The organism is Streptomyces sp. NPDC018031 (genome assembly GCF_044327625.1).
GTDB lineage: Bacteria > Actinomycetota > Actinomycetes > Streptomycetales > Streptomycetaceae > Streptomyces.
Genome location: NZ_JBIRFT010000002.1, coordinates 171,421 through 229,091, shown reverse-complemented (window position 1 = coordinate 229,091; position 57,671 = coordinate 171,421). Strand labels below are relative to the sequence as shown.

The window sequence follows — 57,671 nt, the reverse complement described above, 5'->3', positions numbered from 1 at the left end:
GCGGCGACGCCAAACCGCTGATCGCGCTGGCCGCGCCCGACCCGGGCAAGGCGGTGGAGGACGAGAACGCCACCGCCGTCTACACCGCGGTCGAGTGCAACGACGCGCCCTGGCCCACCGACTGGCACACCTGGGACCGGGACAACACCGCGCTCGCCCGCCGCGCGCCGTTCGAGACCTGGGACAACGTCTGGATGAACCTGCCGTGCGCCTACTGGCCGGTCCGGGAGCGGCAGCTGCCGCCCGACCTCCGCGTCGACCACCGGTCGCTGCCGCCGCTGCTGCTGGTCGCGGCGGAGCGGGACGCGGCCACGCCGTACGCCGGGGCGCTGGAGATGCGGCGCCGGCTGGCCCGCTCCCGGCTCGTCACCGAACGGGACGCGGGCACGCACGGCGTCTCCGGCGGCGGGAACAGCTGCCTCAACCGGTACGTGGACCGCTACCTGCTCACCGGCCGGGTGCCGCTCCGGGACGCGTACTGCGCCGGACGCCCGGCGCCGGTGCCGGCGAAGGTCTCCACCCGGGAGATCCGCCGCATCCCGCACCCGGTGATCACCAGGGTGCCGTGACCCGGCGCGGTGGCCGGCCGCGCGGCGCGCGGCCGGCCCCGCGGCTCAGGCCAGGCCGTCGACCAGGTCGGCCACCGACTTGCGCCGCCCGGTGAAGAACGGCACCTCCTCGCGCACGTGCCGGCGCGCCTCGGAGCCCCGCAGATGGCGCATCAGGTCGACGATCCGGTACAGCTCGTCGGCCTCGAAGGCGAGGATCCACTCGTAGTCGCCGAGCGAGAAGGAGGCGACCGTGTTGGCCCGCACGTCCGGGTAGCCGCGGGCCATCTTCCCGTGGTCGGCGAGCATCCGGCGGCGGTCCTCGTCCGGCAGCAGGTACCAGTCGTAGGAGCGGACGAACGGGTAGACGCTCACGTAGTCGCGGGCCACCTCGTCGGCGAGGAACGCCGGGATGTGCGACTTGTTGAACTCGGCCGGGCGGTGCAGTGCCATGTTCGACCAGACCGGCTCCAGGGCGCGGCCCAGCCGCGTGCGGCGGAACCGGTTGTAGGCGCTCTGCAGCGCGTCGGCGGTCTCCGAGTGCCACCAGATCATGACGTCCGCGTCGGCCCGCAGCCCGGACACGTCGTAGGTGCCGCGCACCGTGACGTCCTCCGCGTCGAGCTGCTTGAACAGCTCCTCCACCTCGCCGGCGTAACCGGTCCGGTCCTCGGGCAGCACGTCGCGGAGCTTGAACACCGACCACAGCGTGTAGCGGATGACCTCGTTGAGGTCCTTGGCCTTCTTCCCCGCGTTCGGGGACTTGCCGGCCGTCGTCTCGGTCTCGGGTGCAGTCATGGGGCTATTCTCGCTCCCCGCCCGCGGCGCCCGGCGCCAGGGTCGCCAGCAGGGCCTCGGCCGCGCCGCGCCCGCTGCCGACGCAGGCCGGGATGCCCACCCCGTCGTACACCGCGCCGCAGACCGCCACCCCGGGCAGCTTCGCGACCTGCTCCCGGATGCGGGCGACCCGCTCCAGGTGGCCGACCGGGTACTGCGGCAGGCCGTCCGCCCAGCGGGTCACCCGGGACGCCACCGGCGCCGCGGTCAGCCCGACCGCCGCGCCCAGGTCGGCCCGGGAGAGTCCGACCAGCTCGGCGTCGTCCCGCGCCAGGTCCGCGTCGTCCCCGAACCGCCCGATCGAGGTGCGCAGCACGAACAGCTCCGGATCGGCCGCGCCGACCCAGCCCCACTTCTGGCCGGAGAAGGTCGCCGCCTTGATCCGGCGGCCCTCCACCGGCGGTACCAGGAAGCCGCTGCCGGCCGGCAGCCCGGTCACGTCGGCGCGCCGGAACGCCATGGTGATCAGCGCCATGGAGGCGTAGTCGACGGTGGACAGCTCGCCCGCGGCGGCCGGGGCCTCGGCCGCCAGCAGCCGGGCGGCGGCCGGCGCCGGAACGGCCAGCAGCACCGCGTCCACGGTCAGCGCGCCGTCCGGGGTGACCACCGTCCAGCCGCCGGGGGCGTCCGGACCGGCGGGCACCCGGCGCAGCTCCCGGACCGGGGCGCCGGTGCGGATCTCGCCGCCGGCCGCGCGCACCGCCCCGGCGACGGCGGGCGGCAGCAGGCCGACGCCCCCGTCGATGCCCGTGAAGACCGGCCCGTCCTGGGGCCGCGCCGCCGCCTGCCGCTGCACCGCCCGCACGCCCTCGGCGAGCGAGCCGTGGTCGCGGACGGCCGAGAACAGCTGGGGCACCGCGGCGCGCATCGAGATGCGGTAGGCGTCGCCCGCGTACACCCCGCCCAGCAGCGGCTCCACCAGCCGGTCCACGACCTCCCGGCCGAACCGCTCGGCGACGAACCGGCCGATCGCCACGTCGTCGCCGACCTCGGCCGGCGGGAGGTCCCGCTCGGCGGCGATCCGGTCCAGTCCCTCCGCGGAGAGCACCCCGGAGGGCGCCAGCGCCGCCGGGTCGCCGGGCACGCCCATCACGTGCCCCTTGGGCATCGGCCGGAGCCGGCCGTGCGACCACACGCCGGAGCTGGTGGTCGCCGGGGGCTGGAGCCGGTCGGCCAGTCCGACGGCGCGGGCCAGCTCGACCGCCTCCGGCCGGCGCGCGAGCATCGACTCCGCGCCCAGGTCCACCGGGGTCCCGGCGATCTCACCGGCCAGCAGCTTGCCGCCCAGCCGGTCCGACGCCTCCAGTACCGTCACCCGCGCGCCGCCCGCCAGCAGCCGGTGGGCGGCCGCCAGGCCGGAGATTCCGCCGCCGATCACGGCCACGTGCCCGGCACCGCCGGCGGGGGTCCGCTGTTGATCCATGCCTCCACTCTCTCAGACCCCCTGCCGCGGCCCGACCCCGGTCGCGGCCCCGCCGAGGCGGGACCGTGACCTGTTCGGGACAGCACCGCGACAACCCGCCCGCCGCCCGCCACGTCGAACCGGCGACACCGGCAACGTCCCAATGGGGGGAACGAAGATGCGCAGGCGCAAGCCGATCACCGTACTCACCGCCGCACTGCTGACCGCGGCGCTCACCGTCACCGGATGCCAGGGCTCGGACGGAGGCGACGCGAAGACCGCCGACGGCCGGCGCGGCGCTCCCGCCCCGGCCGCGAAGGCGCCGGAGGCGGCCGGGCGGGACGCGGGGGCGGACCCGACGAGCGGCCCCGGGAACGCGAGCGCAGCCGACCGGCCGGGGCGCCCCGGGACCGCGCCGGACTCGGCGCGCAAGCCGGTCCGGCCGGCCCCGAAGCACGTGATCCGCACCGCGACGGTCACGGTGCGCACCAAGGACGTGGCGGCCGCCCTGGACCGCGCCCGCGGCAGCGCCGAGCGCGCGGGCGGCTACGTCGGCGACGAGGACACCGACCAGGACCGGGAGGGCAACCGGCGCTCACGCCTGGAACTGCGGGTGCCGCCGGCCGGCTACGACGGGCTGCTGGCGGACCTGAGCGGGCTGGGCAAGCTCGTCGAGCGGCGGGTGACCGCCCAGGACGTCACCGACCAGGTCGTCGACGTGGAGAGCCGCATCGCCTCCCAGCGGGCGAGCGTCGCCCGGGTGCGCGAACTGATGGACCGGGCCGAGGCGCTGAGCGACGTGGTGGCGCTGGAGGGCGAGCTCAGCACCCGGCAGGCCGACCTGGAGGCCCTGCAGGCGCAGCGGGCGGCGCTGCGGGACCAGACCGGGCTGGCCACCGTCACGCTGGTGCTGTACGAGCCGGACGCCGCGGCGGACGGTCCGGACGGCGAGCACGGCGACGGGGACGGGACCGGCTTCGGGGATGCGCTGGCGGCCGGCTGGAAGGCGTTCACCACCACGGCGCGGTGGGTCGCGGTGGCGTTCGGCGTGGTGCTGCCGTTCGCGGTGACCGCCGGGCTGGTGCTCGGGCTGCTGAGGCTGGTGCGGCGCCGCTTCCCGGCCCGCACCGCCGCGATCGCCGCCCCCGCCGGGCCCGCCATGGCCGTTCCGGGACCGGTGACGGTGCCGGGCCCGGTGCCCGGACCGGCGGCGCCCGCCACCGCCCCGCGGCCCGCCGCCCGGCGCACCGGTGCGGACTCCGGCGGGGCCACCGGCCCGGAAGCGCCCACCGGACCCGCTGCCGCCGCGGCCGGCCGGGGCACCGGACCGGAACCCGCACGGGGCAGCGGACGGGAGCCCGAGCGGAATACCGAGCGGGACGCCGCGGGAACGCTCGGGCCGGCCCGCCCGGACACGCCCGGGGCACCGGGCGCCGGTCCCGCGGACGACGGCCCCGCGTAGGCACCGGCGGCCCGCCCGGGGCCCATTGACAGCGGCGGACGGGCGGGCCGAGACTCGACGACGGCCGGTCAACCGAACGGTCGGTGGGCCCGGGAGCGGGCCGTTGAACGCGGGAGAGGATCCGATGAACGACCGCATCCGGGATGTGTACATCGTCGACGCCGTCCGTACCCCGGTCGGCAAGTACGGCGGCGGGCTGTCCCGGGTGCGGCCCGACGACCTGGCCGCCCATGTGGTGCGGACACTGGTCGACCGCTCCCCGGAGCTCGACCCGGCCCGGATCGACGACGTGTTCTTCGGCAACGCCAACGGCGCGGGCGAGGAGAACCGGGACGTGGCCCGGATGGCGGTGCTGCTCGCCGGACTGCCGGTGTCGGTACCGGGCACCACCGTCAACCGGCTGTGCGCTTCGGGCCTGGAGGCCGTGGTGCAGGCGGCGCGGGCGGTCGCGGTGGGCGACGCGAGCGTGGTGCTGGCCGGCGGGGTGGAGTCGATGTCCCGCGCGCCGTGGGTGCTGCCCAAGCCGGAGCGCGCGTTCCCGGCGGGCCATCAGGAGCTGTACTCCACCACCCTCGGCTGGCGCATGACCAACCCGCGGATGCCGGCGGAGTGGACCGTCCCGCTGGGCGAGGGCGCCGAACTGATCGCGGACAAGTACGGCATCGGCCGCGCCGCCCAGGACGCCTTCGCCCTCGACAGCCACCGGAAGGCCGCGCGCGCCTGGCGGGACGGGCTGTACGACGGGGAGGTGGTGCCCGTCCCCGGCACCGACCTGAGCCGTGACGAGTCCATCCGGGACACCACCTCGCCGGAGGCGCTGGCCGCCCTCAAGCCGGCCTTCCGGCCGGACGGCAGCGTCACCGCCGGGAACTCCTCGCCGCTCAACGACGGCGCCGCCGCCCTGCTCCTGTGCGACGAGGAGGGGCTGCGGGCCACCGGCCGGGAACCGCTGGCCCGGATCGGCGCGGCGGCGGTGACCGGGATCGAGCCGCAGCTGTTCGGCCTGGGGCCGGTGGCGGCGGTGCGCCGGGCGCTGGCGAAGTCCGGACGCGGCTTCGCGGAGCTGGCGACGGTGGAGCTCAACGAGGCGTTCGCCGCGCAGGCGCTCGGCTGCCTCGCCGAGTGGCCCGAGCTCGACCCGGCCGTGGTCAACCCGCGCGGCGGGGCCATCGCGATCGGCCACCCGCTGGGCGCCTCCGGCGCCCGGCTCGCCGGGTCGGCCGCCCACCAGCTCGCCGCCCGGGGCTCCGGCACCGGCCTGGTGGCGCTGTGCATCGGCGTCGGCCAGGGCCAGGCGCTGGTCCTGGAACGCTGACGCCCGGCCGCCGGGCGCGGAACCGGCGGCCGCCGCCCGCCCCGCCGTCGAAGATCCGTACCGTGGTGCCGGAACCGGAACCGGGCAACGACGGAGGGACGGCGGCATGGCGGCGCAGCGCATGGTGGTCGTCGGGGGTGACGCGACGGGGATGTCCGCCGCGTCGCAGGCCCGGCGGCTGAAGGACGAGGACGAGCTGGAGATCGTCGCCTTCGAACGCGGCGGTTTCGCCTCCTACTCGGCCTGCGGCATCCCGTACTGGGTCGGCGGCCAGGTGGCCGGTCCGGACGAGCTGATCGCCCGGACCCCCGAGGCGCACCGCGAGCGCGGTATCGACCTGCGGCTGCGTACCGAGGTGACGGAGCTCGACCTGGCCGGGCAGCGGGTGCGCGCCCGTGACCTGGCGTCCGGCGAGGAGCGCTGGTGGGGGTTCGACCGCCTGGTGCTGGCCACCGGTGCGACTCCGGTGCGTCCCCCGCTGCCGGGCATCGACGCGCCGGGGGTGCACGGGGTGCAGACGCTGGACGACGGCCGGGCGCTGCTGCGCACCCTGGAGGCGGTGGAGGGCGGGCCGGACGGCCGGCGCGCCGTGGTGGTGGGCGCGGGGTACATCGGGGTGGAGATGGCCGAGGCCCTGATCCGGCGCGGGTTCCGGGTGACGGTGCTCAACCGCGCCGGGCAGCCGATGTCGACCCTCGACCCGGACATGGGGCGGCTGGTGCACGAGGCGATGTGCGACCTCGGCATCGAGACGGTCAACGGCGCGGCGGTGACCGCCGTGCTGACCGGCGCCGACGGATCGGTGCGCGCGGTGGCCACCGAGGACGCCGAGTATCCGGCGGACGTGGTGGTGCTGGGCGTGGGGGTGCGGCCGGCGACCGGGCTGGCGCGGGCGGCCGGGCTGCCGCTGGGCGAGTACGGCGGCCTGCTCACCGACCTGTCGATGCGGGTGCGCGGCGAGGAGAACGTCTGGGCGGGGGGCGACTGCGTGGAGGTGCTGGACCTGGTCTCCGGCCGCACCCGGCACATCCCACTGGGGACGCACGCCAACAAGCACGGGCAGGTCATCGGCTCCAACGCGGCCGGCGGCTATGCGACGTTCCCGGGTGTGGTGGGCACCGCGGTGAGCAAGGTGTGCGATCTGGAGATCGCCCGCACCGGTCTGCTGGAGCGCCAGGCGGCGCAGGTGGGGCTGCGGTTCGAAGCGGTGACCATCGAGTCGACCAGCCGCGCCGGCTACTACCCGCAGGCGCAGCCGATGCGGGTGAAGATGCTCGCCGAGCGCCGGACCGGCCGGCTGCTGGGGGTGCAGATCGTCGGCCGGGAAGGGGCCGGGAAGCGGGTGGACATCGCGGCGGTGGCGCTCACCGCGGGGCTGACGGTGGACCAGATGACCGCCCTCGACCTGGGGTACGCGCCGCCGTTCTCACCGGTGTGGGATCCGGTGCTGGTGGCGGCGCGGAAGGCGGCCGCGGCGGTGCGGAAGGCGGGCTGACCCCCGGCCGGCCGGCGGGGGCGCCCCGGCGGCCCGGCCCGGCGGGCGGCCCCGGTCGGCACCGGGCCGCCCGGGCGCCGGGGACCGGCCGCGCCGGGAGACCGGGCGGCCCGGTACCCGGCGCGGGCCGGGTCAGCGGGCGGTACGCGTGTGCACGTACTCCACGAGCCGGGTCAGCGCGTCCGGGTCGGTGTCCGGCAGCACCCCGTGGCCGAGGTTGAACACGTGCCCGGGCAGGTCGCGGGCCGCGTCCAGCACCTCGCCCGCCTTGCTCTCCACCGCCTCGCGCGGCGCGAAGAGCACCGCCGGGTCGAGGTTGCCCTGGAGCGCCTTGCCGGGGCCGACCCGGCGGGCGGCCTCGTCCAGCGGCACCCGCCAGTCGACGCCGACGACGTCCGCGCCGGCCTCGCCGAGCAGTCCGAGGAGCTCGCCGGTGCCCACGCCGAAGTGGATGCGCGGCACGCCGTAGGAGGCGACGGCGTCGAAGACCTTGGTGGAGGCCGGCATCACGCTGCGCCGGTAGTCCGCGGGGGCGAGCGCGCCGACCCAGGAGTCGAAGAGCTGCACGGCCGAGGCGCCGGCCTCGATCTGCACCTTCAGGAAGGCGGCGGTGATGTCCGCCAGGCGGTCCAGCAGGTCGGCCCAGAGCCCGGGGTCGCCGTACATGAGCGCCTTGGTGTGCTCGTGGTTGCGCGACGGGCCGCCCTCGACCAGGTAGCTGGCGAGGGTGAACGGGGCGCCGGCGAAGCCGATCAGCGGGGTGCCGCCGAGCTCGGCGGTGAGCATCCCGATGGCCTCCGTGACGTACTTCACATCGTCCGGGTCCAGCGGGCGCAGCCGCTCCAGGTCGGCACGGGTGCGGATGGGCTCGGCGACCACCGGGCCGACCCCGGGCTTGATGTCCAGGTCGAGGCCGATGGCCTTGAGCGGCACCACGATGTCGCTGAAGTAGATCGCCGCGTCCACGCCGTGCCGGCGCACCGGCTGCAGGGTGATCTCGGTGACCAGGTCCGGGCGCATGCAGGACTCCAGCATGGCGGTGCCCTCGCGGACCTTGCGGTACTCGGGGAGCGAGCGTCCGGCCTGGCGCATGAACCACACCGGCGTGTGCGGTACGGGCTCACGGCGGCAGGCCCGGAGGAAGGCGGAATCCTGGACTGCCGACGCCGCGGTGCGGCCGGTCTGCTGCGGGCCTGTCGGCCGGTCGGAGACGCTCATGTCCTAAATCTTCGCACGGGCCGAACGAGTGACCCGCCAACCCGGGTGTCCCTACGCCGCGCGGGGGTCTCGAACGCCTAGTCTTCCGGGCATGGCAGCGGCTCAGGGACACCTTGCGGACGGTGCGGACAGCACAGGGGGCCAGGACGGCGCCCCGTTGGCCTTCCGGCACGCGGTCGCCGGACTGCGTGGGGTACGGCCGCGGGCCGAGGTGGAGCTCGACCCCACCGCGCCGCCACGGCGCCTGGCGCCCTACGCGTACGCGCTGGAGGCGGTGGTCGGGGGCGGTGGTGACGAGGACGGCGACGGCGACGGCGACCCGGAGCTGGCCGAGGGCCGGCTGATCCTGCTGCACGACCCGGAGGGGCACGACGCCTGGCGGGGCACGTTCCGCCTGGTGACCCTGGTCCACGCGGACCTGGAGGCGGAGATGGCCGCGGACCCGCTGCTGCCGGAGGTGTGCTGGTCCTGGCTGACCGGGGCACTACAGGCCCGCGGGGTGGACTACCTGGAGCCCAGCGGCACGGTGACCCTGGCCGCGTCGCACCATTTCGGCGGCCTCGGGGACCGCGAGCCGTCGACCCGGATCGAGATCCGGGCGTCCTGGACGCCGTCCGACGCCTCCGGCGTACCGGACACCGGGGCCCATCTGACGGCCTGGTGCGACCTGCTGTGCCAGATCGCGGGGCTGCCGCCGTCGCAGGGCCAGGACCCGGGGGTGGTCGCGCTGCCGCAGCGCCGCGGCCCGCGGTCGCGCTGACCGCACGCCGCCGCCGTCACCGCCCGCGCACCGGCCCGCGGGCCGCGCCCGTCCTCGCGGGCCGGTCCGCGGGCCGGTCCGTTCGGTCCGCGGGGCCGGCCGGGCCGGTCCGCGTGGCGCGCACACGATCGAGCAGCCGTCCTAATTGTCCGAATTGTTACTCACTCGATCGTGATCATCCCCTAAAGGAGGGCCGGATGGGTGCCGAAGCACGTGGTGACCCGTCCCCACCCAACTCCCTTCAGGAGGCCTGGTGTCTGTTCTCCTTGAGCAACCGTCCAGCCTGGTCGCCTACCGCCCGAACAAGCCGACGGCCATGGTCGTCGTCGCCGACCCCCGTGTCCGGTCCACCGTCACCCGCCACCTGTGGGCGCTCGGCGTGCGCGATGTCATCGAGGCGTCGTCGATCGCCGAGGCCCGGCCCCGGATCAGCAGCCCGCGCGACATCTGTGTCGCCGACGTTCACCTCCCGGACGGATCCGGACTCACCCTGCTCTCCGAGACCCGCGCCGCGGGCTGGCCCAACGGTCTGGCCCTGTCCGCCGCCGACGACATCGGCGCGGTGCGCAACGCGCTCGCCGGCGGCGTCAAGGGCTATGTCGTCACCGGCACCCGCACCAACCTCGGCCTGCCCGGCCGCCCCGGCGCCGCGCCCATCGGCGCCGCCGCCGCCCGGCTGCACCGCCGCCCGCCGGGCGCGCCCGGCCACCCGGGCGGCTTCCGGGAGCTGTCGGGCCGGGAGGTCGAGGTACTGAGGCTGGTTGCGGAGGGCCAGTCGAACAAGGCCATCGGGGTATCGATGGGCCTGTCGGCACTCACCGTCAAGAGCCACCTCGCCCGCATCGCCCGCAAACTGGGCACCGGCGACCGGGCCGGCATGGTCGCCGTCGCCCTGCGCACCGGCATCATCCACTGACCCGCACCTCCGCCCGCGCCGGAACACCGGCCGGAGACCCGCCCGGCAACCGCCGCCCCGCCCGCCGACGGAACGTTCCGTCGGCGGGCGCCGTGCACCGCTCGCCCGCACAGATACCCTTGACTGGTGACCGACGCCCAAGAGACCGCAGCAGACACGACACTGCGAACCGCCGGGGGCGCTCCCCCGGACGACGGCGTCGCAGCCCAGCCCGTACCGATCCCCCTGCTGGAGCCCCGCGAGGGCATCCCGCCGGTGATCACCGACCAGGCCGCCCTGGACGCGGTCGTCGCGGCCTTCGCGACCGGCCACGGTCCGGTCGCCGTGGACGCCGAACGGGCCTCGGGCTACCGCTACGGCCAGCGCGCCTACCTGGTCCAGCTGCGCCGCGCCGGGGCGGGCACCGCGCTCATCGACCCGGTGGGCTGCCCCGACCTGTCCCCGCTGGGTGCCGCGCTCGCCGGCACCGAATGGGTGCTGCACGCCGCGACCCAGGACCTGCCCTGCCTGCGTGACATAGGCATGGTGCCCGACCGGCTCTTCGACACCGAGCTGGCCGGCCGACTCGCCGGCTTCGCCCGGGTCGGGCTCGGCGCCATGGTCGAGAACGTCCTGGGGTACGCCCTGGAGAAGGGCCACTCCGCCGTGGACTGGTCCACCCGTCCGCTGCCCGAGCCCTGGCTGCGCTACGCCGCGCTCGACGTCGAGCTGCTGGTGGACCTGCGCGACGCGCTGGAGGAGGAGCTGACCCGGCAGGGGAAGCTGGAGTGGGCGCTGGAGGAGTTCGCCGCCATCGCCGCCGCGCCGCCGCCCGCGCCGCGCAAGGACCCCTGGCGGCGCACCTCCGGGATGCACCGGGTCCGGCGCCGCCGCCAGCTGGCCGTGGTGCGCGAGCTGTGGACGCTGCGCGACACCATCGCCCAGCGCCGGGACGTCTCCCCCGGCAAGGTGCTCAGCGACGCCGCGATCGTCGAGGCCGCCCTGGCCCTGCCGGGCGACACCCGGGCGCTGGCCGCGCTGAACGGGTTCGGGAACCGCACCGGCCGCCGTCAGCTGGACCAGTGGCAGGCCGCCGTCGACCGGGCGCGGGCGCTGCCGGACAGCGAACTGCCGCAGCCCGGCCAGCCGGTCGCCGGCCCCCCGCCGCCGCGCGCCTGGGCCGAGAAGGACCCGGCCGCCGCCGCCCGGCTGTCGGTGGCCAGGTCCGCGGTGACGGCGCTGGCCGAGCGGCTCACCATGCCGCAGGAGAACCTCATCACCCCGGACACCGTGCGCCGGCTGTGCTGGGAGCCGCCCACCGAGGTGAGCGAGGCGAGTGTGGCGGAGGCGCTGGCCGGCCTGGGCGCCCGGCGCTGGCAGATCGAACAGGTCACGCCGCTGCTCACGGCGGCGCTGTCGGCGACGGTCGGCTGATGCGACGCGCGTGGACCGCCCGGTGCCCGGGCCGGTCCACGCCCGCGGCGCCGCGGTGCGGCGCCGCGTCCCCCGCCGTCCCCCGCGCGGCGTTCCCCACCGTGCCCCGCGCGGAGTTCCCCACCGTGCCCCGCGCGGAGTTCCCGGTGGCGTGCCGTGTGACGTTCACCGCTCCCGCGCGGGGGGCTGGGCAGCTTGGTTACCCACAAGTAGCATGTGGCCTGTCGGCGCGCCGCACGCGTGTCCGCAGCAGTGCCACCCCGCACCTGGAGGAGAGCCAACGTGCCTCGTACCGCTAGGGACGTCGTCTTCGTCGACGGCGTCCGCACCCCGTTCGGCAAGGCGGGCCCGAAGGGCATCTACCACGAGACCCGCGCCGACGACCTCGTCGTGAAGGCGATCCGGGAGCTGCTGCGCCGCAACCCGGACCTCGACCCGAAGAAGATCGACGAGGTCGCGATCGCCGCCACCACGCAGATCGGTGACCAGGGTCTGACGCTGGGCCGCACGGCCGGCATCCTCGCGGGCCTTCCGCAGTCCGTTCCGGGCTACTCCATAGACCGCATGTGCGCGGGTGCGCTGACCGCCGTCACCTCGGTGGCCGGTTCCGTCGCCTTCGGCGCGTACGACGTCGCCGTCGCCGGCGGTGTCGAGCACATGGGCCGCCACCCGATGGGCGAGGGCGTGGACCCGAACCCGCGCTTCGTGTCCGAGAAGCTGGTCGACGAGTCCGCCCTGTTCATGGGCATGACCGCGGAGAACCTGCACGACCGGTACCCGACCATCACCAAGCAGCGCGCCGACGAGTACGCCGTGCGCTCGCAGGAGAAGGCCGCCAAGGCGTACGCGGACGACAAGATCCAGCCCGACCTGGTGCCGGTCTCCGTCCGCCGCACCAACCCGGAGGCCGGCGAGACCGGCTGGGGCCTGGTCACCGCCGACGAGCCGATGCGCCCGGGCACCACCCTGGAGAACCTGGCCGGCCTGAAGACGCCGTTCCGCGTCCACGGCCGCGTCACCGCCGGCAACGCCGCGGGCCTCAACGACGGTGCCACCGCCGCGCTGATCGCCTCCGAGGACTTCGCCCGTGAGAACGGCCTGCCGGTCAAGATGCGCCTGGTCTCGTACGCCTTCGCCGGCGTCGAGCCCGAGGTGATGGGCTACGGCCCGATCCCGGCCACCGAGAAGGCCCTCGCCCAGGCGGGTCTGTCCATCGAGGACATCGGCCTGTTCGAGATCAACGAGGCGTTCGCCGTCCAGGTCCTCGCGTTCCTGGAGCACTACGGCATCGCCGACGACGACGCCCGCGTCAACCAGTACGGCGGCGCCATCGCGTTCGGCCACCCGCTGGCCTCCTCCGGCGTCCGGCTGATGACGCAGCTGGCCCGCCAGTTCGAGGAGCAGCCGCACGTCCGCTACGGCCTGACCACCATGTGCGTCGGCTTCGGCATGGGCGCCACGGTCATCTGGGAGAACCCGCACTTCGACACCGAGGGAGACTCCAAGTGAGCACCACCGCAGAGCTCCTGAAGGGCGCGGCCGAGCTGTTCCCGGACGAGGTCGTCACCCAGGCGCACGTCCGCCACCTCGACCTGCCGTTCGGCGCCGGGCGCTTCGCGCTCATCACGCTGGACAACGGCTTCGACCACACCAAGCCGACCACCTTCGGCCCGCAGTCCCTCGCCAACCTGAACGCGGCGATCGACCAGGTCGAGCAGGAGGCCGCGGCCGGCTCCATCGTCGGCGTCGGCCTGACCGGCAAGCCGTTCATCTTCGCGGTCGGCGCCGACCTCAAGGGCGTCGAGCTGCTGAAGAAGCACGACGAGGCCCTGGCCATCGGCAAGGGCGGCCACGACGTCTTCAAGCGTCTGTCCGCGCTGGCCGTCCCCACCTTCGCGTACTACAACGGCGCGGCGATGGGCGGCGGTGTCGAGGCCGGTCTGCACTGCACCTACCGCACCGTCTCCAAGGCCATCCCGGCCTTCTCGCTGCCCGAGGTCTTCCTCGGTCTGGTCCCCGGCTGGGGCGGCTGCGCCCTCCTGCCGAACCTGATCGGCGCCGAGCGCGCGGTCTCGGTGATCATCGAGAACTCGCTGAACCAGAACCGCCAGCTCAAGGGCAAGCAGGTCTTCGAGCTCGGCATCGCCGACGCGATCTTCGAGGGTGCCGACTTCCTGGAGCAGTCCCTGCTGTGGACCGCGCGCGTCCTGACGGGCGAGACCCAGGTCGTCCGCGCGGAGATCGACCGCGGCGAGGCCTGGGACGCGGCCGTCGCCAAGGGCCGCTCCATCGCGGACTCCAAGGTGCACGGCGCCGCTCCGGCCGCCTACCGCGCGCTGGACATCATCGCCGCCGCCAAGGACGGTGACCTGCAGGCCGGTTTCGACGCCGAGGACGCGGCGCTGGCCGACCTCATCATGGGCGGCGAGCTGCGCTCCGGCATCTACGCCTTCAACCTGGTGCAGAAGCGCGCCAAGCGCCCGGCCGGTGCCCCGGACAAGAACCTGGCGCGCCCGGTCACCAAGGTCGGCGTGGTCGGCGCGGGCCTGATGGCCTCGCAGCTGGCGCTGCTGTTCCTGCGCCGCCTGGAGGTGCCGGTGGTCCTCACCGACATCGACCAGGAGCGCGTGGACAAGGGTGTGGGCTACGTCCACGCCGAGATCGAGAAGCTGCTCGGCAAGGGCCGCATCAACCAGGACAAGGCCAACCGCCTGACCGCCCTGGTGACCGGTGTGCTGGACAAGGCCGAGGGCTTCGCGGACGCGGACTTCATCATCGAGGCCGTGTTCGAGGAGATGTCCGTCAAGCAGAAGGTGTTCGCGGAGGTCGAGGCGGTCGCCCCGGCGCACGCGATCCTCGCCACCAACACCTCCTCGCTGTCGGTGTCGGAGATGGCCTCCAAGCTCCAGCACCCGGAGCGCGTGGTCGGCTTCCACTTCTTCAACCCGGTCGCCATCCTCCCGCTGCTGGAGATCGTCCGCGGTGAGCAGACCGACGACGCCTCGCTGGCCACGGCGTTCGCCGTCGCCAAGAAGCTGAAGAAGACCGCGGTCCTCACCAAGGACGCCCCGGCGTTCGTCGTGAACCGCATCCTGACCCGCTTCATGGGCGAGATCCAGAACGTCATCGACGAGGGCACCCCGGTGGAGACCGCCGAGAAGGCGATCGAGCCGCTCGGCCTGCCGATGTCCCCCCTGGTGCTGCTGGAGCTGGTCGGCCCGGCCATCGGTCTGCACGTCTCCGAGACCCTGAACCGCGCCTTCCCGGAGCGCTTCACGGTCTCCCCCAACCTGAAGGCGGTCGTCGAGGCCGGCAAGCGCGGCTTCTACGTCTACGATTCCGGCAAGCCGGAGCTGGACCCCGAGGTCGCCGCCCTCCTGAAGCAGGGCGACAGCGTCCTGACCGAGGAGCAGGTCCGCGACCGCGTCCTGGACGCCGTCGCGCAGGAGATCGGCCTGATGCTGGAGGAGGGTGTCGTGGCCGAGGCCCAGGACATCGACCTCTGCCTGATCACCGGTGCGGGCTGGCCCTTCCACCTGGGCGGCATCACTCCGTACCTGGACCGTGAGGGCGTCTCGGAGCGGGTGAACGGCAAGAGGTTCCTCGCCCCGGGCACCGCCAGCGTCCCGGCGTGACCCCCGGTCCGCCCCCGGCGCGGGGCGGACCACCAGCGGCCCCGGTCCGGGCAGCGCGCCGCCCCGCGTGGGCGGCGGGTGCCCGGCCGGGGCCCGGCGCCACAGCGGGCCGCACGGATCCTCCGTGCGGCCCGTCGGCGTACCCGGGCCCGGGACCGGCCCGCGCACGCCCCCGGCTTCTCCGGGGTACGCCCACGACCCGTGGGTCCAGAGGGATCCGGAAGGCCGCGATCGGTCGCGCGGGCCCTTCTTCGAGGGCGGACCCGCAGGGCCGGGCGCCCAGGTGGACCCGCGGGGGGTGCCGGCGCCCCGCGGCCGGGCGCCGGCACGGCCCCGCCGGTCCGCGCCCGGGCCGTGCCACCGGCCGGTCAGCGGCCCGGGACGGTGTACCAGGCGTCCAGGGCGAGGCCGGGCTCGCTGGTCTTCTGCCGCGCGACGCAGAGCCTCCGGTCCGGTCCGAGAGCCGCCAGCACCACCCGGCCGAAACCGTCCAGCGCCAGTGCCGGGTCGCTCAGGCCCGGGCTCCCGGTGGGCGTCCACCACACCCCGGCGCTCTCGTCCTGCGCCGGATAGGCGGCCACCGACAGCCGCCCGGCCGCCGGTTCGCGCTGGGCCAGCACCGTGCAGTCATGGCCGTCCACCGGCGCCTGGAGCACCGCCACCGGGCCGCTGCCCGCCTCCCCGCCCAGGGATATCGCCTCGGCGCCGTCCCCCGCCCGGTAGGCGAGGACCTCGCCGGTCGCGGCGTCCCGCCAGAAGTGGGTGAGGGTGTCGGCGGCCGTCTGGGCGCCCGCGCAGGAGCCCGGCTGCGGCTTCCACGGCAGGTCCTCGCCCCGCTTCAGCCCGCCGCCCGGCTCGTTCATGTACCAGCGCAGCGCGCCGCCGGTGGTCGGCGCGAGGAACTCGACCCGGCCCGCCGCGGTGGCGATCCCGGACAGCCCGTCGACGACGTCCTTGCCCTTGAAGTCGACCCAGCCGCTCCACTTGCCCTTGGCGTCCTGGCGCCGCGCGCTGATGCCGGTCCCGGCGTTCCTGACGAACACGTGCACCGCGCCGTCCCGCCCGACGACGGTGGAGACCAGGGTGACCCGGCCCGCCTTGCGCCGGTCCGTCGGGTGCGGAGTGCCCAGGGAGTGCCAGGCCGTGAGGGGTCTGCCGGTCTGGAACTGGGTGGCGTGCACCACCTCGACGTCCACCTGGTCGTCCGCGGCCGGCTTCCGGCGCAGCCCCATCAGGTGCACGTAGCCGTCCGCACCCTGGCCGACCGAGCAGGTGGTGAGGCCGGGCACGGCGAGCCGTACCGGCCCGGTCCAGTCCGGGCCGCCGGGGCGCTCCTCGGTCCAGCGCTCGACGGCGCCCTCGGTCGGGGCGTAGGCAGAGAGCCTGCCGTCCTTGCCGCGCAGCAACTGCAGGACCATGGTTCGCCGACAACCTTCCCTCACCCGACACCGGTAACACTATTTTGCCCGGCGTGGCGGCCCCGGTGACCCGGCCCCGGGTGACCCGGCCCCGGCGGTTTCCGGCGGCGGCCCGGCGGCGCCCGCTCCGGAGGCGCGGCCGGGCGTGCCAGGGTGGGGGCATGAAGGCACTCGTGGTGGTGGACGCGGCGAACGTGGTCGGTTCGGTGCCCGACGGCTGGTGGCGGGACCGGCACGGCGCCACCGAGCGGCTCCGGGACCACCTGGCCCGGTACGCCGCGGAGGGGCTCCCCGCGCCGGGCGGGCCGCCGGACCCGGCGGCGGGCGGGCCCCCGGAGGTGGTGCTGGTGGTGGAGGGGGCGGCCCGCGGCGTCACCTCGGTGCCGGGGGTGCGGGTGGTCCCGGCGGAGGGCAGCGGGGACGACCGGATCGTGGCGGAGGTGGCGGGCCGGCCGGCGGACCGGCCGTGCCTGGTGGTGACCGCGGACCGGGAGCTGCGGGCCCGGGTGGTGGCGCTGGGTGCCGAGGTGGCCGGGCCGCGCACGGTCCGGCCCTGAGGCGGCCGGGACGTCCGGCGGCGCCCCGGCCCGGCTAGTGGCTCACCGGCGGCCCGGGCGGCGCCGGCCGGTCGGTGGTGGCGCTCATCCGGCTGTGCTTCCGGCCGTACAGGTAGTAGACCACCACACCCACCGCCATCCAGACGGCGAACCGCACCCAGGTCTCCGAGGGGAGGTTGAGCATCAGCCAGGTGGAGGCGGCGACCGAGGCGATCGGCAGGACCGGCACCCATGGGGTGCGGAAGGCGCGGGGCAGGTCCGGCCGGGTGCGGCGGAGGATCATGACGCCGATCGCGACCACCACGAAGGCGAAGAGGGTGCCGATGTTCACCAGTTCGGCCAGTTCCGAGATGCTGGTGAAGCCGGCCACCACGGCGATGATCCCGCCCAGCAGGATGGTGGAGCGGTAGGGGGTGGCGAACCGCGGGTGCACCTTGGAGAAGAACCGCGGCAGCAGCCCGTCCCGGCTCATCGCGAAGAACACCCGGGTCTGGCCCAGCAGCAGGATCATGCACACCGTGGTGAGGCCGACTGCGGCGCCGAAGCTGATCAGGCCCGCGTACCAGGGGTGCCCGGTCGACTTGAAGGCGTCGGCGAGCGGGGCGTCCTCGGTGAGCCTGGTGTAGTTCTGCATCCCGGTGACCACGATGGACACCGCGACGTAGAGCGTGGTGCAGATGACGAGCGAGCCGATGATGCCGCGCGGCATGTCCCGCTGCGGGTTCCGGGTCTCCTCCGCCGCGGTGGCCACCACGTCGAAGCCGATGAACGCGAAGAACACGACCGCCGCCGCGGTGAAGATGCCCTGGACACCGAAGTTGGTGGGTTCGTAGCCGAAGATCACCTGGATCAGCGGCGCGTCCAGGCCGGACGCCGACTCCTGGCCCTTGGACTTGGGGATGAACGGGTCGAAGTTGTCCGCGTTGATGAAGAACGCCCCGGCGATGATGACGATCAGCACCACCGTCACCTTGATCGCCACGACCAGCGTGGTGATCCGGGCGGACAGCTTCATACCGAGCACCAGGATGGCGGTGAGCAGCAGCACCAGCAGGAAGGCGAGCAGGTCGAAGCCGACCCCGTCGGTCTTGTCCGGGCCCTGCAGCGCCTCCGGCAGCGACCAGCCGGCGTTGTCCAGCAGCGACCGCACGTACCCCGACCAGCCCACCGCCACCACCGCGGTCCCCAGGGCGAATTCCAGGATGAGGTCCCAGCCGATGATCCAGGCGGGCAGCTCACCGATCGAGGCGTAGGCGAAGGTGTAGGCGGAGCCCGCCACCGGCACCGTGGAGGCGAACTCGGCGTAGCACAGGGCGGCCAGCGCGCACACCACACCGGCCGTCACGAACGCCAGCGAGGTGGCGGGGCCGGCCTGGTTCTTGGCCACCGTGCCGGTGAGCACGAAGATCCCGGTGCCGATGATGACACCGACGCCGAAGACGGTGAGGTCCAGTGCGGACAGGGACCGGCTGAGCGCGTGATCCGGTTCCTCGGTGTCCTGGATGGACTGCTCGATCGACTTCGTCCGGAAGTGGTTCCCGGAGGTACGGACCCTCGGTTCTTGGCTGCTCACCGGTCTCCTCCACGCTTGACCCGTGCGCGCCATGCTTCTGCTATCCGGTCGGCGGGCAGGAAGGCGCACTCGGCCGGTTCCGCCGTTCATCCGAATGCGGGCGGCGGGAGGAGGAGGCGCTGGGCCGGCCGGGGTATCCCGGGCGGAGTCGGGGAGACGGTCCGCCGGGGGCACCCGGCCGGCCCGGGAGGTGCGTGGAACGCCGGGTCAGTCGCGGGCCGCCTCGGCCGGCGCCGCGGCGGCGGAGTCCCCGTAGCGCCCGTCGAGGCGCGCGACCAGGCCGGTGACCTGGCGGGCGATGTCCGGTGCGGTGAGACCGATCTCGGCCATCACCTCCTTGCGGGAGGCGTGGTCCAGGAAGCGCGGCGGGATGCCGAAGTCGCGCAGCGGTACGTCGACGCCGGCGTCGCGGAGCGCCTGGGCGACCGCGGAACCGACGCCGCCCACCCGGCTGTTGTCCTCCACGGTGACCACCACCCGGTGACCGGCGGCCAGACCGGGCAGCGCCTCGTCGACCGGCTTGACCCAGCGCGGGTCGACCACGGTGGTGGAGATGCCCTGCCGGTCCAGCAGTCCGGCGATCTCCAGGCACATCGGGGCCAGCGCGCCGACCGAGACCAGCAGCACGTCGGGGGCGGAGGTGCCCGCCTCGCGCAGCACGTCCATGCCGCCGGCCCGGCCCACCGCCTGGACGGCCGGGCCGACCGCGCCCTTGGAGTAGCGCACCACGGTCGGCGCGTCCCGGACCTGGACGGCCTCCCGCAACTGGGCGCGGACCTGGTCGGCGTCGCGCGGGGCGGCGATCCGCAGCCCGGGGACCACCTGGAGGATGGACATGTCCCACATGCCGTTGTGCGAGGCGCCGTCGGTGCCGGTGACGCCGGCCCGGTCCAGCACGAACGTCACTCCGCACCGGTGCAGCGCCACGTCCATGAGGACCTGGTCGAAGGCGCGGTTGAGGAAGGTGGCGTAGACGGCGACGACCGGGTGCAGACCGCCGGTCGCCAGGCCGGCCGCGGAGACCGCCGCGTGCTGTTCGGCGATGCCGACGTCGTAGACCCGGTCCGGGAACCGCTTGGCGAACTTGTCCAGCCCGACCGGCTGGAGCATCGCCGCGGTGATGGCGACGATGTCCTCGCGTTCCTCGCCGAGCCTGACCATCTCCTCGCCGAAGACCGAGGTCCAGTCGGCCCCGGAGGCGGCGATCGGCAGCCCGGTGTCGGGGTGGATCTTGCCGACGGCGTGGAAGCGGTCCGCCTCGTCGGCGAGCGCGGGCTGGTAGCCGCGGCCCTTCTCGGTCAGGCAGTGGACGATGACCGGGCCGTTGAACCGCTTGGCGCGCTGCAGCGCGGACTCCAGCGCCTCGATGTCGTGGCCGTCGATGGGCCCGACGTACTTCAGGCCCAGGTCCTCGAACATGCCCTGCGGGGCGATGAAGTCCTTCAGGCCCTTCTTGGCGCCGTGCAGCGTCTCGTACAGCGGCTTGCCCACCACCGGGGTCCGCTCCAGGATGTCCTTGCCGCGGGCGAGGAAGCGCTCGTAGCCGTCGGTGGTGCGGAGCGTGGCGAGGTGGTTGGCCAGGCCGCCGATGGTCGGCGCGTAGGAGCGCTCGTTGTCGTTGACCACGATGACCAGCGGGCGGTCCTTGGCGGCGGCGATGTTGTTCAGCGCCTCCCAGGCCATGCCGCCGGTGAGCGCGCCGTCCCCGATCACGGCGGCCACGTGGTGGTCGCGCCGGCCGAGCAGCTCGTTGGCCTTGGCGATGCCCTCCGCCCAGCCGAGCACGGTGGAGGCGTGGCTGTTCTCGATGACGTCGTGCTCGGACTCGGCGCGCGAGGGGTAGCCGGACAGTCCGCCCTTGCCCTTGAGCTTGGCGAAGTCCTGCCGCCCGGTGAGCAGCTTGTGCACGTAGGACTGGTGCCCGGTGTCGAACAGCACCTTGTCCTTGGGGCTGTGGAAGACCCGGTGCAGGGCGATGGTCAGCTCCACCACGCCGAGGTTCGGACCGAGGTGCCCACCGGTCTTGGAGACGGCCTCGACGAGGAAGGTACGGATCTCCGCCGCCAGCTGGTCCAGCTGTCCGGGGGTGAGCCGGTCGAGATCGCGCGGTCCCCTGATGCGGGTCAGCAGCACCCGTGCCTCCTTGCAGTCGAGTCGAGCTTTCCGGTCCGAAGAGTCTAATGTTCCGCCCGCATCGCGGGAGATCGGCCCGGTACCGGTGGGCCGGTCCGGCAGCGGCCCGCGATCGCGGGACCTGCGCGGGACCGGGGCGCGGAGAGGTACGTCACGGCGGCCCGGGGCCCGGTTCCGGGCCCGGGCACGCCGGTGCCCGGCACCGCCACACGGGTGGTGCCGGGCACCGGGGCCGGGCCGGAGGCCGGTCCGCCGTCAGCCGCGGCCGGCCGAGCGCTGGGTCCGCCGGGAGACCGAGTCGATCACCACCGCGGCCAGCAGCACGCCACCGGTGATCATGTTCTGGATGGAGGGGGAGATGCCCAGCAGCGCCATGCCGGAGGCGATCGAGCCGATCACCAGCATGCCGAGCAGCGCCGACCAGACGTTGCCGCGCCCGCCGAACAGGCTGGTCCCGCCGATGACCGCGGCCGCGATCGCCTCCATCAGCAGGGTGCCGGTGCCGGCGGTCTGGCTGGCGGAGGTGATGCGGGAGGCGATCACGAGGCCGCCCGCCGCGGCCATCAGGCCGGAGAGCGCGAAGACCGAGATGCGCACCAGGTCGACGTTGATGCCGGCCCGGCGGGCGGCCTCCACGTTGCCGCCGACGGCGAAGATGTTCCGGCCGTAGGAGGTCCGGCGCAGCACGAAGTCGAAGAAGATCAGCACGACCGCGAAGATCAGCACGGCGAGCGGCAGGCCCATGTACTCGTTGAGCTTCCACGCCGCGGCGAAGAGCAGGGCCGCCAGCGCGGCGGTCCGCAGGCAGATGTCGACCATCGGCCGGTGCGGGATGCCCGCGGCCTTGCGGCGCCGGGCGTCCAGGAGCTGGGAGCAGAGGAAGGCCGCGACCGCGAGGCCGGCCGCCCCGTAGGCGGCGGCGATCTGGGTGAAGTAGTGGTTCGCCAGGTGGGCGACGAGGCCGTCCTCGTCCAGGCCCAGGGTGCCGGTGGTGCCGAGCACCTGCTGCTTGAGGCCCTCCCAGGCGAGCAGGCCGGCCAGGGTGACGACGAACGCGGGCACGCCTATCTTCGCGAAGAAGAAGCCGTGCAGTGCGCCCAGGGCCGCGCCGGCGGCCAGCGCGATCAGCACCGCGTACCCCTCGGGCACGCCTTCCCGGACGCTGAGCACACCGACGATGGCGGCGGCCAGACCGCTCAGCGAGCCCACCGACAGGTCGATCTCACCGAGCAGCAGCACGAACACGATGCCGACCGCGATCAGACCGGTGCCGACGAGCAGGATGGACAGGTCCGAGAGGTTCTTCGGGGAGAGGAACGCGCTGTCCTTCCACTGGAAGATCGCCCAGATGATCGCCAGGCCGACGACGACCGGCAGCGAGCCGAGTTCACCGCTGCGGATCTTCCGGCCGAACTCCTGCAGATAGCCCTTGAGGCCCTCCTCGCGGACGAGGAGCCGGGGGTCCACCGCGGCGACGGCGCCGGGGGCGGGGGCCTGGGCGTCCGTCGGTGCGCCGCCGGAGCTGCCCTGCTTGTCGAGGTTGGTGGTCACTGGCCGGCCTCCGCGGGGTGGCTGTGGTCGCTGGTGTCGCCGTGGCCGCTGCCGTCCCGGCGCGCCTTGCGGCGGGTGACAGCGTTGTCCGTGGCGCCGGTGATGGCGGAGATGATCTCTTCCTGGGAGGTGCCGGCGACGTCGAAGACACCGTTGTTGCGGCCCAGCCGCAGCACCGCGACGGTGTCCGCGACCGCCTTGACGTCCGCCATGTTGTGGCTGATGAGGATGACCGCGAGGCCGCGCTCGCGGAGCCGCTCGACCAGGTCCAGGACCTGCGCGGTCTGCTCGACGCCGAGGGCGGCGGTCGGCTCGTCCAGGATCACCAGCTTGGGCTCGCCCAGCATGGAGCGGGCGATGGCCACCGTCTGGCGCTGGCCGCCGGAGAGCGCGGCGATCGGGATCCGGACGCTGGGGATGCGGATCGAGAGGGTGTCGAGCAGTTCGCGGGAGCGGCGCTCCATCTCGACCTCGTCGAGCACCCCGGCGCGGCTGATCTCCCGGCCGAGGAACAGGTTGCCGACCACGTCGATGTTGTCGCAGAGCGCGAGGTCCTGGTAGACGGTGGCGATGCCCAGCTCCTGGGCCTCGTGGGGGCGGTTGATCTGGACCGGCCGTCCGCACCACTCGATGACGCCGCCGTCGGCGGGGCCGGCTCCGGCGATGGTCTTGACGAGGGTGGACTTGCCGGCGCCGTTGTCGCCGACGAGGGCGACCACCTCTCCGGCGTGGACCTCCAGGTGGACGTCGGTGAGCGCCTGCACGGCGCCGAACCGCTTGGAGATCCCGTGCAACGCCAGTACGGGTTCGTTCGGCACGATGGCCATCTCCGATCTAGGGCAGGGGTGAGCCTGTGGTGCGCGGGGGAACGCCTCCCCCGCGCTGCTGTTCGAGGACGGGCCGCGGACGCGGGCCGGGTCCGGCACCGGGCGGGCGACGTCGCGCCCGGCGGGACGGGCCCGCCCCGGTGACCGGCCGGGCCACCGGACGGGCGGCACCGTCTTCCGGTCGGTGCTCGTCGTACGCCGCCCTCGCCGGGCGGCGTACGAGGATCACTTCAGACCGGCCTCCGCGCAGGCGGCCGCGTACTTGGCGGTGCAGATGTCGCTGACCTTCCACAGGCCGTCCTGGACGACCGTCTCCTTGACGTTCTCCTTGGTCAGCGCGACCGGAGTGATCAGGGTGGTCGGGATGCCCTTGGTGGTGGGGCTGTCCACGGTGTCGGAGGCGTCGACCTTCTCGCCGTGGCCGAGGGCGATGGCCATCTTGGCGGCGGCCTCCGCCTCGGGCTCGTACGGCTTGTAGACGCTCATGTACTGGTCGCCGCTGAGGACGCGCTGCACGCCCGCGAGTTCGGCGTCCTGGCCGGTGACCGGCGGCAGCGGGTCGAGGCCGCCGCTCTTGAGGGCGCTGATGGCACCGCCGGCCATGCCGTCGTTGGCCGCGTAGACGCCGACGATCTCGTCCTTGCCCAGCGAGGAGATGGCGCCGCTCATGCTCTCGTTGGCCTCGTCCGCCAACCAGCGGTCGATGTCGTAGCTCTTGCCGATCTCGACCTTGCCCTCCAGGACGGAGAGCGCGCCCCGCTTGAACATCGCGGCGTTGGGGTCGGCCTCCCAGCCGTTGAGCATGACGATCTTGCCCTGGCCGGCCCGGTCGCCGAGCGCCTTCAGCAGGGACCTGCCCTGCACCCGCCCGACCTCCTCGTTGTCGAACGAGGTGTAGCCGGAGACCGGTCCCTCGGCGAGGCGGTCGTAGGCCACGACCGGGATGCCCGCCTTGTCGGCGCGCTTCACGGAGCTGGCGATGGACTCGGAGTCCACCGCGTCCAGGATGATGACGTCGACCTTCTTGGTGATCATCGAGTCGACCTGCTGCTGCTGGGTGGCGGCGTCCGACTTGGCGTTGCCGTACCTGACCGTGCAGTCCGCGCAGAGCGCCTTGACGTGCTTGACGATCAAGGGCCGGTCGAAGTTCTCGTACCGCGTGGTCTGGTCCTCGGGCAGCAGCAGCCCGATGGTGAGCGGCCCGGTCTTCTTCTTCTCGGGTCTGCTGTCGCCGCCGGCTTCCTTCGCCTGCCCGCAGGCGGCGAGGGTCGCGGCCAGGGCGACCGCGGTGGTGGCCATGGCGACGCGACGCATCGTTGCGTTCATATGGGGGTGACCTCCCTGACGAGGCCGCGTCATTGCGGCCGAGGTGGCTGGAAGTCAACTCGGCCGTTAGCTTGACGTCAAGAAGTAAATCCTTAACGAGATGGCAACGGTGCCATTCGTAATCTGCCTGAACTCACTTGCACCCGCTCGAACAGGACCAGGCCCCGGCCGGGCGGCCGGGGCCTGGTCCGTTCGGGAGTCGGTCAGTTCAGCGACGCGGCTCCGGTGGGCACCGCGCCCGCCGGCGCGCCGAGGGCGCCCGCCGTGGCCGTGCCGTCCAGCAGCGTCGAGTCGCCCATCTCGCTCAGCACCAGGGCGAGCGCGCCCAGCACCTCCGCCCGGCCGCCGAGCGCCCCGGGCATCACCGACAGGCGGCGGGCGGCGCTGGGGATGGCGTACCGGGCCACCGACTCCCGGATCGGGTCGATCACCAGGTCGCCGGCCTCGGCCAGATGCCCGCCGAGCACCACCCGGCTGGGGTTGAGCAGGTTGCACAGGTTGGCCACCCCGCTGCCGATGTGCCGGCCCACGTCGGCGACCACCCGGCGGCAGCCCGGGTCCCCCTCGCGGGCCAGCTGCACCATGCGCTCCACCGTCAGGTCCGCGCCGTGGCTGGAGTGGAGCAGCGGCAGCACGTACCGGGCGGCGGTGAAGGTCTCCAGGCAGCCGCGGTTGCCGCAGCGGCACACCGGGCCCGACTCGTCCAGCGTGATGTGCCCGATCTCGCCCGCGGTGCCGCCCGGCCCGCGGTAGATCTGCCCGCTGATCACCAGTCCGGCGCCGACGCCGCTGGCGACCTTGATGTACGCCAGGTCCGCGACGCCCCGGCCGGCGCCCCACACCAGCTCGCCCAGCGCACCGAGGTTGGCGTCGTTGTCCACGTGCACCGGTACGCCCAGCCGGGCGGCCAGGTCGTCCCGCGGGTTGGTGCCCGCCCAGCCCGGCAGGATCGCGGTCGAGCCGAGCGCCCCGGTCTCCACGTCGATCGGCCCGGGGACGCCCAGTCCGACCCCGATCACCTTCCCCGGGCTGATGCCGGTGGCCTCGATCAGACTGCCGACCAGGTACTCCGCCCGGTCCATGCCCTGGGCCGCGGAGGCGTCCACGTCCAGCGGCTCGGACTCCTCGGCGAGCACCTGGTGGGCCAGGTTGCCGATCGCCACCCGCAGGTGGGTGTGGCCGAAGTCCACGCCCACCACGATGCCGGCGTCGCCGCTCAGCGAGACGCTGCGGGCCCGGCGGCCGCCCGCCGAGGTGGGGGTGACCTCCACCGTCCCGCCGTCCTTGAGTTCCCGGACGATGTTGGAGACCGTGGCGGCGGACAGCCCGGTGCTCCGGGCGATCTCCGCCTGGGTCAGCGATCCCGCCATACGCACCGCGCGCACGACCCGTTCCAGGTTGGCCCGGTGCAGCGACGACTGCGATCCCGGAGTCTCCACGCCCATCCACTCCCACCTCGGTGAACGGCACGACGACCGCCCGCCGCCGGGCCACGACGATGGGGCCCGGCACTGTCTCCAACATGTGAACTCTAAGTCGAGCCGCCTGGATTGCCCCCCGTCAAGCCCTTGAGCGGGCGGTCCCGCCCACAGGCCGCTGATCACCGCACGTGAGATACGACACAGCGGCGGCGCCGGCCCTGGGAGGACCGGCGCCACCGCCGTGATTCCGCGTTCAGGTGTTCGCGCCGTCGCGCGCCCTGCCGCCCGCCGGCTACTTCACCGCGCCGGCGGTCAGCCCGGCCTGCACCTGGCGCTGGAAGATGATGTAGACGGCGAGGACCGGCAGCATCGCGAGCACCAGGCCGGCGAAGAGCGCCGACCAGTCCGACCGGTACTGCTGGCTGGTGGTGAGCTGCACCAGGCCCTGGGTGAGCAGGCGCTTGTCCTCGTCGGTGTTGAGCACCGCGGGCAGCATGTACTGGTTCCACTGCCCGAGGAAGTTGAAGATGCCGACGCTGATCAGCCCGGGCTTGGCCATCGGCAGCATGACCTGGAAGAACGTCCGGGTGTGCGAGGCGCCGTCCAGCATCGCCGCCTCCGCCACCGAGGTGGGCAGGGTCTTGAAGAAGGAGGTGAGGAAGAAGACGGTGAACGGCAGCGAGTAGGCGATGTAGACGAGGATCAGGCCGTGGAAGGTGTTGAGCAGGCTCATGTTCTTCATCACGAAGAAGAGCGGCACCAGCGCCAGGATGATCGGGAAGCTCATCCCGCCTACGAAGCCGAAGTAGACGAACCGCCTGCCCGGGAATTCGAAGCGGGCCAGCACGTACGCCGTCATGGCCCCCAGCAGCATCGTGCCGAACAGCGAGCAGCCGACCACCAGCACGGTGTTGAGGAAGAAGTCGCCGATGTTCGACTCGCTCCAGGCCCGTGACCAGTTGTCGAAGTGCAGGGTCTCGGGCAGCCCCCAGGGCGAGGTGAAGATCTCCTTGTCGGTCTTGAGCGAGCTCATCACCGCCCAGAGCAGCGGCAGGGTGACGAGCAGGCCCCAGATGACCAGCACCCCGTGCGAGAAGACGTTGAGCACCTGGCCCTCGCTGCCCATCCGGCCCTTCGGGGCGGGCGGTGGCGGGGCGGCCGGCGCGTCGTCCTTCCGGGGTACGGTCCCGACCTCGGAGGGCTCTGCTTGCGCGGTCACTGTGCTACCCCCAGATCTGCGGTGGTGCGGCGGTTCACGGGTGTCCTCGTCATCAGTACTCCAGGCGTTCGCGCCGGCCGAGCCGGGAGACGACGACCGCGAAGATCAACGTGACGACGAGCATCGCCACGCCGAGCGCGGTGGCGCGCCCGGCCTGCCCGTCCCGGAACGTCTTGGTGTAGACGTAGTAGCCGAGGACCTGGGTGGAGTCGGCGGGTCCGCCGGGGCCCACGGTCATGATCTGGACCACCGCGAAGGCGTCCAGCGCGATGATCCCCATGTAGATCCAGCCGGTCTGCACCGTGTCCCACAGCAGCGGCAGGGTGACCCGGAAGAAGGTGGTGAACCGGTTGGCGCCGTCCAGCAGGGCCGCTTCGTAGAAGTCCCGGGGGATGGAGCTCATGGCCGCGGAGAAGAGGACGACGTAGAAGCCGACGTTGCTCCAGACCATGACCGCCATCAGGCACCACAGCGCCAGGTCGGGGTCGCCCAGCCACAGCTGCTTCCAGGAGTCCAGGCCGACCGCGTCCAGGGCCGCGTTGAGTGCCCCCGTCCGCGGGTTGTACGTGAACTGGAACAGCAGGGCGACGATGGCGATCGAGAGCACCTGCGGGAAGAAGTAAATGATCTTGTAGAGGCCGGAGCCCTGGACCCCGGCGACCGCCGCGTTCTTCCTCCGGCGGCCGCCGACGTTCAGCATGAAGGCGAAGAAGAGGCCGAGGCCGAGCGTCACCAGCGGCAGGATCAGCAGCAACAGGATGTTGTGTCCGAGCGCCTTCCAGAAGACGTCGTCATGGAGCATCCAGTCGTAGTTGTCGAACCCGACCATCTTGAAGTCGGAGCTCAGACCGGTCCAGTCCGTGAACGAATAGTAGATGGCCTGGATGAAGGGTGAGATCACGAACAGCGCGTAGATCACCAGGGGTACCGAGAGGAACCCCACCACGAACCCGTACTTCCGGTACCAGCCGAGGAGGGCCCCCGGGGCGCCGGAGGCGGTGGCCGGTCGGCTCCGCTTCCCCGGTCCCGCCTCGCTCACCTTCTTGACCTGCTGCATTCCCTACCGACCTCGTTCTTCCCCGGCGGATGGAGCCGCTGGTGACGCACCGGCTGTGATCAGGCGTGCTGGTACTTGGTGACGGAGTCGTCCTTGGCGGTGTCGTCGGCGTACTTCTGGATCTTCTTGATCGCCTCCGCCGGGGTCATCCGGCCGGCCATCATCTCGCCGAGGGCCCCGATGCCGATCTGCTGCTTGTTCAGCCCGACGTACCAGTCCTGGATCCGGGGGTTGAGCACGTTGTCGCCGGCCCTGGTCAGCAGTTCCTGTGCGGAGCTGAGGCCGGGCGGCAGCTCCAGGCCCTCGGTGCCGCCGTTCAGCGAGGTGAGCGAGGAGACCTGCCGGATGAAGTTCTGGCTGGACTTCTTGCCCAGCATGATCCGGAGCAGCTCCATGCCGCCCTCCGGGTTCCGGGCGTTCCGGGGCACGATGAACGGCTCGCCGCCGGAGGCCCAGATGGTGCCGAAGGGCATCTTGTCGCCCTTGTCCAGGCTGGGCGGGGCGCCCACCGCCATCCGGAAGTCGCCGGGCGTGGTCTTCTTCGCCTCGTTCTCCACCCAGGAGCCGTTCGGGATGAACAGGGTCTTGCCCTGCGTCCAGTCGGTCTGCGCCTCGGTGTGGCTCTGACTGGGCGTTCCCTCCAGGATGTAGCCCTTGCGGAACAGCTCGTAGTAGGCCTCGAAGGCGGCCTTGACGGCGGGGTGCTTCCAGGCGTTCGGCTCCAGGTTGTCGATGGAGTCCAGGACCTCGCGGCCGCCGATCTTGCCGATGAAGGGGTACAGGCTGAACGGCAGGTAGTACGGGAACTTGCCCGGGTAGGTCCAGCCGGCGATGTCCTTCTTCTTCGCCGCCGCACACAGCTTGAGCATGTCGTCCCAGGTCTCCGGGTACTCCCAGTCGTTCTTCTCCAGGGCGGTGCGGGAGTACCAGATGCCGTAGACGGTGTAGGCGTAGTAGAGGATCCAGACCGGCTTGCCGTTGAACTGGCCCATCTCGACGACGCCCGGACGCAGCGTGTCGCGGACCTTCTTGCTCGGGTCGTCGATGGACGGCGCGTCCAGCAGCGGGGTCAGGTCGGTGAGCTGCTCCTTGCTCACCAGGGTGCCGAAGTCCATCTGTTCGGCGCCGGAGTTGTCGATGAGGTCCGGCGGGGTACCGCCGTTGAAGCGAGGCTGCAGGGTGGTCTGGATCTTCTGGGTGGCCGAGTGCTTGATCTTGCCCTTGGTCTCCGGATACCGCTTCTCGAACTCCTTTTCGGCATCCTTGGCGTACTGCTGTCCGAAGCCACCGTCGAAGATGACGACGTCGAGTCCGGCGCTCTCGTTGACGGCGAGCGGGTTCTTCTCGCTCTTGGTGCCCTTGTCGACCTTGTCGCCGCCGCTGTCGCCGCCACTGGCGCACGCGGAGAGCATGCTGATGGAAGGCACGGTGATCAGACCGAGTGCCGCGGACCGCTTCATCAGGTCGCGACGGCCGAAATCTGAGGTGGATCCCATGCTCAAGTCCTCGCCTTCGTCAGGACTCAGGCGGTGACCGGCCTCCCGTACGAGCTCGCCTCCGGCGACGGGTCCGACACCGCGGTCAATGTGGAGCCTTGAACCTTGAAGCTGAGTGGTGCTGCTGGGTGTGGCGCCGGGGGCGATGCGCTGTGGACGACGCCGGTCCCTACCGACGCCGCGGCCCCCGTGGCCGACCGCCGATTCGCACGGCCGCTCGGACGCCGACAGGTATAGTCCACTTCTCCGGGGCTGGGCAAGATCGATAGCATTTTTGGTCGGGGTCTTTCCCGAGTTGAGACCTGTTCGACATACCGTAGGGGACGAATGCCCGTACGGCGCGTTGCCGTGCGAGCGCGGACTCGAGAGGCGGCTCCCATTGCTCCGGACGAAGCTCCCCGTTGCCACCACCCTCGCCGTGGTCGCGACCCTCGGACTGACCGCGGGCTGCGGCTCCGACGGCGGCGGCGGGTCGGCCGAGGGCGACAGCAAAGGCGGTGCGGCGGTCGGCAGGGCGCTGGCCAAGCTGCCGATGAAGCCGTCCGAGAAGCCCACCCCCGAACCGACCGACGAACCCACCGACGAGCCGACCGGCGCCCCCACCGGCAACCCCCTGGTGAGCGAGGACGTCAAGATGGGGAACTGCGGCTGGGATTCGTCGAACATGCCGTACGCCGAGGTCAAGATCAGCAACTCCTCGTCGACCAAGCAGGACTACACGATCTTCGTGGGCTTCGTCGACAAGGACGACGAGGTGGTGACCACCGGCATGTCCTCCGACGCCTCGGTGGCCGGCAACGGCTCCAAGACCGTCACCGTCAAGGGCCTGGAGGCGGATGCGGCCAAGAAGGCGAAGACCTGCAAGATCACGCTGGCCACCAAGACGGACGCGCTGGACTGAGCACGCTTCCGGCCGGTCGCCCCGGAGGGGGCCGCGCGTCCCGTCCGGGCGCGCGGCCCCCTCCGCCGTCCGGGTGACCCCGCGCGCATCCCGCCCCGGCGGCGCGCGTCCGGCCCGCCGCGCCGCGGGCCGGACGGGTGGCGCTCCGCCGCCCGGGCCCGCCCGGCGGACCGCCACCCGTCGCCCGCACCCTTGACACCACCCGCCCGTTGTCCGGTACTTGTCTCTGCGTCACTCAACTGACAACGTTGTCACACCTCTTGTGAGGCCCGATGCGACAGAGACGACGACGGCCGCGGTACCGCGCCGGCCGTCCGGCCGCCCTGCTGGCAGCCGTCCTGCTGATGGCGACGACCGAGGGGGCGACGGCCGCGGCCGCCCCTCGCGCGCCGCACGCCCCAGCCCCCGCAACCGCGTTCGACTCCTCGTTCGAGACCGACGACCCGCAGCCCGACTGGCGCGACACGGTGGAGACCGCACCGGACGGCCGGAAGCGGGCCGCGGGCGTCGACGGCGCCTACGCCACGGGAATCCCCGGCAATGTGACGGACAAGGTCACCGCGGTGCGGGCCAGCGGCGAGCACAGCAGCGCGGGCGAGGTGAAGGAGAACCTGGTCGACGGTGAGACCACCAGCAAATGGCTGGTCTTCGACACCACCGCCTGGCTGGAGTTCGAACTCTCCGAGCCGGTCGACGTGGTCCGCTACGCACTCACCTCGGCCAACGACGCGGCCGGGCGGGACCCGCGCGACTGGACCCTCCAGGGCTCGGCCGACGGCTCCGGCTGGAAGACCCTGGACACCCGCCGGGACCAGGTCTTCGAGCGGCGCCAGCAGACCCGGGAGTTCGCGTTCGACAACACCACCCGGTACCGCCACTTCCGGCTGGAGATCACCCGGAACGCCGGCGAGGGGCTGACCCAGCTGGCCGAGGTGCAGCTGGGCGGCAGCGACACCACCCCGCCCGCCCCCTCCGACATGCAGAGCCGGGTCGACAAGGGCCCGGCCGGCTCCCCCACCGCCAAGGCGCACGCCGGCTTCACCGGCACCCGGGCCCTGCGCTACGCCGGCACCCACCGGCCGGACGGCCGGGCGTACTCGTACAACAAGGTCTTCGACACCGATGTCGCGGTGCGCCCCGGCACCCGGTTGTCCTACCGCGTCTTCCCCGCCATGCCGGAGACCGACCTGAACTACCCGGCCACCCATGTCTCGGTCGACCTGGCCTTCACCGACGGCACCTATCTGAGTGACCTGGGCGCGGTCGACCAGCACGGCGCGGAGCTCTCGCCGCGCGGCCAGGCCGCCTCCAAGACCCTCTACGTCAACCAGTGGAACCACAAGGAGTCGCGGATCGGCGCGGTCGCCGCCGGGAAGACCGTGGACCGGATCCTGGTGGCCTACGACTCCCCCGGCGGCCCGGCGGCGTTCCGCGGCTGGGTCGACGACATCTCCCTCGCCCCGGCGGAGCCCCGGCCCCGGCCGGCCCACCTGGCCGACCACGTCATCACCACCCGCGGCACCAACTCCAGCGGCAGCTACTCGCGCGGCAACACCTTCCCCGCCACGGCCGTGCCAGGCGGCTTCAACTTCTGGACGCCGGTGACCAACGCCGGTTCCACCGACTGGCTGTACCAGTACGCCCGGGCGAACAACGCCGACAACCTCCCCACCCTCCAGGCGTTCAGCGCCAGCCACGAACCCAGCCCCTGGATGGGCGACCGGCAGACCTTCCAGGTGATGCCGCAGGCGGCCGCCGGTCCGCCGGACGCCGACCGCACCGCACGCGCCCTGGCCTTCCGGCACGAGAACGAGACGGCCCGGCCGCACCACTACGGCGTGCGGTTCGAGAACGGGCTGCGCGCCGACATCGCGCCCACCGACCACGCCGCGATCATGCGGTTCACCTATCCGGGTGATGACGCGACCGTCGTCTTCGACAACGTGAACAACTCCGGCGGGCTGACCCTGGACCCCGAGCACGGCGTGGTCACCGGCTTCTCGGACGTCCGGAGCGGCCTGTCCACCGGCGCCTCCCGGATGTTCGTGTACGGCGTCTTCGACGCCCCGGTCACCGCGTCCGGCCGTCTCCCCGGCGGCGGCGGCAAGGACGTCACCGGCTACTTCCGCTTCCGGCCGGGGGCGGACCGCACCGTCACCCTGCGCATCGCCACCTCGCTGATCAGCGTGGAGCAGGCGAAGGCCAACCTGGCGCAGGAGATCGGGGCGTCGGACTCCTTCACACAGGTGCGGGACCGGGCGCGGCGGGCCTGGGACGACATCCTGGGCCGGGTGGAGGTGGAGGGCGCCGACCCCGATCAGCTCACCACCCTCTACTCCAGCCTGTACCGGCTCTACCTCTATCCCAACTCCGCCTACGAGAACACCGGCACCGCCGACGAGCCCAGGTACCGCTACGCCAGCCCGTTCTCCCCGCCGGCCGGCGAGAACACCCCGACCCGCACCGGGGCGAAGATCGTGGACGGCAAGGTCCACGTCAACAACGGCTTCTGGGACACCTACCGGACCGCCTGGCCCGCCTACTCGCTCCTCACCCCCAAGCGCGCGGGCGAGTTGGTCGACGGGTTCGTGCAGCAGTACAAGGACGGCGGCTGGATCTCCCGCTGGTCCTCCCCCGGTTACGCCGATCTGATGACCGGCACCAGCTCCGACGTGGCCTTCGCCGATGCCTACCGCAAGGGCGTCGACTTCGACGCCGAGGCCGCCTACGAGGCCGCCGTGAAGAACGCGACCGTGGTGCCCCCGAAGGCCGGGGTGGGGCGCAAGGGCATGGACCGCTCGGTCTTCCTGGGCTACACCCCGACCACCACCCACGAGGGCATGTCCTGGGCGCTGGAGGGCTACCTCAACGACGCCGGGATCGCCCACATGGCGCAGGCGCTGTACGCGAAGACGAAGAAGCCCCGGTACCGGGAGGAGGCGGAGTACTTCCGCAACCGGGCCCGCAACTACGTCCAGCACTTCGACGCCGGGGCGGGCTTCTTCCAGGGCAGGGACGAGGACGGCCGCTGGCGGCTCCCGGCCGGGGAGTACGACCCGCGCGTCTGGGGCCACGACTACACCGAGACCAACGGCTGGGGCTACGCCTTCACCGCCCCGCAGGACAGCCGGGGCCTGGCCAACCTCTACGGCGGCCGGGAGGGCCTGGCGCGGAAACTGGACCGCTACTTCACCACCCCGGAGACCGCGAACCCTGACTTCGCCGGCTCCTACGGCGGCGTGATCCACGAGATGACCGAGGCCCGGGACGTGCGGATGGGCATGTACGGGCACAGCAACCAGGTCGCCCACCACGCCGTCTACATGTACGACGCGGCCGGCCGGCCGTGGCAGACGCAGGCCAAGGTCCGCGAGGTGCTCCGGCGGCTGTACACCGGCAGCGAGATCGGCCAGGGCTACCACGGGGACGAGGACAACGGCGAGCAGTCCGCCTGGTACCTCTTCAGCGCCCTGGGCTTCTACCCGCTGGTGATGGGCTCACCCGAGTACGCCGTCGGGTCGCCGCTGTTCACCAAGGCCACCGTGCACCTGGAGAACGGCCGGGACCTGGTGATCAAGGCGCCCCGCAACAGCGCCCGCAACGTCTACGTCCAGTCCCTGAAGGTCGACGGCAAGCCGTGGAAGTCGACCGCGCTGCCGCACGACCTGCTGGCGCGCGGGGCCACCCTGGAGTTCGTGATGGGTGACCGGCCGTCGTCCTGGGGCACCGGGAAGGACGCCGGGCCGACCTCGCTCACCACGGACGACGAGGTGCCCGCGCCGCGCGGCGACCTGCTGTCGGGCGACGGCCCGCTGTTCGACGACACCTCCGCCACCGACGCGCCGGTGGCCGCCACCGAGCTGCCGGTGCCGTCCGCGCGCCGTGCGGTCCAGTACACCCTCACCTCGGCCGACCGGGCCCGGGCGCCCGAGGGCTGGGTGCTCCAGGGCTCGGCCGACGGCCGGCGGTGGCGGGAGCTGGACCGGCGTTCGGGGGAGTCCTTCGCCTGGGACCGGCAGACCCGGGTGTTCTCCATCGCCAGACCGGCGACGTACCGCCACTACCGGCTGGTGCCGACCGGCGCGTCCCGGCTGGCCGAAATCGAACTACTGGGCGCTCCGGGGCTGGTGAAACGACCTCAAACCCATTGACAGGTAAAGATCGCGTGAAAGGATCAAGAAGGTATGGAGATGTGTCCGGTAACGCCCGGGCACATCTCCGCTGTCCCACATCATCTGCACCCTGGAGAACTACGTGGCACGACTCACTGGCCGCCGCCGCGGCACCACCGTGGCCCGGCTGACGACCGCGGCGATAGCCGCCGCACTGGTCGGCACCTCCGCCGGGGCCGCCGTGGCCGACAGCCCGGCCCCCGCCCCGGCTCCCCTGAAGAGTCTTGCGAAGGCCGGCGCCGAACTCGGCACCGCGGCCCCGGCCGCCCCGAAGGTGGCGACCGTCGCGGCCCCGGTCCTGCCGCTGGCCGCCGCCACCCGCACCGGCGACCTGTACATGTACGGGCCCAACGGGCGCGGCGGGCTCGACGCCCGCGAGCACGTCACGGACGGCTGGGAGAAGTTCAACGCCTCCGTCCAGGTCCTCAACGGCGAGACCTACGGTCTGTACGCCCGAAGCCTGGACGGCACGCTGACCTACAGCACCGAGAACACCAAGCGGATCGGCAGCGGCTGGAACCAGTACGACCTGCTGCGCTCCCCCGGCAACCTCGGCGGGGCCAAGCAGGCCGACCTGATCGCCCGTGACGGTTCCGGCACGCTGTGGCTCTACCTGGCCAAGGCCGACGGCACCCTGACCGGCAAGAAGAAGATCGGCCCCGGCTGGGGCCAGTACACCCAGCTCGCCGGCCAGGGCGACCTGACCGGTGACGGCAAGGCCGACCTGGTGGCCGCCGACCGTTCCGGCGTGCTGTGGCTCTACAAGGGCACCGGCGACTACACCAAGCCGTTCGCCGGCCGCACCAAGGTCGGCACCGGCTGGGGTCAGTTCAACCACCTGGTCTCCACCGGCGACGTCGACCTCGACGGCCGCAGCGACCTGATCGCCCGCGACAAGGCCGGCGCGCTGTGGCTGTACGCCGGCACCGGCAAGGCGACCGCGCCGTACCGGGCCAAGAAGAAGATCGGCAACTCCGGCTGGAACCAGTACGTCCAGCTCTTCTGAGCCGTGACGGCCGCCCGGTTCCGGGCGGCCGCCCCGCTCCACCGGGCCGCCTGACGGCCGGGGCGGGCCGGGCACAGCGCTGATCCGTGCGGGCCGCACTCCCCGAGGGGTGCGGCCCGCACCCGCTCTCCCCCACCCTCGGCCCCGCTCCGGCGGCGGTCGGGCCGGCCGTGACCGGACCGCGCCCGGGCGAGCCGCCGGGGTCTGGCTCGGTCAGCAGCGGCCCGGGCTCGCCGGAGGGGCCGTTCGGCTGTTGTCCGCGGCGACGGCACCGTCGCGTGCGGAGCCGAACGGGAACGGAAAGGGCCGCACCCCCGGGGAGGGAGTGCGGCCCTTTCTCTCGGCCGGTTCACGGCCTCACGGCGTCGCCGTGCCGGTTCACTTGCGGATCAGCGAGCGCAGCACGTACTGCATGATGCCGCCGTTGCGGTAGTAGTCCGCCTCACCGGGGGTGTCGATGCGGACGACCGCGTCGAACTCCACACCGGTGTCGGTGGTCACCTTCACGGTGCGCGGGGTGGTGCCCTCGTTGAGCTCGGTCACGCCGGCGATGGAGAAGGTCTCCTCACCGGTCAGGCCCAGCGACTCGGCCGTGGCGCCCTCCGGGAACTGGAGCGGCAGCACGCCCATGCCGATCAGGTTCGAGCGGTGGATGCGCTCGTACGACTCGGCGACGACGGCCTTGACGCCGAGCAGCGCGGTGCCCTTGGCCGCCCAGTCGCGGGAGGAGCCGGAACCGTACTCCTTGCCCGCGAGCACGACCAGCGGGATGCCCTGCTCGATGTAGTTGCGCGAGGCGTCGTAGATGAAGGAGACGGGGGCGTCGTCCTTGGTGAAGTCGCGGGTGAAGCCGCCCTCGGTGCCCGGCGCGATCTGGTTGCGCAGGCGGATGTTGGCGAAGGTACCGCGGATCATGACCTCGTGGTTGCCCCGGCGGGAGCCGTAGCTGTTGAAGTCGCGGCGCTCCACACCGTGCTCGGTGAGGTACTTGCCGGCCGGGGTGTCGGCCTTGATCGCACCGGCCGGGGAGATGTGGTCGGTGGTGACCGAGTCGCCCAGCTTGGCCAGGACGCGGGCGCCGGTGATGTCGCCGACCGGCTCCGGGTCCATGGCCATGCCCTCGAAGTACGGGGGCTTGCGGACGTAGGTGGACTGCGGGTCCCATTCGAAGGTGTTGCCGGTCGGGATGGGCAGCGCCTGCCACTGCGCGTCACCCGCGAACACGTCCTGGTAGGAGGTGGAGAACATGTCCTGGCCGATCGCGGAGGCCACGACCTCCTCGACCTCGGCCTCGGAGGGCCAGATGTCCTTGAGGAACACCGGGTTGCCGTCGGTGTCGGTACCGAGGGCGTCCTGGGTGATGTCCACCTTCATGGAGCCGGCGATGGCGTACGCGACGACCAGCGGCGGGGACGCCAGGTAGTTCATCTTGACGTCGGGGTTGATCCGGCCCTCGAAGTTGCGGTTGCCGGAGAGCACCGAGGTGACGGCCAGGTCGTGGTCGTTGACGGCCTTGGAGACCTCCTCCGGCAGCGGGCCGGAGTTGCCGATGCAGGTGGTGCAGCCGTAACCGACGAGGTTGAAGCCCATCTTGTCGAGGTACGGGGTGAGGCCGGCCCGGTCGTAGTAGTCCATGACGACCTTGGAACCGGGGGCGAGGGTGGTCTTGACCCACGGCTTGCGGGACAGGCCCTTCTCGACCGCCTTCTTGGCCACCAGGGCGGCGGCGACCATGACGTAGGGGTTCGAGGTGTTGGTGCAGGAGGTGATCGCGGCGACGGTGACGGCGCCGTGGTCGATCTCGTACGTCGAACCGTCGGGGGCGGTGACGGTGGTCGGGCGGGACGGCACGCCGTTGGCGGCGGCCGGTGAGTCGGAGGCCGGGAAGGACTCCTCGCCCGCCTCGTCGGCGTCGGCGACGTAGTTGAGGACGTCACGCTCGAACTGCGAGGCGGCCTGGGCGAGGATGATGCGGTCCTGCGGGCGCTTCGGGCCGGCGATCGAGGGGACCACGGTGGAGAGGTCGAGCTCCAGCTTCTCGGAGAAGTCGGGCTCGGCCGCCGGGTCCAGCCACAGGCCCTGCTCCTTGGCGTACGCCTCGACCAGGGCGACCTGCTGCTCGCTGCGGCCGGTCAGACGCAGGTAGTTCAGGGTCTCGCCGTCGATCGGGAAAATCGCGGCGGTGGAGCCGAACTCCGGCGACATGTTGCCGATGGTGGCGCGGTTCGCCAGCGAGGTGGCGGCGACGCCCTCGCCGTAGAACTCGACGAACTTGCCCACCACTCCGTGCTTGCGGAGCATCTCGGTGATGGTGAGCACCAGGTCGGTGGCGGTGGTGCCGGTGGGCAGCTCACCGGTGAGCTTGAAGCCCACGACACGCGGGATGAGCATGGAGACCGGCTGGCCGAGCATCGCGGCCTCGGCCTCGATGCCGCCGACGCCCCAGCCCAGCACACCGAGGCCGTTGACCATGGTGGTGTGCGAGTCGGTGCCGACCAGGGTGTCGGGGTACGCCTGACCGCCCCGGACCATGACGGTGCGGGCCAGGTGCTCGATGTTCACCTGGTGGACGATGCCGGTGCCGGGCGGTACCACCTTGAACTCGTCGAAGGCGGTCTGGCCCCAGCGCAGGAACTGGTAGCGCTCCTTGTTGCGGCCGTACTCCAGCTCCACATTCTGGACGAAGGAGTCCGGGGTGCCGAACTTGTCGGCGATGACCGAGTGGTCGATGACCAGCTCGGCGGGGGCCAGCGGGTTGATCTTGGCGGGGTCGCCGCCGAGCTCCTTGACGGCCTCGCGCATGGTGGCGAGGTCCACGACACACGGCACACCGGTGAAGTCCTGCATGATCACGCGGGCCGGCGTGAACTGGATCTCCTGGCTCGGCTGGGCCTGCGAGTCCCAGCTGCCGAGCGCGCGGATGTGGTCGGCGGTGATGTTCGCGCCGTCCTCGGTGCGGAGCAGGTTCTCCAGCAGCACCTTCAGGCTGTACGGCAGACGGGCGGAGCCCTCCACCTTGTCCAGCCGGAAGATCTCGTACGACTCGTCGCCCACCTGCAGCGTGCTGCGGGCGTCGAAGCTGTTCGCCGACACGACAGTCTCCTTCTTGCGTGATCTCGCGTACCACCGCAATCCTGCCGTCGCAGGTCCGTGCCCATCCGCTAAGGTATGCCTAAGTTAGGTAAGCCTTAACCGGAGGGCCGCGGTACGCCTCTCGGTAGATATCTCGATGTCGAGATAACTTTAGTACATCGCCGCGCGCTGGTCATGCGCTGCCCGCCGCACCGGCGGTCATGGCGTGTCTCACACCCGCACGCCGGAACCGGTACACCGGCCCGCCCGCACGGTCGCCCCGGCCCACCGCCGCGGCGCCACGTTCCCGGCCGAGTCCCCCGTCACGGGATGGCCGAAGCCGGACGTGACCGGCGCACCGGTACCGCCGGACGCACCCGCTCCGGGTACCCGCGGACCGCGGTCCCGCCGCCCGGCCGGCCCGCCGATCCGGCCCGCGGCACGCTCGCCCGCCCCCGTGGCGGGCACCAGAGCGTCCGGGACCCGCGGTCCGGCCACCGGACCCGCCGTCGCGGCGGTCGCGGCGCGGACCGCCGGGACTTCCGGATCCCCACGGACACCGGCTCCACCAGTCGGTTCACGGCCAACCCGGCCGTGGCGCGAATGGCGCGGTTGGGCCGCCGGCCCGCCCGGACGGCGGCACACACCCGGGGTGAGGACCGCGGACCCTGCCCTACCCTGACCGGATGGGGAGAGCCACAGGTGAGCGGATGGGGGTCGTCACCGCACTGGTGCGGTCCGCGTTCCTGGTGAATGCCGTGTACACCGAGGTGGGGCGGGAGTACGGGCTGACTCCGCAGCAGGGGCAGCTGCTCTGCGTGCTGATGGCCCGGCCGTACGGGATGGGGCGGCTGGGCTCGGTGCTGGGACTGGCCAAGTCGAGCCTCACCGGCCTGGTGGACCGGACCGCCCAGCGCGGCCTGGTACGGCGCGAGCCTGACCCACGGGACCGGCGCGCGGCCCGGGTGGCGCTCACCGCCGAGGGCGCCGGACTCGCGGAGGCGTTCTACGCCGAGACCCGCCGGCGGATGGAGGCCCTGCCCGCCGGGCTCGACGAGGCCGACCGCGACCGGCTCGCGGACCTGCTGGGCCGGATGGTGTGGGACAACCAGGTGCCGCCGGTCTTCCTGGAAGCGAACGAGGCACCCGCCCTCGGCCCCGGAGACCGCTGAGCCCGGCGGATCACACCGATGGCCCCGTCGGCCGGCGTCGTTCCCGGCCGGGTGAAACGGGAGCGCGCCCGACGCGCCGCGCCCCGACGCGACCGGCCGCCGTTCCGCCGCGGACCGCGAGCCGGACGCCGGGGACGGGGGATGTTCCCCGCCGCGGAGACGGCCCGTCCCCGACGGCCGGTCCCCATCCGTCAGCCGGAATCGACGTGGTGCCGGCGAGCCGTTCTCAGAAGGCCGCGGCGGACCCCGGGAAATCCGTCGGGCCCGTCAGCGGAGCGGCGGCGGGCGGAGCGGGCTGGCAGGTGAAACCCAGGCGCCGCATGGCGCGCGTGACCTCACCGGCGGTGAAGTCACGCCGGTCCTGCCGGGTGACCACGGCTCCCACCTGCATGACCGGATAGGTCCGGCGACCGATGCGGACGGACTCGCCCGTGATGGGCTCCGGTGCGATGCCGTTCAGCGCCTGCTCCACCTCGCTCGCGGTCAGATCGAAGGGGTAGCCGGCGATGATGCAGCGCATGTGCCCTCAGCATGGGGAGAAGGGATGGAACCCGGCACTCAGCCTCGCACACGTCGGGACGCGGGGGAAGCAGCCGACCCCCGGTACATATTCCTTGCCTGCCTTCCGCCCGACGGCCCGGCTATGTGCTAGGTTGAATTCGTTGCAGTTGTGGTACCCATGAACTTATGTGCACCTGACGGATGTGATCTTCAGGTGCATTTCTGTTTTTCCGGGATCTCCGGGTGGGGACATTGCGGCGACCTGCGCACCCGCGCCGTGCGGGATGCAGTCCAGCCCCTCATCAAGGAGAAAAGCATGGCTACCGGCACCGTGAAGTGGTTCAACTCGGAAAAGGGCTTCGGCTTCATCGAGCAGGACGGCGGCGGCGCGGACGTCTTCGCCCACTACTCGAACATCGCCACCCAGGGCTTCCGCGAGCTGCAGGAAGGCCAGAAGGTGTCCTTCGACGTCACCCAGGGCCAGAAGGGCCCGCAGGCCGAGAACATCGTCCCCGCCTGACCCGCGCCCTTCGCGCCGGTCGGCCGGCCGTCTCCCGCACAGGGAGACGCCGACGGACTCCATCGCCCCCGCCGGGATGCCCGGCGGGGGCGATGTGCGTTCCGGGACGGGCCGGCTCCGCCTCCGCGTGGCGCGCTCCGGGACGGGCGGCTGCGGTCGTGAGGACCGGCCGGGGACGGTGGCCGCGACGCAGAGTGGGCCCCCGATGCCGGTGGCGGACCCGGCGCCGGGCGCGGAGCGGAGCACGGACACCGGGAGCCGGGCCGGGCCGGTCCGCCCGCCCCGGTCCGGCCGGTTCCACCGGGTCGAGGTGAGGCCGGCCCCGGGGGGCCGCAGACTGGAGTCAGCGGCCACCGCCGGCCGGTCCGGCGCGCACAGCGGCCCGCACAGCGGAAGGAGGCCGACCGCTCATGCTCGGCGAAAGCGAGGCGTTCAGCGGTTTCTCGGTGAACGACGTGCCCGCGGCGAAGAAGTTCTACGGCGGCACGCTCGGGCTCGGGGTCACCGACGACAACGGCATGCTCACCCTGCACCTCGGCGGTGGCGGGCAGGTCCTTGTCTACCCGAAGGAGAACCACACCCCCGCCGGCTTCACCATCCTCAACTTCCCGGTGGACGACATCGAGGCGACGGTGGACGCCCTGTCCGCGCGGGGCGTGACCTTCGAGCGGTACGAGGGCTTCGGCCAGGACGAGCGGGGCATCGCCCGCGGGGAGGGCCCGGCGATCGCCTGGTTCACCGACCCGGCGGGCAACGTGCTGTCCGTGCTCCAGGTCTGACCCCCGCCGGCCGGTCCCGCCCGCCGCACCTGGGCGCGCGGGCGGGAGCGGGCGCGCCCGCGGGACGCCGCCGGTCAGCCGCGGTGCCGTACCGCGGCCGCGGCCAGCGCGCGCACCACCGGGTGCGGACGGGTGCCGTCTCCGGCGAGTTCCGGCTGGAAGAGGGTGGCCAGGAAGAAGGGGTGCCCGGGCAGTTCGGCGATCCGCACCTCGCCCTGGTCGTCGGTGCCGGTGAACCGCATCCCGTGCGCGCGCAGTTCCGCCAGCCGGCCGGCGGCCGGCCCGTAGGAGCAGTGGTAGCGCTCCACGGTGTGCTCCGCGCCGATCACCCGCTCCGCCAGGGAGCCCGGTTCGACCCGGATCGCTCCTTCGTGCCCGACCAGCGAGCAGGCGAGCGGGGTGATCAGCGGGTCGGCGGCACCGGGCTCGTTCTCCGCGTGCGCGGCGCCCGCCAGGCCGCACACCGTACGGGCGTACTCCAGCAGGGCGTGCTGGAAGCCGGCGCAGGTGCCCAGGAAGGGGATCCCCTCCTCCCGGGCGGTGCGGACCGCGGCCAGCGCGCCCGCCTCGCTGCGGTAGGGGCTGCCGGGCAGCAGCCAGACGGCGTCGAACCCGTGCACCCCGCCGTCCGGTCCGGCGGCCTCCTCGGTGGGGATCCAGTAGGCGTCCAGGTGGAGCCGGTCGCGGGCGGCGAGCGCGGAGAACAGGGCGGGGATCCGCGTGTGCGAGCGGATGGTGTCGGAACGGTCGCCGACCAGCGCGATCCGCGCCGTGGCCACCTTCGGGAACGAGGTCATGGCGTCATCCTGACCCCGCCCCGACGTTCAGCACCAACGATGATTCCTGCACGGTCCATCAGCGTTACTGATGGTGCGGCGATACTGGGGCCATGGATCCGCATCTGCTGCGCACCTTCGTCGCCGTGGCCCGCTGCCGCTCCTTCTCCGCGGCGGCCCGCGAGCTGGGCTTCACCCAGTCGGCCGTCTCCCAGCACATCGCGGCGCTGGAGGCGGACCTGCGGACCGCGTTGCTGACCCGGCGGCCGGTCGAGCCGACCCCGGCCGGCGCGCGACTGCTCGAACACGCCGGACCGCTGCTGCTCCGGCTGGACGCCGCCCGTGCCGAGATCGCCTCGCTGGCGTCCGCACCGACGGCCGAACTGGTCGTCGGAGTCTCGCCGTTGGCGCTCACCGCCCGGCTGGCCGCGGCGGTCGCCGAGGCCGAGCGCCGCCACCCGGGCACCGGCACCACGGTGCGGATACTGGACCGGGCGGAGATCCCGGCCGCCGTGGCGACGGGCGGGCTGGACCTCGGGCTGACCGACGGCGTCGCCGCGCCCAGCGATCCGCTGCCGCTGCCCGACGTGGCACCGCTGACCACCGCCGCCGCGGCGCAGAGCCCGCTGGCGGTGGTGCTGCCGGACGGCCATCCGCTGGCCCGCCGTTCGGGGTTGCGGCTGTCCGACCTCGCCGACGCGCGCTGGCTGGACGCTCCGGAGTGCGGCATCCCGCTGGCCCGGCTGCGGGCCGCGACCGGAGCGCGGGGCTTCCGTCCCGCGTTCCGCTACGACGGCACGGACGTGCGGGGACTGCTCACCCTGGCGGCGGCCGGGCACGGGCTGGCGCTGCTGCCGCGGGCGGTCGCGGAACAGGCTCCGGGCGGGGCGGCGGTGCCGCTCGTCGCACCGCGCCTGGTGCACCGGATCGAGCTGGTGCACCGCGCCGTGCTCGGCGGCCCGGCCGCCGTGGTCGCCGCGCTCGCGGTGGATTGAACGCCCGGGAGAGGGAAGCCGTAGGGAGTGAACCTGTTACTCCACACGGCCCACCCGGCTCATGCGCATCTCATATGTGAGATAGCATCACTAGTATGACAGATGACTACCTCACCCGTATCGGCAAGCTCATCCGCGACGCCCGCCAGCACCGCGGCTGGACCCAGTCGCAGCTGGCGGAAGCCCTCGGCACCAGCCAGAGCGCGGTCAACCGAATCGAGCGAGGCAACCAGAACATCAGTCTTGAGATGATCGCCCGTATCGGTGAGGCACTGGACAGCGAGATCGTCTCCCTCGGCTACGCCGGCCCCATGCACCTGCGGGTCGTCGGCGGCCGCCGGCTGTCCGGCAGCATCGACGTCAAGACGAGCAAGAACGCCTGTGTGGCGCTGCTGTGCGCCTCGTTGCTCAACTCCGGCCGCACGACGCTGCGCAGGGTCGCCCGGATCGAAGAGGTCTACCGGATCCTGGAGGTGCTGGGCAGCATCGGGGTGCGCACCCGCTGGATCAACGACGGGGCCGACCTGGAGATCGTGCCGCCGGCCGAGCTCGACCTGGACTCGATGGACACCGAAGCGGCCCGGCGCACCCGCAGCGTCATCATGTTCCTCGGTCCGCTGCTGCACCGGATGGACCAGTTCAAGATCCCCTACGCGGGCGGCTGCGACCTGGGAACCCGCACCGTTCAGCCCCATATGACGGCCTTGCGGCACTTCGGGCTGGAAATCACCGCGACCGACGGTACGTACCACGCGCAGGTGGACCGCACGGTCTCCCCCACCCGCGCGATCGTGCTGACCGAACGCGGCGACACCGTGACCGAGAACGCGCTGCTGGCAGCCGCCCGCTACGACGGCGTCTCGGTCATCCGCAACGCCTCCTCCAACTACATGGTCCAGGACCTCTGCTTCTTCCTGGAGCAGCTGGGCGTGAAGGTCGACGGCGTCGGCACCACCACCCTCACCGTGCACGGCGTCGCGCACATCGACCGCGACGTCGACTACGCCCCCTCCGAGGACCCGGTCGAGGCGATGAGCCTGCTCGCCGCCGCCGTGGTCACCGAGTCCGAGCTGACGATCCGCCGGGTACCGGTCGAGTTCCTGGAGATCGAGCTGGCGGTGCTGGAGGAGATGGGCCTGGACCACGAACGCAGCCCGGAGTACCCGGCGGACAACGGGCGCACCCGGCTCATCGACCTGACGGTCCGGCCGTCCAAGCTGAGCGCCCCGCTCGACAAGATCCACCCGATGCCGTTCCCCGGCCTGAACATCGACAACGTGCCGTTCTTCGCGGCCATCGCGGCGACCGCCCAGGGCTCGACCCTGATCCACGACTGGGTCTACGACAACCGGGCGATCTACCTCACCGACCTCAACCGGCTGGGCGCCGGCGTCAAGCTGCTCGACCCGCACCGGGTGCTGGTCGAAGGCCCCACCCGCTGGCGCAGCGCCGAGATGATGTGCCCGCCCGCCCTGCGCCCCGCGGTGGTGGTGCTGCTGGCGATGATGGCCGCCGAGGGCACCTCGGTGCTGCGCAACGTCTATGTAATCAACCGGGGTTACGAGGACCTCGCGGAGCGGCTGAACTCCATCGGCGCGCAGATCGAGACCTTCCGCGACATCTGACCGGCCCTCAGCGGCGCCTCCCTTTCCGTACCGCGGGCCGTGGTACGGAAAGGGACGCGCCGGCACCCGGCGGGCCTCCGGCCTTCGTGGCCGGACCTCGCTCCGGGGCCGGGGGTCGCTTCGGGCCGGACGTCGTCTCGGGGTCGCACGTCGCGGCGCGGGCGGCCGCGGGTGCCGCCCGCGGTGGTGCCGCGTCAGGGCAGTACGGCGATCCCGTCCAGCTCCACCAGGGCCGCCTCGTCCCACAGCCGCACCACACCGATCACCGCCATCGCCGGATAGTCCCGGCCCGCCGACTCCCGCCAGATCCGGCCCAGTTCGCGGGCGTGGGCGCGGTAGTCGTCGACGTCGGTGGCGTAGACGGTGACCCGGGCCAGCTGGGAGGGGGAGCCACCGCAGGCGCGCAGCGCGGCGAGCAGATTGGCCAGCGCCTGCCGGAACTGCTCGGGGAGGGTGGTGCCGGTGACGTTGCCCTCGGTGTCCAGCGCGGTCTGCCCGGCCAGGAAGACCAGACGGCCGCCGGTGGCGGTGACGGCGTGGCTGAAACCGGTGGCCGGGGAGAGACCGGCCGGGTTGACCCGCCGCAGTCCGTCCGGCGGCTCCGCGGGGTCCGCCGGCGCGGTCCCGGCCTCGGCCCAGGGCCCGTCCGCCGGCGGCCCGTCGACCGGGAAGCCGTCCGCCGGGAACCCGTCCGTCCGCTCCGGCGCGCTCATCGGTACAGCTCCCTGGCGATGATGGTCCGCTGGACCTCGGTGGCCCCTTCGTAGATCCGGGTGGCGCGTACCTCCCGGTAGAGGTGTTCCAGCAGATGGCCGTGGACCAGCGCCCGGGCGCCGTGGATCTGCACGGCGGCGTCCACCACGTACTGCGCGGTCTCGGTCGCCAGCAGCTTGGCCATCGCGGACCGCTTGACGACGTCGGGCGCCGCGGTGTCGAGGGCCGTGGCGGCGGCCAGGACCAGCAGCCGCGCGGCCTCGGTCCGGGTCGCCATCTCGGCGAGCTGGTGCGCGACCGCCTGCAGGTCCCTCAGCGGGCCGCCGAACGCGGTGCGCCGGGCCGCGTGCGTGCAGGCCGCGTCCAGGGCGGCCTGCGCCATGCCGACGGCGAACGCCCCGACACTGGGCCGCAGCAGGTCCAGGGTGCGCATGGCGACCTTGAAGCCACCGTCCGGGGCGCCGAGTACGTCCGCGGAGGTGACCGGCACCGCGTCGAAGGCGAGGCTGCCGATGGGGTGCGGGCCGAGCATCTCCAGCGGGCGACCGGTCAGGCCCGGCCGGTCGGCCGGGAGCAGGAACGCGGTGACGCCCCGGGCGCCGGCCCCCTCGGTGGTGCGGGCGAACACGGTGTACAGGTCGGCGTGCGGGGCGTTGGAGATCCAGCACTTCTCGCCGGTCAGCCGCCATGCCCCGGGGCCGTCGGGCTCGGCGCGCAGGGTGAGCGCGGCGGCGTCGGAGCCGGCCGCCTCCTCGCTGAGCGCGAAGGCGGTGACGACCCGGCCGGCCCGGACCCCGGGCAGCCAGCGGTCGTTCTGCTCCGGAGTGCCGGAGAGCACCACCGGATAGGCGCCCAGGCCCTGCAGCGCGAGCGCGGTCTCGGCCTCGGTGCACTCGGTGGCGAGCGACTCGCGCAGCAGGCACAGGTCCACCGCGCGCACCGGTCCGTCCGGCGGGAACAGCCGGGTCAGCAGGCCGAGTTCGCCGAGCGCGGCGACCAGCGGCCGGTTGACGTGGCCGGGTTCCGCCGTTCCGGCGAGCGGACGCAGCCGCTCGGCCGCCAGCGTGCGCAGTTCGGCGCACCACCGCTGTTGCTCAGGTTCCAGTCCGAATACCGCCATCCGGGCACCCTCCGTCTCCCTCAGCGTCCTGCCCGACCGTCGTGCCGTCACAGCCTTTATCGCGATCTGTTGACTGTCGTCACCAACACGTTACGCTGACGGAGCGACTTCAGGGCAGGCATGTGCGGCCGAGCAGAGGAGGCGCGTCCACGATGCAGCTGCGGCCGTCGGCTCACACCGACACCTTCGCCCGTGACCATCTCCCGCCCGCCGACCAGTGGCCGCGCCTGCTGCTCGGCCCGCCGGACACCGACTACCCGGACCGGCTGAACTGCGGGGCGGAGCTGCTGGACGGCGCCGTCCGGCGGTTCGGGGCCGACCGCCCCGCGGTCCGCGACCGCACCGGCGAGGTGTGGAGCTACGGCGGGCTGCGGGACCGGGTGGACCGTCTCGCCCACACCCTCACCGGCGAACTGGGCGTCGTCCCCGGCAACCGGGTGCTGCTGCGCGGCCCCACCTCGCCCTGGCTGGCCGCCTGCTGGCTCGCGGTGATGAAGGCCGGGGCGGTCGCGGTGACGGTGCTCGCCTCGCACCGTCCGGCCGAACTGGCCACCATCTGCGAGATCGCCCGGGTGCGGTACGCGCTGTGCGACGCCCGGTCGGTGGACGACCTGGTGAAGGCGGAGGTCCCCGACCTGCGCCTGGCGGTGTACGGCGGCGACGCGCCGGACGACCTGCTGCACCGCGCCGCCGCGCAACCCGCCGGCTACCCCGCGGTGGCCACCTCCTGCGACGACGTCGCGCTGATCGCGTTCACCTCCGGCACCACCGGCCGGCCCAAAGGCTGCATGCACTTCCACCGGGACGTGCTCGCCATCGCCGACACCTTCTCCGCCCGGGTACTGCGCCCGGAACCGCACGACCTGTTCGCCGGCAGCCCGCCACTCGGCTTCACCTTCGGCCTCGGCGGCCTGGTGGTCTTCCCGCTGCGCGCCGGGGCCTGCGCGCTGCTCGCCGACTGGGGCGGCCCGGCCCGGCTCCTGGAGGACGTCCAGCGGCACCGCGTCTCGGTGCTGTTCACCGCGCCGACCGCGTACCGCGCCATGCTCGGCCGGCTCGACGGGTACGACGTCTCCAGCCTGCGCCGCTGCGTGTCCGCCGGGGAGAACCTGCCCGCCGCCACCTGGCACGACTGGCACACGGCCACCGGGCTGCGGATCATCAACGGGATCGGCGCCACCGAGCTGCTGCACATCTTCATCTCCGCCGCGGACGGCGACATCCGGCCCGGCACCACCGGCCGGCCGGTCCCCGGCTACCAGGCCCGGGTGGTGGACACGGAGGGCAGACCGGTGCCGGACGGGCAGCCGGGCCTGCTGGCGGTGCGTGGACCGACCGGGTGCCGCTATCTCGCCGACGAACGGCAGCGCGCGTACGTACGGGACGGCTGGAACCTCACCGGGGACACCTACGTCCGCGAACCGGACGGCAGTTTCCGCTATGTCGCACGCGCCGACGACATGATCATTTCAGCCGGGTACAACATCGCCGGTCCGGAGGTCGAGGACGCCCTGCTGCGCCATCCGCACGTCGAGGAGGTCGCGGTCACCGGGCGGCCGGACGCCGACCGCGGCACGGTCGTGGTCGCCCATGTGGTGCTGCGCCCCGGCGTGCCGCGCGGCCCGGACACCGCGGAGGCACTGCGCGAGTTCACCCGCGGCGAACTCGCCCCGTACAAGTGCCCGCGCGAGATCCGGTTCCTGGACGCCCTCCCCCGCACCGCCACCGGCAAGCTCCAGCGATTCCGGCTGCGGGACGGCGATTTACAGTAAGCGCGTGAGTGACCACCCCGCTCCCCGCTCGCTGATCGTCACCTTCTACGGCGCGTACGGCCGAGGTACCGCGGACCGCCCCACCGGGCCGGTCCCGGTGGCCGCGCTCATCCGGCTGCTCGGCGCGGTCGGTGTCGACCCGCCGTCGGTCCGTTCCGCGGTCTCCCGGCTCAAGCGACGCGGGCTGCTGGTGTCCGGACGCACTCCGGAAGGGGCCGCCGGCTACGCGCTCTCCGACGCCGCCCGGCAGCTGCTGGACGACGGTGACCGGCGGATCTACCGGCGCCCGGCCGACCGCTCCCCGGACGGCTGGCTGCTGGCCGTCTTCTCGGTCCCGGAGCAGGAGCGCCACAAGCGGCACCTGCTCCGCTCCCGCCTCGCCCGCCTCGGTTTCGGCACCGCCGCCCCTGGCGTGTGGATCGCGCCCGACCACCTCTACGAGGAGACCCGGCACACCCTCCTCCGGCTCGGCCTGGCCTCCTACGTCGACCTGTTCCGGGGCCACCACGCCGGTTTCGAGCCCACCGCGGACGCCGTCCGCCGGTGGTGGGACCTGCAGGCCCTGGCCGGGCTGCACCACCGGTTCCTCCAGGTCCATGAACCGGTGCTGCGCCGCTGGACACGGCGGCGGACCGACGACCCGGAGCAGGCCTACCGCGACCACCTGCTGGCGCTGGACTCCTGGCGCCACCTGCCGTACGCCGACCCGGGCCTGCCGCCCGCGCTGCTGCCCGAGGACTGGCCCGGCGCCCGCGCCGCCGAGGTGTTCACCGCCCTGCACGAGCGGCTGCGCGAGGCGGGTGCCCGGTACGTCGCGGCCCGGCTGCCCGCCCCGGGCGACTGAGCCGGGCCGCCCCGGTCACCCGTCGAGACTCAGCCGCGGCTTCGGGGCGTCGGTGCGGCCGGTGGGCGGCCGGCGGCTGCCCGCCCGGTACGGCGGCGGCCACGGCGCGCCCGGCCCCTGGTAGCCCTGCTCGGCCGCCGCGTGCAGGGTCCAGTGCGGGTCGTACAGGTGCGGGCGGGCGAGGGCGCACAGGTCGGCGCGGCCGGCCAGGACCAGCGAGTTCACGTCGTCCCAGGAGGAGATGGCGCCCACCGCGATGACCGGGACGCACAGTTCGTTGCGTATCCGGTCGGCGAACGGGGTCTGGTACGAGCGGCCGAACTCGGGGCGCTCGTCCGGGACGACCTGGCCGGTGGAGACGTCGATGGCGTCCGCGCCGCGGGCCCGGAAGGCGGCCGCGACCGTGACCGCGTCCTCGGCCGTCGTGCCGCCCGGGGCCCAGTCGGTCGCCGAGATGCGTACCGTCATGGGCCGCTCCGCGGGCCATACCGCGCGCACCGCCTCGAACACCTCCAGCGGGTAGCGGAGGCGGGCGTTGAGCGATCCGCCGTAGCCGTCGGTGCGGTGGTTGGTGAGCGGGGAGAGGAAGCCGGAGAGCAGGTAGCCGTGGGCGCAGTGCAGCTCCAGCAGGTCGAAACCGGCGTCGGCGGCGCGCCGGGCGGCCCGCACGAACTGCTCCCGCACCGCGGTCATCCCGGCACGGTCCAGCTCCTGCGGCAGCTGGCTGACACCCGGCCGGTACGGCAGCGGGGAGGGCGCCACCAGCGGCCAGTTGCCGGCCGGCAGGGGGTCGTCGATGCCCTCCCACATCAGCCGGGTGGAACCCTTGCGTCCGCTGTGGCCCAGCTGCACCCCGACGGCGACGCCCGGCGACCGCTGGTGCGCGAAGTCCACGATGCGCCGCCAGGCGGCCTCCTGCCCCGGCGTGTACAGACCGGCGCAGCCGGGGGTGATCCGCCCTTCGGGGCTGACGCACACCATCTCGGTCATCACCAGGCCGGCGCCGCCCATCGCCCGGGCCCCCAGGTGGACCAGGTGGAAGTCGCCAGGGGTGCCGTCCTCGGCGGAGTACATGTCCATCGGCGAGACCACGACCCGGTTGCGCAACGTCAGCCCGCGCATCCGGAAGGGGGTGAACATGGGCGGGGTGCCGGGGGCCACCCCCGCCTCCCGCTCGACGGCGGAGACGAAGTCCGGGTCGCGCAGCCGCAGGTTGTCATGGGTGACCCGGCGGCTGCGGGTGAGCAGGTTGAAGGCGAACTGGCGGGGCGGCTGGGGCAGGTAGCGGGCGAGGTCCTCGAACCAGCGGAGGCTGGCCGCGGCCGCCCGCTGGGTGGACTCCACGACCGGGCGGCGCTCGGCCTCGTAGGCCGCCAGCGCTTCATCGAGACCGGGCCGCTCGCGCAGGCAGGCGGCGAGGGCGAGCGCGTCCTCGACGGCCAGCTTGGTCCCGGAGCCGATGGAGAAGTGCGCGGTGTGCGCGGCGTCCCCGAGCAGCACCGTGTTGCCGTGCGCCCAGCGCTCGTTGACCACGGTGCGGAAGGCGGTCCACTGCGAGCGGTTGGTGCGCAGCGGCCGGCCGCCGAGGGCGGAGGCGAAGACCGCGGCGCAGCGCTCGACGGAGGTGTGCGCGGGGCAGCGGTCGAATCCGGCGCGGAGCCATACCTCCTCGGGCATCTCGACGATGACGGTGCTGGCGCCGTCCGCCCCGTCCCGGGGCCGGGCGTAGGGGTAGCCGTGCAGCTGCATCACACCGTGTTCGGTCTCGGCGACCTCGAACCGGAAGGCGTCGAAGGCGAAGTCCGCGGCCAGCCAGATGTAGCGGCAGCGGTGGGTGGTGACCCGTGGCCGGAACACCTCGGCGTGCGCGTCGCGGGTGGCGCTGTGTATCCCGTCGGCGGCGATCACCAGGTCGTGGCGCGCGGCGAGTTCGGCGGCGGGCGGGGCCGGGGTGCGGAACCGCAGCCGGATGCCGAGGGTGCGGCAGCGGTCGTGGAGGATCTCCAGCAGCCGACGGCGCCCCAGTGCCGCGAAGCCGTGCCCGCCGGAGGTGAGCGTCCGCCCGTCGCGGACCACCTCGATGTCGTCCCAGCGGACGAACTCCTCGCTCAGCGCCCGGTGGACGAGCGGATCGGCGTGCTCGATGCCGCCCAGGGTCTCGTCGGAGAGGACCACGCCGAAGCCGAAGGTGTCCTCGGGGGCGTTCCGTTCCCAGACGGTGATCTCCCGGGCCGGGTCGAGGCATTTGAGCAGGGCGGCCGCGTAGAGTCCGCCGGGGCCGCCGCCGATCACGGCCACCCGCCGCACCGCCGGTGGGGCGGACACGGCTACCGCCCCTGCCAGCCGGGCGGGCGCCCGGTGGTGAACGCGGCGTGGAACTCGGCGTAGTCGGCGCTGTTCATCAGCAGCGCCTGCGTCGCCGCGTCCAGCTCCACGGCGGCGGCCAGCGGCATGTCGAGTTCCGCGGTGAGCAGCGCCTTGGTCTGGGCGTAGGCGAGCGCGGGTCCTTCGGCGAGCCGGCGGGCCAGCGCGGCGGCGGCGGGGCCGGCCTGCCCCTCCTCGGCCACTTCGCTGAGCAGCCCGATGCGTTCGGCCTCCGCGGCGCGGACCGGCTCCCCGAGCATCAGCAGCCGGGTGGCGTGTCCGAGCCCCACGACACGCGGCAGCAGATAGGCGGCGCCCATGTCACCACCGGACAGCCCGACCTTGGTGAAGAGGAACGCGAAGCGCGCGGTGGGGTCGGCGACCCGGAAGTCCGCGGCCAGGGCGAGTACCGCGCCGGCGCCGGCCGCGACCCCGTGCACGGCGGCCACGACCGGGAAGGGGCACTCCCGCAGGGCCCGGACGACCTGGCCGGTCATCCGGTTGAAGTCCAGCAGGGCGTCGGTGTCCATGGCGAGGGTCGCGCCGATGATGTCGTCCACGTCGCCGCCGGAGCAGAACCCCCGCCCTTCGCCGCCGAGTACCAGGGCGCGCACGGACCGGGTCCGGGAGAGTTCGGCGAGCAGGTCCCGCAGGTCGGCGTAGGCACCGAAGGTGAGGGCGTTGAGCTTCTCCGGGCGGGCCAGGGTGACGGTCGCGACCCCGGCGTCGAGGGTGAGGCGCAGATGCCGCCACTCCTTCGTCGGCGAGGCGGATCCGGTAAAGGGACTCATGGGCGCGGCCTCCTTCAGCCGGGGTGGCCGGACGGGCGGACGGCTGGCTGGCTGCCCGGCACCGCTGCCTGCGGTACCACGGGCACCTCTCCGGCAAGTTATCACCGAAGTGTGACTGTCGTCACGAGTGCGCGATAATCGGCGCTTCCCGGGTACCCGGCGGGGACCGAGCCGTCCTGGCGTCCCGGCGCGGCCCGCCGCAGGCCCGCCGCGGGGCCGCCGGTCGCGGGCACCTCCGCGCGGCCGGCCGGCCCCGGGCCCCAGGGGTGCGGGCACCTCCCCCGCCACCGGCCGGCCCCGGGCCCGGGCACGCGGGCGCCTCCCCCGCGACCGGCGGCGTCGGCTTCCGTACCGTGGGAAGTGGAAGATGTCCGCTCCGTCTGGACGATCACGTGCCCGACACCGATCCCCGAAGCGACACCCCACCGGCCTCCAGCTGGCGGCTCACCCTGCCGCACACCCCCGAGGCGGTCCCGATGGCGCGCACCCTGATCCGCGACGTGATGGCGGCGCTGGAGGCGCCCGCGGACAGTGACACCGCGGAGCTGCTCACCTCCGAACTGGTGGCGAACGCGGTCGAGCACGCGGAGGGCGAGGAGCCGATCGAGCTGGTGGTGGAGCTGGTGTCCAGCGGCTTCCAGGTGGAGGTGCACGACCGGGACCCGGCACCCCCCGGCGAGCTGGGGGTCCACGACCCGCATCCCACTCCGCACCCGCTGGACGAGCGGGGGCGCGGGCTGCTGCTCATCCGCACCCTGAGCGCGGACTCCGGCTACCGCTCGACCCCGCACGGCAAGGCCGTCTGGTTCACCCTGCCGCCTGTCGGCTGACGGCTGACGGCTGACGGCTGACGGCTGACGGCTGACCACGGACGACACCGCCGGCGTACGACACCACGGCCGGACGACACCACCGCCGGGCGGTCACCCGGCCCCCCTGTCGGGCACCGGACGGTGCCCGACAGCGGCAGCGGCAGCGGCAGCGGCAGCGGCAGCGGCAGCGGCAGCGGCAGCGGCAGCGGCAGCGGCAGCGGCAGCGGCAGCGGACGGTAGCCGGTCGGAAACCGGCGTCCGTCACCGGGGCGGGCCGACAGGCAGGAGACGGACCGGGCGGCGGAGGGGCGGGGCGACGGCTGACGGGTCGACGGCGGGGACGGACCGGGCGAAAGCCGGGCGCGTCGACGTGCGAGCCGGGCGGGCGGCCCGGCGATGCGGCACGGTACATGCCGGGGGTGCCGCCGGGGCCACCCCCGGCTTCAGCCGGCCAGTGTGGCGACGAGCACGGCCTTGATGGTGTGCATACGGTTCTCCGCCTGGTCGAAGACGACCGAGTGGGCGGATTCGAAGACCTCGTCACTGACCTCCATCTCGGTCAGCCCGTACCGCTCGTGGATCTCCCGCCCGACGACGGTGCCCAGGTCGTGGAAGGCCGGCAGGCAGTGCAGGAACTTCACCTCGGCGTTGCCGGTGGCCCGCAGCACGTCCATGGTCACCGCGTACGGGCCGAGCAGCGCGATCCGCTCGTCCCACACCTCCTTGGGCTCCCCCATCGAGACCCATACGTCGGTGGCGACGAAGTCGGCCCCGCGGACGCCCTCGGCGATGTCGTCGGTGAGGGTGACGCGCGCCCCCGACCTCCTGGCCAGTTCCCGCGCGGCGGCGACCACCACATCGTCCGGCCACAGTGAGCGGGGAGCCACGATCCGTACGTCCATGCCGAGCAGCGCACCGGTGACGAGGTAGGAGTTGCCCATGTTGTAGCGGGCGTCACCGAGGTAGGCGAGCGCCGTCCGGTCCAGCGGCCGGTCCCCGTGCTCGACCATGGTGAGGACGTCGGCGAGCATCTGGGTGGGGTGCCACACGTCGGTGAGACCGTTGTAGACCGGGACGCCGGCGTGCGCGGCCAGTTCCTCCACCACGTCCTGGCCATGGCCCCGGTACTGAATCGCGTCGAACATCCGGCCGAGGACACGGGCGGTGTCCTTCGCCGACTCCTTGTGTCCTATCTGGGAGCCGGCCGGATCCAGGTAGGTGGTGGCCGCACCCTGGTCGGCGGCCGCGACCTCGAAGGCGCAGCGGGTGCGGGTGGAGGTCTTCTCGAAGATCAGGGCGATGTTCCTGCCCCGCAGCCGCGGGACCTCGGAGCCCGCGCGCTTGGCAGCCTTCAGTTCGGCCGCCAGGTCCACCAGACGGCGGAACTCCTCGGCGGTGAAGTCCAGCTCCTTGAGGAAGTGGCGGCCGGTGAGGTCATTCGCCATGGCGCGGGCTCCTAGGTCACAGCGAGGTGTGTCAACAAATTCCGTAAGGGTCTTCGTCTACGGGTGAATGGAAGTCTATACGAAGGTTCGCATACCTATGGCGGCGGGTTCGCGGTCCGCGGCACGAGGGGCCCGGTCAGTGCACCGCGTCCCGCTCGACCGGACAGCTCATACAGCGCGGCCCGCCCCGGCCCCGCCCCAGTTCGCTGCCCGGGATCGTGATCACCTCGATGCCGCGCTTGCGCAGGAAGGTGTTGGTGGTCACGTTCCGTTCGTAGGCGACGACCACCCCGGGCTCCACCGCCAGCACGTTGCAGCCGTCGTCCCACTGCTCCCGCTCGGCCGAGTGCACGTCCTGCGTCGCGGTGAGCACCCGGATCGAGTCCAGGCCCAGCGCCGCCGCGATCGCCCGGTGCATGTGCTCCGGCGGGTGGTCGGTGACCTTCAGCTCCTTCTCCTCCGCGCCCGGCTCGATGGTGTACGACCGGAGCATCCCCAGCCCCGCGTACTGGGTGAAGGTGTCCCCGTCGACCATCGTCATCACCGTGTCCAGGTGCATGAAGGCCCGGCGCTTGGGCATGTCCAGCGCCACGATGGTCCGCGCCGAGCCCGCCGCGAACAGTCCGCGCGCCAGCATCTCCACCGCCTGCGGGGTGGTCCGCTCGCTCATCCCGATCAGCACCGCGCCGTTGCCGATCACCAGCACGTCGCCGCCCTCTATGGTCGACGGATAGGCCGCCTGGCCCTCGGACCAGACCCGGAAACCGCCGCCTGCGAAGAGCGGATGGTGCCGGTAGACGGCCTCGTAGTGCACCGTCTCGTGCCAACGCGCGGGCCAGCGCATGGCGTTGATGCACACCCCGTCGTACACCCAGGCGGAGGCGTCCCGGGTGAACAGGTGGTTGGGCAGCGGGTTGACCAGGAAGTCGTCCAGGTCCATCGCGTGGAAGCGGACCGAGACCGGCTCCGGATTCCGTTCCAGGAACTCCCGCTTGGTCATGCCGCCGACCAGCGCCTCGGTCAGCTCGGCGTCGGACAACTCGTCGAACGCGGCCCGCAACCCATCGGTGGCGAGCGGCCCGTACTCCTTCTCGTCGAACACCCGGTCCAGCACCAGCGACCGGGCCGCGGGTACCGCCAGGCTCTCCGTCAGCAGGTCACCGAAGAGGTGGACCTCGACGCCACGGTCGCGGAGCACGTCCGCGAATCCGTCATGCTCCTGCCGGGCCCGCCGCACCCAGAGCACATCGTCGAAGAGGAGTGCGTCCTTGTTGCGGGGCGTGAGCCTTTTGAGCTCCAGATCGGGGCGGTGCAGGATGACGCGCCGCAGCCGACCGGCCTCTGAATCGACATGGAATCCCATACACCTATCTTGGCCGCCGCAGCGCCGGAAAGAACGGAAAGAACGACGAGAAGCGTCCGGAGCCGGGCACTCGGTGGGACCGCTCGCCGGTCCCGCCGCGGCGCGGGCGGCTCAGGCGAGCGCCAGCACCATGATCAGCACCAGTGCCACCGCGATCACCCCCAGCAGTCCGGTCACCCACAGCTGGCCGGGCTGCAATTCCACCCGCCCGTTGTCGGCGGACCCCGGGACGCCGCCCCGGGTGGCCCGAACGGCCCGGGAGCGGTCCGGCGGGCGGAGAGCGCCGCGCTCCGGCCACCCGGCCGGAGCCGTACCCCGGGGCCAGGGACCGGGGTCCCAGGAGGAGGGAGCCCACGGACCGGGAGCGGCCACGTTCAGGAACAGTGCCCGCCATCCGGACTCGCCGAACCCCGCCGGCCCCGGACCGTCGACTATGCGCACCACGACCTCGCGGCCCGCGCCCCCGGGGAGGTTCCACAGCCGTGGCAGCGCGGCCGCCAGCAGTTCCGGGGTACGGCCCCGATCGGCGTACGGGCGTACCAGCCCCTCGTAGAGCACGACCGCGTTCCGGATCCGCGTGTCGTCCTCACCAGGCCCGTGCGCCGGGGCCTCCCGACCGGTACCGGGGTGCCGTGGCCCGCCGGACCTGGCACCGCGCCCGGCCGGGGCGTCCGGCCGACCCACATAGAGGAGCGATCGCAGCACCTCCCGGCAGACCGCGTCGGCGGTCTCCGGCCGGCGGCGGCCGGCCCGGGACACCAGTTCGTCGACGACCCGGGTCAGCCGGCGGGCGGACAACCCGTCGTCCGGCCCGCTCCCGGCGAGGACGCCGAGCAGCACCCCGTCGTCCGCGCCCGCCAGCACCGCGCGGGCGGCGTCCGCCGACGACAGCAGCGCCTCGCGCACCACCTCGGGTGCCGACCGGGGCCGGCCGGGCGGCCCGCCGGACGCCGGTTCGGCGGCGGGTGCCGGGCCGGCCGGCGTTCCGGTGCGAGCCGCCGGGTCTGCGGTGGTCGGTGCGTACGGTTCCTGCGACATGGCCACTCCCTCGTACTCGATCGATCGGGACGCGACCACGTGCACCCCCGTGGCACGCGGTCGACGTCCGTGCTGTCCACAACCGTCGAGAGGACCAGCATCGGCGCGCCCCCGGGGACACGCTGTAGCCGTTTACACAACCGGCTCGCATTCCCGGCCGCCGCGCACGCCGGGGCTCCGACCGCCGCTCACCCCTGCCGCTCCCCGCTGCCCCGACCGCCCCCGGCCCGCCGGGCATCCCCGTACCCGACAGCGGCTCCGTGCCCGTCGAATGCCCCCTGCTCCCCGGGCACCCGCACCCGACGGACCG

At 73.1% G+C, this 57,671-nt stretch carries 44 protein-coding genes (1 of these 44 running past the window's edge); 21 read left to right on the top strand and 23 right to left on the bottom strand.

Annotated features, from left to right (window positions below; translation table 11 throughout):
* Window positions 1-569: the end of an alpha/beta hydrolase gene (locus ACH4B3_RS07315; protein ID WP_398461774.1), read on the top strand. Its footprint begins 1,057 nt before the window's first position; only the last 569 of its 1,626 coding nucleotides appear in the window; its start codon lies beyond the left edge, outside the window; it ends in the stop codon at window positions 567-569.
* A gap of 45 nt (window positions 570-614) precedes the next feature.
* On the opposite strand, the gene hemQ is transcribed toward ACH4B3_RS07315, so the two are convergent.
* Together hemQ and hemG are read right to left on the bottom strand one after the other, a co-directional pair.
* Window positions 615-1,346: a hydrogen peroxide-dependent heme synthase gene (gene hemQ, locus ACH4B3_RS07310; protein ID WP_398461773.1), complete on the bottom strand. Its 732-nt coding sequence runs from the start codon at window positions 1,344-1,346 to the stop codon at window positions 615-617.
* Between the two features lie 4 nt (window positions 1,347-1,350).
* Entirely contained in the window at window positions 1,351-2,808 is a 1,458-nt protein-coding gene (gene hemG / locus ACH4B3_RS07305) for a protoporphyrinogen oxidase (RefSeq protein WP_398461772.1), read from the bottom strand.
* Window positions 2,809-2,965: 157 nt separating this feature from the next.
* Here hemG and ACH4B3_RS07300 point away from each other — a divergent pair, with 157 nt between their 5' ends.
* The 3 genes from ACH4B3_RS07300 (at window position 2,966) to ACH4B3_RS07290 (ending at window position 7,059) form a co-directional block, all read left to right on the top strand.
* Window positions 2,966-4,249, top strand: coding sequence for a DUF4349 domain-containing protein (locus ACH4B3_RS07300; RefSeq protein ID WP_398461771.1), 1,284 nt, complete (start codon window positions 2,966-2,968; stop codon window positions 4,247-4,249).
* Window positions 4,250-4,373: 124 nt separating this feature from the next.
* Window positions 4,374-5,564: a thiolase family protein gene (locus ACH4B3_RS07295; protein WP_398461770.1), complete on the top strand. Its 1,191-nt coding sequence runs from the start codon at window positions 4,374-4,376 to the stop codon at window positions 5,562-5,564.
* A gap of 106 nt (window positions 5,565-5,670) precedes the next feature.
* Window positions 5,671-7,059 carry an FAD-dependent oxidoreductase gene (locus tag ACH4B3_RS07290; protein ID WP_398461769.1) on the top strand — a complete coding sequence of 463 codons (1,389 nt, stop codon included), beginning with the start codon at window positions 5,671-5,673 and terminating at the stop codon, window positions 7,057-7,059.
* 132 nt (window positions 7,060-7,191) lie between these two features.
* On the opposite strand, the gene hemE is transcribed toward ACH4B3_RS07290, so the two are convergent.
* Entirely contained in the window at window positions 7,192-8,277 is a 1,086-nt protein-coding gene (gene hemE / locus ACH4B3_RS07285; RefSeq protein WP_398461768.1) for a uroporphyrinogen decarboxylase, read from the bottom strand.
* A gap of 91 nt (window positions 8,278-8,368) precedes the next feature.
* On the opposite strand from hemE, the gene ACH4B3_RS07280 reads away from it, so the two are divergent.
* The 5 genes from ACH4B3_RS07280 (at window position 8,369) to ACH4B3_RS07260 (ending at window position 15,001) form a co-directional block, all read left to right on the top strand.
* Window positions 8,369-9,037: a DUF3000 domain-containing protein gene (locus ACH4B3_RS07280; protein WP_398461767.1), complete on the top strand. Its 669-nt coding sequence runs from the start codon at window positions 8,369-8,371 to the stop codon at window positions 9,035-9,037.
* Between the two features lie 253 nt (window positions 9,038-9,290).
* Window positions 9,291-9,953 (top strand): LuxR C-terminal-related transcriptional regulator, encoded by a 663-nt coding sequence (locus ACH4B3_RS07275; RefSeq protein ID WP_398461766.1) that lies wholly within the window; start codon window positions 9,291-9,293, stop codon window positions 9,951-9,953.
* A gap of 126 nt (window positions 9,954-10,079) precedes the next feature.
* Window positions 10,080-11,366, top strand: coding sequence for a ribonuclease D (locus ACH4B3_RS07270; protein ID WP_398461765.1), 1,287 nt, complete (start codon window positions 10,080-10,082; stop codon window positions 11,364-11,366).
* Window positions 11,367-11,648: 282 nt separating this feature from the next.
* The gene (locus ACH4B3_RS07265; RefSeq protein ID WP_398461764.1) at window positions 11,649-12,875 is read left to right on the top strand and encodes a thiolase family protein; all 1,227 of its coding nucleotides are present in this window, start codon (window positions 11,649-11,651) and stop codon (window positions 12,873-12,875) included.
* The gene (locus ACH4B3_RS07260; protein ID WP_398461763.1) at window positions 12,872-15,001 is read left to right on the top strand and encodes a 3-hydroxyacyl-CoA dehydrogenase NAD-binding domain-containing protein; all 2,130 of its coding nucleotides are present in this window, start codon (window positions 12,872-12,874) and stop codon (window positions 14,999-15,001) included. The genes ACH4B3_RS07265 and ACH4B3_RS07260 overlap by 4 nt, the downstream gene beginning before the upstream one ends.
* Window positions 15,002-15,369: 368 nt before the next feature.
* Here ACH4B3_RS07260 and ACH4B3_RS07255 read toward each other — a convergent pair whose 3' ends face one another.
* Window positions 15,370-16,419, bottom strand: a complete 1,050-nt coding sequence (locus tag ACH4B3_RS07255; protein ID WP_398461762.1) for a hypothetical protein — start codon at window positions 16,417-16,419, stop codon at window positions 15,370-15,372.
* A gap of 161 nt (window positions 16,420-16,580) precedes the next feature.
* Between ACH4B3_RS07255 and ACH4B3_RS07250 the strand changes: the two genes are divergently transcribed.
* Window positions 16,581-16,976 carry an NTP pyrophosphohydrolase gene (locus ACH4B3_RS07250; protein ID WP_398461761.1) on the top strand — a complete coding sequence of 132 codons (396 nt, stop codon included), beginning with the start codon at window positions 16,581-16,583 and terminating at the stop codon, window positions 16,974-16,976.
* Between the two features lie 34 nt (window positions 16,977-17,010).
* Here the strand turns inward: ACH4B3_RS07250 and ACH4B3_RS07245 are convergent, their stop codons facing one another.
* From ACH4B3_RS07245 to ngcE, 9 genes are all read right to left on the bottom strand, one after another.
* Window positions 17,011-18,582 carry an amino acid permease gene (locus ACH4B3_RS07245; protein ID WP_398461760.1) on the bottom strand — a complete coding sequence of 524 codons (1,572 nt, stop codon included), beginning with the start codon at window positions 18,580-18,582 and terminating at the stop codon, window positions 17,011-17,013.
* Between the two features lie 174 nt (window positions 18,583-18,756).
* Complete coding sequence (gene dxs / locus ACH4B3_RS07240; protein WP_398461759.1) at window positions 18,757-20,682, bottom strand: 1-deoxy-D-xylulose-5-phosphate synthase; 1,926 nt, start codon at window positions 20,680-20,682, stop codon at window positions 18,757-18,759.
* A 255-nt stretch (window positions 20,683-20,937) separates the two neighbouring features.
* The gene (locus ACH4B3_RS07235; RefSeq protein ID WP_398461758.1) at window positions 20,938-22,233 is read right to left on the bottom strand and encodes a sugar ABC transporter permease; all 1,296 of its coding nucleotides are present in this window, start codon (window positions 22,231-22,233) and stop codon (window positions 20,938-20,940) included.
* On the bottom strand, window positions 22,230-23,060 hold the full coding sequence (locus ACH4B3_RS07230; RefSeq protein ID WP_398461757.1) for an ATP-binding cassette domain-containing protein: 831 nt from the start codon (window positions 23,058-23,060) through the stop codon (window positions 22,230-22,232). Before ACH4B3_RS07230 ends, ACH4B3_RS07235 begins: the two co-directional genes overlap by 4 nt.
* A 225-nt stretch (window positions 23,061-23,285) precedes the next feature.
* Window positions 23,286-24,386 (bottom strand): substrate-binding domain-containing protein, encoded by a 1,101-nt coding sequence (locus ACH4B3_RS07225; protein WP_398461756.1) that lies wholly within the window; start codon window positions 24,384-24,386, stop codon window positions 23,286-23,288.
* Between the two features lie 203 nt (window positions 24,387-24,589).
* On the bottom strand, window positions 24,590-25,825 hold the full coding sequence (locus ACH4B3_RS07220; RefSeq protein WP_398462308.1) for an ROK family protein: 1,236 nt from the start codon (window positions 25,823-25,825) through the stop codon (window positions 24,590-24,592).
* A gap of 274 nt (window positions 25,826-26,099) precedes the next feature.
* Complete coding sequence (locus ACH4B3_RS07215) at window positions 26,100-26,933, bottom strand: carbohydrate ABC transporter permease (RefSeq protein ID WP_398462307.1); 834 nt, start codon at window positions 26,931-26,933, stop codon at window positions 26,100-26,102.
* 145 nt (window positions 26,934-27,078) lie between these two features.
* Complete coding sequence (locus ACH4B3_RS07210; protein WP_398461755.1) at window positions 27,079-28,083, bottom strand: carbohydrate ABC transporter permease; 1,005 nt, start codon at window positions 28,081-28,083, stop codon at window positions 27,079-27,081.
* Between the two features lie 59 nt (window positions 28,084-28,142).
* Complete coding sequence (ngcE, locus tag ACH4B3_RS07205) at window positions 28,143-29,579, bottom strand: N-acetylglucosamine/diacetylchitobiose ABC transporter substrate-binding protein (RefSeq protein ID WP_398461754.1); 1,437 nt, start codon at window positions 29,577-29,579, stop codon at window positions 28,143-28,145.
* 379 nt (window positions 29,580-29,958) lie between these two features.
* Between ngcE and ACH4B3_RS07200 the strand changes: the two genes are divergently transcribed.
* From ACH4B3_RS07200 to ACH4B3_RS07190, 3 genes are all read left to right on the top strand, one after another.
* Window positions 29,959-30,480 carry a PT domain-containing protein gene (locus tag ACH4B3_RS07200; RefSeq protein WP_398461753.1) on the top strand — a complete coding sequence of 174 codons (522 nt, stop codon included), beginning with the start codon at window positions 29,959-29,961 and terminating at the stop codon, window positions 30,478-30,480.
* Window positions 30,481-30,752: 272 nt separating this feature from the next.
* Entirely contained in the window at window positions 30,753-34,631 is a 3,879-nt protein-coding gene (locus ACH4B3_RS07195) for a GH92 family glycosyl hydrolase (RefSeq protein WP_398461752.1), read from the top strand.
* Window positions 34,632-34,734: 103 nt separating this feature from the next.
* Window positions 34,735-35,658 (top strand): FG-GAP repeat domain-containing protein, encoded by a 924-nt coding sequence (locus tag ACH4B3_RS07190; protein WP_398461751.1) that lies wholly within the window; start codon window positions 34,735-34,737, stop codon window positions 35,656-35,658.
* A 378-nt stretch (window positions 35,659-36,036) separates the two neighbouring features.
* Here the strand turns inward: ACH4B3_RS07190 and acnA are convergent, their stop codons facing one another.
* On the bottom strand, window positions 36,037-38,751 hold the full coding sequence (acnA, locus tag ACH4B3_RS07185) for an aconitate hydratase AcnA (protein ID WP_398461750.1): 2,715 nt from the start codon (window positions 38,749-38,751) through the stop codon (window positions 36,037-36,039).
* A gap of 689 nt (window positions 38,752-39,440) precedes the next feature.
* Between acnA and ACH4B3_RS07180 the strand changes: the two genes are divergently transcribed.
* Window positions 39,441-39,902, top strand: coding sequence for a MarR family winged helix-turn-helix transcriptional regulator (locus tag ACH4B3_RS07180; RefSeq protein ID WP_398462306.1), 462 nt, complete (start codon window positions 39,441-39,443; stop codon window positions 39,900-39,902).
* A 226-nt stretch (window positions 39,903-40,128) separates the two neighbouring features.
* Here the strand turns inward: ACH4B3_RS07180 and ACH4B3_RS07175 are convergent, their stop codons facing one another.
* Complete coding sequence (locus ACH4B3_RS07175; protein WP_398461749.1) at window positions 40,129-40,422, bottom strand: SCO5918 family protein; 294 nt, start codon at window positions 40,420-40,422, stop codon at window positions 40,129-40,131.
* A 297-nt stretch (window positions 40,423-40,719) separates the two neighbouring features.
* On the opposite strand from ACH4B3_RS07175, the gene ACH4B3_RS07170 reads away from it, so the two are divergent.
* Together ACH4B3_RS07170 and ACH4B3_RS07165 are read left to right on the top strand one after the other, a co-directional pair.
* A complete protein-coding gene (locus tag ACH4B3_RS07170; protein WP_015607926.1) occupies window positions 40,720-40,923 on the top strand; it encodes a cold-shock protein in 204 nt (67 codons plus the stop codon).
* Window positions 40,924-41,333: 410 nt separating this feature from the next.
* A complete protein-coding gene (locus tag ACH4B3_RS07165; protein ID WP_398461748.1) occupies window positions 41,334-41,702 on the top strand; it encodes a VOC family protein in 369 nt (122 codons plus the stop codon).
* Window positions 41,703-41,776: 74 nt separating this feature from the next.
* Here the strand turns inward: ACH4B3_RS07165 and ACH4B3_RS07160 are convergent, their stop codons facing one another.
* A complete protein-coding gene (locus ACH4B3_RS07160) occupies window positions 41,777-42,499 on the bottom strand; it encodes a hypothetical protein (protein ID WP_398461747.1) in 723 nt (240 codons plus the stop codon).
* Window positions 42,500-42,591: 92 nt separating this feature from the next.
* Here ACH4B3_RS07160 and ACH4B3_RS07155 point away from each other — a divergent pair, with 92 nt between their 5' ends.
* Window positions 42,592-43,473 carry a LysR family transcriptional regulator gene (locus ACH4B3_RS07155; protein WP_398461746.1) on the top strand — a complete coding sequence of 294 codons (882 nt, stop codon included), beginning with the start codon at window positions 42,592-42,594 and terminating at the stop codon, window positions 43,471-43,473.
* Window positions 43,474-43,568: 95 nt separating this feature from the next.
* Entirely contained in the window at window positions 43,569-45,098 is a 1,530-nt protein-coding gene (locus ACH4B3_RS07150; RefSeq protein WP_398461745.1) for a helix-turn-helix domain-containing protein, read from the top strand.
* 194 nt (window positions 45,099-45,292) lie between these two features.
* Here the strand turns inward: ACH4B3_RS07150 and ACH4B3_RS07145 are convergent, their stop codons facing one another.
* Both ACH4B3_RS07145 and ACH4B3_RS07140 read right to left on the bottom strand, forming a co-directional pair.
* On the bottom strand, window positions 45,293-45,685 hold the full coding sequence (locus ACH4B3_RS07145; RefSeq protein WP_398462305.1) for a RidA family protein: 393 nt from the start codon (window positions 45,683-45,685) through the stop codon (window positions 45,293-45,295).
* A 122-nt stretch (window positions 45,686-45,807) separates the two neighbouring features.
* Entirely contained in the window at window positions 45,808-46,932 is a 1,125-nt protein-coding gene (locus tag ACH4B3_RS07140) for an acyl-CoA dehydrogenase family protein (RefSeq protein ID WP_398461744.1), read from the bottom strand.
* A 152-nt stretch (window positions 46,933-47,084) separates the two neighbouring features.
* Between ACH4B3_RS07140 and ACH4B3_RS07135 the strand changes: the two genes are divergently transcribed.
* Window positions 47,085-48,704, top strand: coding sequence for an AMP-binding protein (locus ACH4B3_RS07135; RefSeq protein ID WP_398461743.1), 1,620 nt, complete (start codon window positions 47,085-47,087; stop codon window positions 48,702-48,704).
* Between the two features lie 4 nt (window positions 48,705-48,708).
* On the top strand, window positions 48,709-49,548 hold the full coding sequence (locus tag ACH4B3_RS07130; RefSeq protein ID WP_398461742.1) for a PaaX family transcriptional regulator C-terminal domain-containing protein: 840 nt from the start codon (window positions 48,709-48,711) through the stop codon (window positions 49,546-49,548).
* Window positions 49,549-49,563: 15 nt separating this feature from the next.
* Here the strand turns inward: ACH4B3_RS07130 and ACH4B3_RS07125 are convergent, their stop codons facing one another.
* Together ACH4B3_RS07125 and ACH4B3_RS07120 are read right to left on the bottom strand one after the other, a co-directional pair.
* A complete protein-coding gene (locus ACH4B3_RS07125; RefSeq protein WP_398462304.1) occupies window positions 49,564-51,891 on the bottom strand; it encodes a bifunctional salicylyl-CoA 5-hydroxylase/oxidoreductase in 2,328 nt (775 codons plus the stop codon).
* Complete coding sequence (locus ACH4B3_RS07120) at window positions 51,876-52,703, bottom strand: enoyl-CoA hydratase family protein (RefSeq protein WP_398461741.1); 828 nt, start codon at window positions 52,701-52,703, stop codon at window positions 51,876-51,878. The genes ACH4B3_RS07125 and ACH4B3_RS07120 overlap by 16 nt, the downstream gene beginning before the upstream one ends.
* Before the next feature lie 392 nt (window positions 52,704-53,095).
* Between ACH4B3_RS07120 and ACH4B3_RS07115 the strand changes: the two genes are divergently transcribed.
* Window positions 53,096-53,533 carry an ATP-binding protein gene (locus ACH4B3_RS07115; RefSeq protein WP_398461740.1) on the top strand — a complete coding sequence of 146 codons (438 nt, stop codon included), beginning with the start codon at window positions 53,096-53,098 and terminating at the stop codon, window positions 53,531-53,533.
* A gap of 425 nt (window positions 53,534-53,958) precedes the next feature.
* Here ACH4B3_RS07115 and argF read toward each other — a convergent pair whose 3' ends face one another.
* The 3 genes from argF to ACH4B3_RS07100 all read right to left on the bottom strand — a co-directional run bounded on the left by argF (window position 53,959) and on the right by ACH4B3_RS07100 (window position 57,361).
* The gene (argF, locus tag ACH4B3_RS07110; RefSeq protein WP_398461739.1) at window positions 53,959-54,960 is read right to left on the bottom strand and encodes an ornithine carbamoyltransferase; all 1,002 of its coding nucleotides are present in this window, start codon (window positions 54,958-54,960) and stop codon (window positions 53,959-53,961) included.
* A gap of 136 nt (window positions 54,961-55,096) precedes the next feature.
* A complete protein-coding gene (locus ACH4B3_RS07105) occupies window positions 55,097-56,323 on the bottom strand; it encodes an arginine deiminase (protein WP_398461738.1) in 1,227 nt (408 codons plus the stop codon).
* Between the two features lie 111 nt (window positions 56,324-56,434).
* On the bottom strand, window positions 56,435-57,361 hold the full coding sequence (locus ACH4B3_RS07100) for a hypothetical protein (RefSeq protein WP_398461737.1): 927 nt from the start codon (window positions 57,359-57,361) through the stop codon (window positions 56,435-56,437).
* Window positions 57,362-57,671 lie beyond the last annotated feature (310 nt).

Excerpts from the sequence above, each read along its gene's own strand:
- hemQ (WP_398461773.1), bottom strand. The coding sequence starts at position 1,346 with ATGACTGCACCCGAGACCGAGACGACGGCCGGCAAGTCCCCGAACGCG.
- hemE (WP_398461768.1), bottom strand. The coding sequence starts at position 8,277 with ATGAGCGTCTCCGACCGGCCGACAGGCCCGCAGCAGACCGGCCGCACC.
- ACH4B3_RS07120 (WP_398461741.1), bottom strand. The coding sequence starts at position 52,703 with ATGAGTCCCTTTACCGGATCCGCCTCGCCGACGAAGGAGTGGCGGCAT.
- ACH4B3_RS07160 (WP_398461747.1), bottom strand. The coding sequence starts at position 42,499 with ATGACCTCGTTCCCGAAGGTGGCCACGGCGCGGATCGCGCTGGTCGGC.
- ACH4B3_RS07105 (WP_398461738.1), bottom strand. The coding sequence starts at position 56,323 with ATGGGATTCCATGTCGATTCAGAGGCCGGTCGGCTGCGGCGCGTCATC.
- ACH4B3_RS07225 (WP_398461756.1), bottom strand. The coding sequence starts at position 24,386 with ATGAACGCAACGATGCGTCGCGTCGCCATGGCCACCACCGCGGTCGCC.
- ACH4B3_RS07230 (WP_398461757.1), bottom strand. The coding sequence starts at position 23,060 with ATGGCCATCGTGCCGAACGAACCCGTACTGGCGTTGCACGGGATCTCC.
- ACH4B3_RS07255 (WP_398461762.1), bottom strand. The coding sequence starts at position 16,419 with ATGGTCCTGCAGTTGCTGCGCGGCAAGGACGGCAGGCTCTCTGCCTAC.
- ACH4B3_RS07170 (WP_015607926.1), top strand. The coding sequence starts at position 40,720 with ATGGCTACCGGCACCGTGAAGTGGTTCAACTCGGAAAAGGGCTTCGGC.
- ACH4B3_RS07250 (WP_398461761.1), top strand. The coding sequence starts at position 16,581 with ATGAAGGCACTCGTGGTGGTGGACGCGGCGAACGTGGTCGGTTCGGTG.
- ACH4B3_RS07245 (WP_398461760.1), bottom strand. The coding sequence starts at position 18,582 with ATGGCGCGCACGGGTCAAGCGTGGAGGAGACCGGTGAGCAGCCAAGAA.
- ACH4B3_RS07150 (WP_398461745.1), top strand. The coding sequence starts at position 43,569 with ATGACAGATGACTACCTCACCCGTATCGGCAAGCTCATCCGCGACGCC.
- ACH4B3_RS07195 (WP_398461752.1), top strand. The coding sequence starts at position 30,753 with ATGCGACAGAGACGACGACGGCCGCGGTACCGCGCCGGCCGTCCGGCC.
- ngcE (WP_398461754.1), bottom strand. The coding sequence starts at position 29,579 with ATGGGATCCACCTCAGATTTCGGCCGTCGCGACCTGATGAAGCGGTCC.
- ACH4B3_RS07165 (WP_398461748.1), top strand. The coding sequence starts at position 41,334 with ATGCTCGGCGAAAGCGAGGCGTTCAGCGGTTTCTCGGTGAACGACGTG.
- ACH4B3_RS07295 (WP_398461770.1), top strand. The coding sequence starts at position 4,374 with ATGAACGACCGCATCCGGGATGTGTACATCGTCGACGCCGTCCGTACC.
- ACH4B3_RS07280 (WP_398461767.1), top strand. The coding sequence starts at position 8,369 with ATGGCAGCGGCTCAGGGACACCTTGCGGACGGTGCGGACAGCACAGGG.
- ACH4B3_RS07290 (WP_398461769.1), top strand. The coding sequence starts at position 5,671 with ATGGCGGCGCAGCGCATGGTGGTCGTCGGGGGTGACGCGACGGGGATG.
- ACH4B3_RS07140 (WP_398461744.1), bottom strand. The coding sequence starts at position 46,932 with ATGGCGGTATTCGGACTGGAACCTGAGCAACAGCGGTGGTGCGCCGAA.
- ACH4B3_RS07300 (WP_398461771.1), top strand. The coding sequence starts at position 2,966 with ATGCGCAGGCGCAAGCCGATCACCGTACTCACCGCCGCACTGCTGACC.
- ACH4B3_RS07210 (WP_398461755.1), bottom strand. The coding sequence starts at position 28,083 with ATGCAGCAGGTCAAGAAGGTGAGCGAGGCGGGACCGGGGAAGCGGAGC.
- ACH4B3_RS07135 (WP_398461743.1), top strand. The coding sequence starts at position 47,085 with ATGCAGCTGCGGCCGTCGGCTCACACCGACACCTTCGCCCGTGACCAT.
- ACH4B3_RS07180 (WP_398462306.1), top strand. The coding sequence starts at position 39,441 with ATGGGGGTCGTCACCGCACTGGTGCGGTCCGCGTTCCTGGTGAATGCC.
- ACH4B3_RS07100 (WP_398461737.1), bottom strand. The coding sequence starts at position 57,361 with ATGTCGCAGGAACCGTACGCACCGACCACCGCAGACCCGGCGGCTCGC.
- hemG (WP_398461772.1), bottom strand. The coding sequence starts at position 2,808 with ATGGATCAACAGCGGACCCCCGCCGGCGGTGCCGGGCACGTGGCCGTG.
- ACH4B3_RS07175 (WP_398461749.1), bottom strand. The coding sequence starts at position 40,422 with ATGCGCTGCATCATCGCCGGCTACCCCTTCGATCTGACCGCGAGCGAG.
- ACH4B3_RS07215 (WP_398462307.1), bottom strand. The coding sequence starts at position 26,933 with ATGGGCAGCGAGGGCCAGGTGCTCAACGTCTTCTCGCACGGGGTGCTG.
- ACH4B3_RS07155 (WP_398461746.1), top strand. The coding sequence starts at position 42,592 with ATGGATCCGCATCTGCTGCGCACCTTCGTCGCCGTGGCCCGCTGCCGC.
- argF (WP_398461739.1), bottom strand. The coding sequence starts at position 54,960 with ATGGCGAATGACCTCACCGGCCGCCACTTCCTCAAGGAGCTGGACTTC.